The organism is Mesorhizobium sp. C120A (genome assembly GCF_030323105.1).
Taxonomy (GTDB): domain Bacteria; phylum Pseudomonadota; class Alphaproteobacteria; order Rhizobiales; family Rhizobiaceae; genus Mesorhizobium.
Map to the genome: position 1 here is coordinate 1,350,468 of NZ_CP100476.1, position 56,329 is coordinate 1,406,796.

Below are 56,329 nucleotides of genomic sequence, written 5' to 3' on the forward strand. Positions count from 1 at the left end.
TGGACGAGAACCTGCTCAGCGTCGGTCGGCGCACGGCGGTCGAGCGCACCGCCTATCTCATTGCCTTCATCGCCAGCCGCGCGGCGGCAGTCGGGCTCAACGGCAAGGCGCCGGTGCAAATCCCGATTACCCAGCAGCATGTCGCCGATACGCTCGGCCTGTCGCTGGTCCACACCAACAAGACGATCCGCAAGCTCATCGATCGCAAGCTGATCGCTTGGCGCGACGGCGGTTGCGAAGTGATCGACGGGGAGGGGCTGAAGGATCTCGCGCGCTGGGAGGGCCTAAGCGAAGGCCGTCGGCCGCTGATCTGACAGGCAGGCCTCCATCTGGGGCTGGACTCGCACTTGCAAACACCCTTTCATGGATACGGTCTCCGATTTCGGAACCATGATGTGTGTCGGGCGTTTGAAGCCAAGCAAACGCAAGGAGTTTAGAATGGCAACTGCCGCAGGAAAAACCGCCAACGAAAGTCAGACGAACGCCGACCTCGAGGCCGACATTCGGCAGTTGAAGGCGGATATCGAAAAATTGACCAAGCAATTGGCCAAGACCGGCGAACATGGTTACGGCACGGCGCGGCGCGCTGCTGCCGAAGGCGTCGACCAGTTGCGCGCGCAGGGCGAAGCCGTCTTCGACAGCCTGCGTGGCAACGCCAAGGATCTTGAGGCCCAGATCACGGCCAATGTGCGCGAGAAGCCGGTAACTTCACTGGCGATCGCGGCCGGCGTCGGCTTCCTGTTTGCGCTTCTTGCCCGGCGCTAGTTTCGACAGAGATGGGCATGCTGGCACCGCTTATCTCGGCCTTGGCCTCGGGTGAAGCCATTGCCGCCATGCGCCGCGCGCGCACGGCGGCAATCGTCTATGGGCTCGCCGCCGTGGCTGCCCTGTGCGGCCTCGGGTTTCTCCTGGGGGCGGCCTACATCTGGGCGGCTGACCGTTACGGCTCGATGGCCGCCTGTCTCGGCTTCGCGGCCGGTTTCCTGCTAACGGCCGGGCTTATCGTGCTCATTCATCAACTTGCGGCCGGAACGCGTGCGCGCCGACGTGCGCGAAGGCGCAATGCCGACCTGAAGGCGCTCGGTATCACCGCGGCGCTTGCCGTGCTGCCGGCCTTGCTCAAGGGGAAAGGCGGGAAGGGCGTCATTCTCGGCCCGATGATCGCGCTCGCGGCCTATGCCATCTACCGCGAGAACGTCAAACCGGATCCGGGCGATCCAGACATCGAAGCCGACTAAAGCGCGTCGCGCTGATACGCTGTTCCCGGGAAAACCGCTTCGCACTTCTGGAATCGCTTTTAATGCATGTCGCCCAGAAGTGTGCCGCGGTTCTGGGACAACGACATGCATCAAAACAAAGACTTAAAGCGCGTCATATGAATCCGTTTCAGCGTGACGCGCTTTAAGCCGGCAGATCTTCAAGCGGCATCGATATTTCGGCGAACACGCCTTCGCTGCGGAATTCGTGGGTCACTTCGCTCGATAAAACCTTGGCGAGGCTGCGGCGGATCAGGATAGAGCCGAAGCCCTGGCGTTCCGGCGGGTCGACTTTCGGCCCGCCGCTTTCGCTCCAGGTCAGCACAAGGCGGCGCGCGCCTTTCTTGCCCGCCGCCTTCCAGTCGACATCGACCTTCCCCGAGCCAACCGACAGCGATCCGTATTGCAGCGCGTTGCTGGCCAGTTCGTGCATGATCAGGCCGAGCCCCACCGCCTGGTCGGGCGAAAGCAGCAGCTCCGGACCGGAGATCACGATGCGCGGCCGTTCTGCCGAATCGAACGGCTTCACCTCGATCTGCATCAGTTCGCGAATACCGATGCCGCGCCATTCGCGATCCGACAGCAGGTTATGGGCAGCGCCCAGCGCCTGCAGCCTGGCGCCGAAGGCTTCCAGGAATTCGCTTGGGCGGCGAGCGTGGCGAACGGTCTGTGTGGCCAGCGCCTGCACCGTCGCCAGCGTGTTCTTGACCCGATGGTTGAGCTCGCGCAGCAGCAGCCTTTGCCGGTCCTCGCCGAGCTTGCGTTCCGAGATGTCGTAGTTGACGCCAAAGATCAGCGTCGGCTTGCCTTCGCCGTCGCGCTCGATGACGCGGCCGCGGGTGACTATCCAGCGCGGCGGATCGAAGCCTTTGACCCGGTATTCGCCGAAATAGTCGTCGCTGCCGGTCAGGGCATCGCGAAAGCGCGTCTCGGTCTGGTAGACGTCGCGCGGGTCGATGGCGGCCAGAATGTCGCGCGCCCGCAGCCGGTTCGAACGCGGCAGGTTGAACAGCTCCGACAAACGCACGTCGCATTCGATCATGTCGGTGCGGATATCCCAGGCCCAACTGGCGAGCGAGGCGGCGTCGAGCGCTATGGCTCGGCGCTTTTCCTCCTGCGCCAAAGCAGCCGTGGCAATGGCGCCGCTGCGGGTGGCGTCCTTGAGGGTAAACAGGCTGGCGGCGAGGCTGGCAAGCGATTTCAAATGATCGAGCGCGGCAGCGGACGGAAATTCATGCGGCTCCCGGTCGAGTACGCACACCGTGCCGACGCGCGCGCCGGCGACCACCATCGGCGCGCCGACATAAAAGCGGACATGGTGTTCGCCGGTGACCAGCGGGTTGCGGGAGAAGCGAGGGTCGATGCTGGCATCCGGCACCACCATCGGCTCGTCGCCGGCGGCAATGGTATGGGCGCAGAACGATATGTCGGTCGCGGTTTCGGTCTCGTTGAAGCCGACACAGGATTTGAACCACTGTCGTTCGGTGTCGAGCAGCGTGACGAGCGCGATCGGCGCCTGCATCACGGCGGCGGCAAGGCCGGTGATGCGATCGAAGTCGGGATCGGAGTCGGTGTCGATCGCGTCAAGCCCGTGCAGTACGGCAAGCCGCTCCGGCGCCGCCACGGCGCGGCGGACCTCAACCGGCAAACCAGCCTGCTTCGTCACCTTGCTATCCACCAAGCCCCCTCGCTTGCAGGCCCCACCCGCGGTGGCGCGCACCTTGCGCGGCCGTCGCGCGCCGGAACTTTTGTAGCAAGCAATCGTTACCCCACCATGTTTCGCCGGCGATGGTTTTATCCACCATCCCGGCTGCACGACAGGAACGCCGCCAATGACCAAGATCGCCCCTGAAAACAAAGCCCGTCAGGGGCGCTGGGGTTGGCACGGCCTGCGCATATTGGTCGCCGCGTTGCTCCTGGCTTTCATTGCTTGGGGAGCGGCCGAGATTTATGGCCAAAAGATCGATCCAGATAGCCCTGAAAGCCAGGGGCAGCCCACCGGCCAGACCGCGCCGGCCAACCAGAGCGCGCCAGCCGGCGAGGGGCAGTCGGGCGGCTAGGGTTTTCCTCGTCATTCGTAATCGCATCAGGCGGCCTTTGCCTGGGCGGCTTGCGCCGGAACCAGGACGTTCAGTGCGCCAGGGTGGATCTGGATTGTCGTTTCACGCTCCAGCTTGACCAGTTCGCCGTCGATGACGGCGCCGAATTTCTTGCTCCCTGTATGGATTTTCACGATTGCCTTGTCGGCCTGATGGGTTTCGACATGATCGCTGTCGCGCCACCTGCCTCGAGCCATGTCGAAGAGCGCCCTGACCAACTCGCCACGCTGCCGCGCCACGGTGACATAGATGCCGAGCACGCCGCCGGCAGGATTGTCGGCATAAGGCAGATGGCCTTCGCCAAACAGATTGTTGGAAATGCCGATGCCGCTGATGCGGGTCACGATCTCGGCTTCGCCGACCGTCAACGTCACCTTCATGGCGGGAGGATTGTTGATCGTCGTCCAAGCGGCCTTGGCCGAAGCGCGAATCTTTCCCAGGCGCGAGGCGAATTCCATATTGTCGCGCAGCTTCACCATCCTGGCGTGCAGGCCGATCGAGAACTGATGCACGAACGGCCGGCCATTCGCGCTCGCGATATCGACCGCCATGATCTCGCCGTCGGCAAAGGACTTCAGCGCGCCATCGATGGTCTGCGGAATTCCAAGGCCGCGGGCGAACAGGTTCATTGTTCCTGCAGGCAGGACGGCCAGCGCCTTCTTGCCATTCATCAGCCGCCCCGCGGCGGCCGAAATGGTGCCGTCGCCGCCACCGGCCAGCACGACGTCGATGTCGCGCCGCGCGGCGACCTTGTCGAGCGCCGCGACAATCTCTTTGCCGGCGACGATGTCGATATCGATGGAGTGACCAGCCGCCTCAAGCGTCTGGCGCATGCGGTCGGTTAGCGCGGAAAGATCGGTGGTCCGCAAGGTGCCGCCGTCCCGGTTCAGCACCGCTGCAAATCGCATGCCCCACTCCGTATTCTTTTTAGCGGCCGGAATGCCAGCCGCAGGCTGAAACGGGCAAGCTTGGCAAAGGTTCCATCGGCCGGGCGGGAATGTCGGGCGATTCCGCGGACTTGCCCAGGGTATTTCGATGCTCCCGTTTTTTCGGAACAAGCGCCTTGTCACAACGTTGTGATCCCATTGGAGGCGCCGCCTTCGGTCTCCCGGCAAGTGGTTTGCCGATTGCGGCGCGCATGAGATCACGCAAGAGGAGACTTAATCATGATCCGCACACTGTTCGCGACGACTGCACTCGCAACGCTGATCGCTACCGGTGCGTTTGCGCAGTCAACGACGGCCCCGGCGACGACCCCAGCGCCGGCTGAAGCCCCTGCTACCATCGCGCCGGCGCCGCAACAGGCCGACGGCGCGCTGATGACCAATATCATCGGCGAGTCCGTGTACAATGGCACTGGCGACGATGCGCAGAAGATCGGTGACGTCAGCGACGTCGTCCTCGATGAAAACGGCCAGGCGAAATCCGCCATTATCGGCGTTGGCGGCTTCCTCGGCATAGGCAGCAAGAACGTCGCCTTCGACTACGGCAAGTTGCAATGGGTCGAGAGGAATGGTGACCGCTGGCTCGTCGCCGAGACGACGAAAGAAGCGCTGACGGCGCTGCCCGACTTCGACCGTAAGCCCTACGATCCGGCCTCGGCGCCTGCTTCCACGGCGCAGAACGACCCGCAGAAGCCGGTTGATCTCAACGCCGCGCCGTCAGAACCGGCGGTGAAACGCGCTGACGGCAATCTCGCAACCAACATCATCGGCGAGAATGTCTACAATGGCACTGGCGACGATGCCCAGAATATCGGCGACGTCAACGACATCGTGCTGACCAAGGATGGCAAGGCGCAGTCGCTGGTGATCGGCGTCGGCGGCTTCCTCGGCATGGGTGAAAAGAACGTCACCTATGATTTCGCCAAGGCACGGTGGGCCGAAAAGAACGGCGATCGCTGGCTGGTGGCGCAGACGACCAAGGAGGAACTGCAGGCGCAGCCTGATTTCGACCGCAAGCCCTATGATCCGGCGCCGGTGACGACAACCTCCGACGCAACGCAGCCGACTGCTCCCGCTGCCCCGACGGCCGTTGCACCGGCTGACAATGCTCAGCCAGCGGACAAGACCGCGGAAGCTCCGGCCGGTACAAAAGCCACCGATCCGACGCAAACGGCAGCGATCGACAAGTCCACACTGACCGAAATGCCGGTCGGTAACATCAGAGGCGACGACCTGAAGGGCACCACCGTCTATGGCGCCAACGACGCCAAGGTCGGCGAGATCGGCGACGTCGTGCTCACGCCCGACAGCAAGCCGGATGCCGTCATCATCGATGTCGGCGGCTTTCTAGGCATCGGCGCCAAGGAGGTCGCGGTCGGCATGGACAAGCTCAAATTCATGACCGACAAGGACGGCAACAAATATCTCTACACCAACTTCACCAAGGAGCAGCTGCAGGCGCAGGCTGCGTATGACAAGGGCAGCTATGCCGAGAAGCGCGACCAGCAGCGGATGATGGTACAGTAAGGGAATAGGCAGTAGGGATTGGGCAGTAGGCGAAACCGAGTGACGAGGCAATCAGGCCGCCAGAACATTCTACTGCCTACTGCCTACTGCCTACTGCCTACCACATATCCACCACCCCTTCGTCCGTCAGCTCTGCAAGCGCCAACGACTGGTCAAGATGCTCGGCGCGCCAGGCAAGCAGTCGCTCGGCAAATTCAAGCCGCACGCTGAGATAGGCCGGGTCGGCGGCAACGTTGGCCAGTTCGCCCGGATCCTTCTGCATGTCGAAGAGCAGCGGCGGCAGGCCGCCGCCGAAATGCACGTATTTGAATTTTTCCGTACGGATGACGGCGAGGTTGCACTGGCGCGAGCCGATGCCGAAATGCCGTTCGGCCTCACCGCTGGCAATCGAGCGGAAGTCGAACTCCCAATGCGCCGCGTCGCGCCAATCCTTAGGCGGTTCATCTTGCAGGAACGGTTTTAGCGAGCGGCCGTCGAGATGCAGCTGGGCGTCGGCGTCCAGCAGATCGAGCAAGGTCGGGAAGATGTCGACGGCCTCGGTGAAGTGGTTGACGGTCGAGCCGGCTGCATTGCCGTGACGCGGGTCGCGCACGATCAATGGGATGTGATAGCTGCCGTCGAAGAAGCCGCCTTTGCCCAGCATGAAATGGTCGCCCATCATCTCGGCGTGGTCCGAAGTCAGCACGATGATGGTGTCATCCCATGCATTCGCCGTCTTGATCGCTTGCCAGATGCGGCCAAGCTGCGCGTCGACCTCCGAGATCATGCCGTAATAGATCGCGCGGATGGCCCGGATGTTGTCGTCGCCCCAGTCGCGCACGTGGCCGTCGGTGCCGGGGCGGAAGCTTCTCCGCTTCTGGCGACCAAGGTCGTAAGCCAGATAGGGATGCCTTTGCGCCTCGGCCTGCCAAGTCTCGACATGGCGGAAGGGCGGTCCGTCCGCCGGATCATACAGCGTGTTGTAGGGCCGCGGTACGACAAAGGGCGGATGCGGGCTGATGAAGGAGACATGCGCGAACCATGGCGAATCCTGTTCGTCCAGCCAGCGAATGAATTCGCCGGCAAGAAAAGCGGTCGGCGTCTCGTCCCTGGAATAGACAGGCGGCGCGCTGGTCACGGCGTCGCCCGCTTCCCCGCCTACGGGGCGGTGAATGCCGGGAGAGCCCGCGCTGGTGTCGACGCCACGTGCCTTCAGCCATGACAGCCATGGTTTCTGATGCTCAGGCAGGAACTGGCGAACGCTGAAGCCGGGCAGCACGCCCTCATAGCTTTTCAGCCGGGGATCGCCCGGCGCCATCGTGCGCGGATCGGGCGAGACGTCGGTGTAGCCGAACAAAGTCGGATCATAGCCGAGGGCGCGGGCCGAAAGCGCCATGTTGCCGTGGCGGGCGTCGAGCGGCGTGCCGTTGCGGCAGACGCGATTGTTCATCTGGTAGAGGCCGGTGTAGAGGCACGCGCGGGCCGGCGAGCAGGGCGCCGCGCCGCCGTAATGCCGCATGAAAAGGACGCCTTCGGCGGCGAGCGCATCGGCATTCGGCGTCTTCACCACGGCATGGCCGGCAGCCGACAGGCAATCGCCCCGCCATTGGTCGCAGGAGATCAATAGGATGTTCGGGCGTCTGCTTTTCGCGGCCAATGCTCTATCCTGTCACGTCGGGAAGACGTTCAATGAACCGGAATTTGGCGGCAGCGCAAGCCTGTCAGTCTTGCTTAAATGGTGAACGAAAATTTCCTGCTGTTCACTATTGGGATACAGTCCATTCTGAGTTTGCCGCCTTTGCCATTGCCAGGCGCCCCTCATATAGGCGTGGACAGCGGCAAGAGCCGCAAACCGAAGGGAAGGAGCAAGACAATGCTCGACCAGATCAAGGGCCTGCATCACGTGACGTCGATGGCCGGCGATGCGCGCCAGAACAATAATTTCTTCACGCACAAGCTCGGCCTGCGCCGGGTCAAGAAGACCGTCAACTTCGACGCGCCAGATGTCTATCACCTCTATTATGGTGACGAGCACGGTACGCCCGGCTCGGTGATGACCTATTTTCCGTTCCCGGACATTGCCAGGGGCCGCCATGGCGTCGGGGAAGTCGGTACCACGGCCTATTCGGTGCCGGCCGGCACGCTCGGCTATTGGGAAAAGCGCTTCGCCGATGAAGGCGTTGCGGGTGTCTCCCGCGAAGAGACGTTCGGCGAGAAGCGGCTGGCCTTCGCCGGTCCCGACGGCGACGGTTTCGCGCTGGTCGAAGACAAGGCGGACAGCCGCGCGCCATGGTTGAAAGGCGGCATTCCCGCTGATGAGGCGATACGCGGCTTCCACTCGGTCTCGCTCAGATTGAAGGATGGTGGCGCCACGGAAGAGCTGTTGAAGTTCATGGGCTATGAGCAAGTGGACAAGTCCGGCAGTGTCAGCCGGCTCGCCATCAAGAACGGCAACGGCGCTGATGTCGTCGATATCGAATCGCTTCCTACCGCGGGCTTTGCCAATCTCGGCGCCGGCTCGGTCCACCATGTCGCCTTCGCGGTGGAGAACCGCGCCCAGCAGCTCGAAGTGCGCAAGGCGCTGATCGATACGGGTTATGGCGTGACGCCGGTGATCGACCGCGACTATTTCTGGGCGATCTACTTCCGAACGCCGGGCGGCGTGCTGTTCGAAGTCGCCACCAATGAGCCGGGCTTCGACCGCGACGAGGACACCGCCCATCTCGGCGAAGCCCTGAAACTGCCGACGCAGCACCAGCATCTGCGGCCCTATCTTGAAGAGCATCTGCAGAAGCTGGAAGGCTGAGACGATGAGCAAGGAAGCTTACATCCATAAGGCGCTGCCGGGTTCGCCCGGCGGCCCGCTGCTCTTCGTCTTTCACGGCACCGGCGCGGACGAGAGCCAGCTGCTGTCGCTCGGGCGCGACCTCGCGCCACAGGCGACGATCGTATCGCCGCGCGGCGATGTTTCCGAGCATGGTGCGGCGCGTTTCTTCCGCCGCACCGGCGAGGGCGTCTACGACATGGACGACCTCGCGCGGGCGACCGCCAAGATGGCCGGTTTCATCAAGGCGCAGGTGGCAGCGGCAAGGCCATCTTCGGTCTTGGGTCTCGGCTATTCCAACGGCGCCAACATCCTGGCGTCCGTAATGTTCGCCGCGCCCGAGCTGTTCGATGCGGCGGTGCTGATGCACCCGCTGATCCCGTTCGAACCGCAGGTGCAGGGCAGCCTTGCCGGACGCCGCATCCTGGTCACCGCCGGCAAGCGCGACCCGATCTGCCCGCCCAACCTGACATCCCGGCTGGAGGCCTATTTGCGCGCCAATGGCGCCGATGTCACAGTGGAGTGGCACGATGGCGGCCACGAAATTCGACCAAACGAGATCGAAGCGGCGAGGCGGCTTTTTGCCGATGCGCCGGTTGAAGGAGCAAGCGATGCCTGACGAATTGCCTGAGATCGAACTCGAGGACCGCGGCTCGAAGGGACGTTATGTGCTGCGCGGACCCGGCGGCGCCGAGGCGGAAATGACCTTCACCAAGGTCGGCGAGCACCAGATCATCATCGATCACACCGAAGTGCCGGACGTGTTTCGCGGCCAGGGCGCCGGCCTTCGGCTTGTCACACGCGCCGTCGAGGACGCGCGGGCAGTGGGCAAGAAGATCATCCCGCTCTGCCCCTTCGCCAACGCCCAGTTCCGCCGCCATCCGGAATGGGCGGATGTGCTGAAGCAATAGACCTTTTTCCCTTCTCCCCTTGTGGGGTGAGTTGCCGGTCGCCGAAGGCGAATTCATCGTGCCAGTGGCACGATGAAAGGCCGGCGAACGCCGGGACGCTGCGAAGCAGCGGGGACCCGGCAGGTGGTCGGAGTCGCTCAGCCACAAGAGCGAACGCCTCTCTGGCATTTGCGCAGTTCGGCCTTCTTGCCTAAGTACACAGTTCGCCGCGGTTCGTCCGCTCCTGCCAATTGACCGAATGGCTTCCTAATGACCGAACCCGATCTCGTCCCCGTCTTCGACGGCCACAACGACACGCTGCTGCGACTGTACCAGTCGAAAGACACAGACGTCGAAAAGCTGTTCATCGAGGGGACGCAGGGCGGTCATATAGACCTGCCGCGCGCCAAGAAGGGCGGCTTTGCCGGCGGCATGTTCGCGATCTTTCCACCGCCGGTCGAGAAGAGCAAACGTGCTGCGGTGCCGCCGGCGCCGAGCGACAATGAGCCATTGCCGCCGGAACTGCCGCGCGCTGATGCGCTCAATTCCACCATCGGCATGGCCTCGATCCTGTTTCGGCTGGAGCGCGCGGGCGCGCTGACAGTCTGCCGCAGTGCCGGTGACATTCGCGAGGCGATGGCGAAAGGTTCGATCGCGGCGGTGTTTCATATTGAAGGCGTCGAGGCGATCGATCCCGAACTTACCTTGCTCGACGTGCTCTACGAAGCCGGCCTGCGCTCGCTCGGCATTGTCTGGAGCCGCCCCAACGCCTTCGGCCATGGCGTCCCGTTCCGCTTCCCGTCGTCGCCCGATACTGGACCGGGGCTGACCGATGCCGGCAAGGCGCTGGTCAAGGCCTGCAATCAGCTCAAGATCATGATCGACCTGTCGCATCTCAACGAAAAGGGCTTTCGCGATGTCGCCGCACTCAGCGATGCGCCGCTGGTCGCCACCCATTCGAACGTGCATGCGCTGTGCACCCATTCGCGCAACCTGACGGACTGGCAGCTCGGCGCTATCCGCGAGACCGGCGGCATGGTCGGGCTCAACTTCGCCACCGGCTTCCTGCGTGAAGACGGACGGATGAATTCGGACACTAGCCTCGACATCATGGTGCGCCATGTCGACTCGCTGCTGCAGGCGCTGGGCGAGGACGGCGTCGGTCTCGGCTCCGATTTCGACGGGGCGATGATTCCGGCCGTCATCGGCGACGTTGCCGGTCTGCCGAAGCTGATAGATGCGCTGGCCGCGCGCGGTTTCGGACGCGCGTTGATCGAGAAGATAGCCTATCGCAACTGGCTGAGCGTTCTCGAAAGAACCATAGGCTGAGGCTTAAGCGCCCATGCGCTTCAGCCAATCCTGGCCGCCGCGATCCCTGATCATCGGCAGCGGGTTCTCCCAGTCCAGCCGCGCGCAGATGCGGTAGACTTCCAGCGTCTCGGCGCTCATTTCGCCGCGCTTGTAGAAGTACATGGCGGCGGCATAGCGGGTACGACCCGACCATTTTTCGCCGAGCGGCGTGTTGACCAGCTGCCACTGTTCGGCGGCTTCCGTCTCATCATCCGGTTCGTCGGCCATGATCAGAAATCCGCCGGCGGATTGGCGGTGCGGCGGTCGAGCTTGATGAAAGGACGGGCCACCACCTTGGCCCGCTTCATCAGCTTCTGGTACTGCAACTCGCGCATGGCGTAGATCTCGACCCAGAGGTCTTCCACCATCGTATCACCATAGGGACGCGTCAGCGAGGCGATGGCAATGTTGCGCTTGGCCATCGGCGACCACATGGCGGCGCTGACCAGGCCGACCTCCTGATGCTTCTTGTGATAGACGATGGCGTGTTCGGCCGGGATGTTGCCTTCGATCTCCAACCCGACCAGCACGTAAAGCAGCTTGCGTTTGGCACGGGCTTCGAGGATGGCGCGGCGGCCATTGAAATGGCCTTTTCCCAGGGCGACCATAAAGCCGAGACCGATCTCGTCCGGCATGCGCAGACGGTCGGCGCGAATGGCATGGTCTGCGGTGGTGAAGTCGGCATTGGCGACGATGAGGCCGGCTTCCAGCCGGGCGCGGTTGAGGGCGGCGTAGCCGATGGCGCGGATGCCGCGCAGTTCGCCTGCCGTCATCAGGCGGTCCCAGAGGCTGAGCGCTTTTTCGGCCGGCACGAACAGTTCGTAGCCGAGATCGCCGGTGAAGCCGGTGCGCGAGATGGTGATAGTGCCGCCATCGTGCGGGAACTCGGCGAGATCGAACACTTTGAGTTTTTCAACGCCGGCAAAGCCGGCCTCGCGCAGCACGGCGAAGGAGGTTGGGCCTTGCAGAGCGAGACCAGCGACGCTTTCAGTCTCTTCTTCGACGGTCACTTCGAAACCGATGGCGCTGTCGAGCAGCCAGGGCAGGTGCCGCTCCTGCGAACACAGGCGGAAGCGGGTCGGCGACAGCCGGAACAGCGTGCCGTCATCGAGGACAAAACCTTCGTCGTCGCACCATGCGGTGTAGTGGACGCGGCCGGGTTTCAGCTTGGTGACATCGCGCAGCGTGACGCGATCGAGGAAGGCTTCGGCATCCGGCCCCTCGATGCGGTATTTGGTCATCGGCGAGATGTCGAACAAAGCCGCCTGGCTGCGGATGGCGAAATATTCGAGTTCCTCGTCCCACAGCGAATGCGGCGCGCGATAGCCGGCCCAATTGTACCAGTCCTGAGTTTTGGCCACCGCATCGATGCGCGGCTGGAACGGCGTGCCGAGACGCAAGGTGCGGAAATGGCCCTGCGCTGTGGTGCGGGCGGCGTTGTTGATCGGACTCGTCATGACGACATTCCTTCGCCGTAGAGTGCGGCGTTGACTGGCTGAAACATCCGGTCATCCCTTCGTCGCTATGATGCGCCGCGCCGCATTAAAACCGGGAGCACCCGAAACGCCGCCGCCTGGATGCGAACCGGCGCCGGCCAGGAACAGCCCCTCGATCGGCGTGTCGTAGCCCGACCAGCCGGAGACCGGCCGCGACATCAACATCTGGTCGGCCTGCAATTCGCCGTGGTGCCAATGGCCGCCCGGCATGCGGTAGTTGGCTTCGATATCGGCTGGCGTCAAAAGCTCGGCATGCAGCACGGACTTGCTGATACCGGGGGCGTAGGCTTCGAGCTGCGCCATGACAGCGCTGAGGAATTTCGGCTTGCCAGCGTCCCAGCCCTCTTTCAGCGCATAAGGCGCGTATTGCACGATCGCCGACAGCACGCAGGCGCCGCTTGGCGCGAGCGACGGGTCGGAGAGCGAGGGCAGTGTGATCTCCATCACCGGTTCGGCTGAGAACTCGCCATATTTTGACGGGTTGAAGGCGCGCTCGACATGGTCGGGCGAGGGCGCGATGACCAGACGGCCCTTGTGATTATCGGCGCCGACGCCGGAAAATTGCGGTTGCCGTTCGAGCGCCAGATGGAGCTTCGCCGCGTCGCCCCTCATGCGGATGTTCTTTACCTTGCGCACGAAACCCGTGTCGAGCTCGCGCGGGCCGACGAGATCGAGCATGGTCGTCGCCGGGTTGATGGCGGAGACGATCGTTCTGGCGTGCAGCACCTCGCCGCCGTCGAGGGTCACGCCGAGGGCGCGCCCTTTCTCGACGACTATTCTGGCCACGGGCGCTGCCGTGCGGATGGTGACGCCGGCTTTCTCCGCCGCCGCGCGAATGGCGGCAACGACCGCACCCATACCACCTTTCGGCAGCATCTGTGCCCCGGCCGCACCGTCAGTCTCGCCGGCCAGCCGGTAATAGAGGCCAAGCAGCGAGGTCGGCGAACGCGGGCCGAGGTGGCTGCCAAGCGTGGCGTCGAAGGCAAGCAGGCCCTTCAGCCTGAGATCGGCAAGCTGTTCGTCGAGCAGGTCGGCGACGTTCAACAGGAGCACCCGCAGGAAATCGCGCATGTCTTCCTTGCCGAGCTTTTTCAGCGCCACGGCCGTCTGGCCGAGCGCTGCGGTTTCAAGCAGGGACATGCCACCGAGATCGGGCGGGCGCCGCGACAGGAACGGTTTCAGGATGCCGGCATAGCGCATGAGTTGCGCGCGCAATTCCTTCCAGGCGGACTGCTCGGACGGAGTGGAGCCGGTCAGCACTTCGCCATAGGCGCCATGCAGGACAAGCGGCGGGCCGTCCCTCGCCAAGGCGACCGACGGAATGAAGTCTGCGCGGGCGACCTGCAGCCCGTGTTTCTCCAGCTCCAATATCTTCACCACGTCGGGGTGCAGGCGGTTCAGCACATGCGCGATCGAGGAGACCCGAAAACCTGGCGCAAACTCTTCGGTGCGCGCCGCGCCGCCGACATCGCCGGCCGCTTCCAGCACCAGCACCTTGCGGCCGGCTTTCGCCAGAGTGGCGGCAGCGACAAGGCCGTTATGGCCGCCGCCTATGATGATGGCATCAAATGACGTCATGGGCCGGGCTCATATGGGAGGTCGATTTGGCGAGGTCGCGCAGGATCTCGGCTGCCGCATTGCGGCCGGGTGCGCCCATGACGCCGCCGCCGGGATGTGTCGAGGAGCCGCACATATAGAGCCCGCCGACCGGCGAGCGGTATTGTGCGTAGCCCGGCACCGGGCGGTTGAACAGCAGCTGGTCGAAGGTCAGCTCGCCCTGGAAAATGTTGCCTTCGGTGAGGCCGACCTCGGCTTCGATCTCGCGCGGCGTGCGCACCTCCATATGGACGATGCGGTCGCGGAAGCCTGGCGAGTATTCGGCGATCTGCGCAACTACGCTTTCGGCGAAACCGTCGCGGTCGGCATCGGTCCAGTCCTGGCCCTTGACCTTGGGCGGTGCGTACTGCACGAAGCAGCTCATGAAATGCTTGCCCGGCGGCGCCATGGTCGGGTCGAGCGTCGTTGGGATGACCATGTCGAGGAATGGGTCGGCCGACCAGCGACCGGCCTTCCAGTCGTCATAGGCGCGCTCCATGCGCTCCATGGAATCGGTGAAATGCATGTCGCCGCGATAAACGGGTGAATCCTTCGGCAGTGCCGGGAATTCCGGCAGAGAATCCAGCGCGATGTTGACCTTGCCGGAGGAGCCGCGGATCTTGAAGTTCCTGACCCGCCGCAGGAAAATGTCGGGCAGTTCCTTCTCCTCGACCAGTTTCAGGAATGTGCGTTTGACGTCGGCGTTGGAGACGACGAGCTTGCCGTAGACCTCCTCGCCGCCGGCCAGCACCACGCCCTTGGCCTTGCCTCGGCTCACCAGCACATGGTCGACCTCGGCGCCGGTGCGGATAGCGCCGCCGGACGCCTTGAATGAAGCGGCGAGCGCCTTGGTGACGGCGCCCATGCCGCCGCGCGCATAGCCCCAGGCGCCGACCGAGCCGTCGACCTCACCCATATAATGGTGCAGCAGCACGTAGGCTGTGCCGGGCGACATCGGCCCGAGCGCGGTACCGATAATGCCGGACAAAGCGAAGTTCGCCTTGATGACATCGGTCTCAAAATATTCGTCGAGGAATTCCGAGATCGACATGGTCCAGAAGCGCAGCGTCAGCGCCATTTCTTCTGATGACAGGCCGACGAATTTCTTGCCGAGATAGAGAAGCTCTCCGAGGTCGCGCGGCTTGAGACTGGCCGGGTCCGGTGCGGTGCGCATCAGCAGCGGCTGGATGAAACGGCACTGCCGCGTCACGTCGCGCGAATAGCGGTCATAGGCCTCCGCGTCGCGCCTGGAGAAGCGGGCGAATTCGCGCCGGTGCGCATCGTGGTCACGGTAGTTGGCGAGGTAGTCGCCGTCGCGGGTGAACACGGCGCCGCCTTCATAGGAAATAACCTGCAAGCCGAAACGCGGCAGTTCGAGGTCGCGCATGATCTCGGGGCGAAACAGCGAGCAGACATAGGAGCAGTTGGAGTAGAGGAAGCCCGGCGTCAGCTCGCGGCTGGTGGCGGCGCCGCCGACCCAGTCGTTCTTTTCCACCACCAGCACGTCGAGCCCGGCGCGTTGCAAATAGCTGGCGTTGACCAGGCCGTTGTGTCCGCCGCCGATGACGATCGCATCCCAAGCTTTCATTCGCGCCCAGCCTTCATGGTGCTCGACCCTTCATTTTTCGCGTGATTTGTCGCCGAATGCGCGGAATTTGGCACGGCAGCGGCTATTCTGTCCAGCCGTTCTGAATGAATGTTCAACAAATGATATTGCGTTTTCCTGTTAATACGCTACGCTTTGCCGGCATTCGAACCTGCGCAATTCGGCTGACGGGACTTAAGGTCTGATGATCGAAACGGCAGATGGCGAGCCGGAATATGACGACGCCGCGATCCGCTTCCTCGAGGCGCTGTGGGGCGAGGGCTATCTGTCGCCGGGCGGACCAGACGAGGTCGACCGGGTGGTCGAAGGGCTGTCGCTCAGGGGCAAGACGATCCTCGACATCGGCTGCGGCTCCGGCGGCATCGCGCTGCATCTGGTGGAGCGCCACGGTGCTGCTCATGCCACCGGCTTCGACATCGAGCGGCCGGTGATCGAGGCGGCCAGAAAGCATGCCGCTGCACGAGGGCTTTCAGACCGCGCCAGCTTCGTCCAGGCGCCGCCGGGGCCGCTGCCTTTTGCCGACGCTTCGTTCGATGTCGTCTTCTCCAAGGATGCGCTGGTGCACGTGTCCGACAAGGACGCGCTGTTTGCGGAAATCTTCCGCGTGCTGAAGCCGGGCGGCGTCCTTGCCGCCTCCGACTGGCTGATCGGCCATGACGGCGAGCCGTCATCTGAGATGAAGGCCTATGTCGCGGCCGAAGGCCTGTCCTTCGCCATGGCCTCGCCGGCACGCTATGCGCAAGCGATGCGCAGCGCCGGCTTTGCCGATGTCACTGTGAAGGACCGCAATTCTTGGTACCGCGAGGTCGCACGCGGCGAGCTGGAAAGGCTGAAAGGCCCGCTCTACGAGACGGCGGCAGTCGCGGTCGGAGCGGCCTATGTCGACAAGAACATCAAGACCTGGGAAGCCATGCAGAAGGTGCTTGACAGTGGCGAGCACCGTCCCACTCATCTTCGCGGGTGGAAGCCGGCTGTGGTGGGATAGCCGGCAATGTGGAGCATGACGGCACCGATGAAAGCTGCAGCGCGCGAAGAGCGATCCTCCGACACGTCTGGAAAAACCGAGCCGGAAAAACGCGGCCGCAAGGCGTCGAAGGAGGTCAGGCAACAGCAGCTGATCGAAGCGACCATCGATTCGCTGGCCAAGCGCGGTTATTCGGAAACGACGATGGCCGATGTCGCTGACGGCGCCGGCCTGTCGCGCGGCATCGTCAACTTCCATTTCGAGAGCAAGGAGAAGCTGCTCGTCGCCACGCTGGCCTATATGGCCGACGAATATGCGGCGCATTGGCGCGTCGCGCTGACCAAGGCCGGCGAGGATCCAGCCCGGCAGCTGCGGGCGCTGGTCGCCGCCGATTTCGACCGTTCGATCTGCAACAAGCGCAAGCTCGCGGCGTGGTGCGCGTTCTGGGGCGAGGCCAAGTCGCGGCCGACCTACCAGGCGCTGTGCGGCGCGCGCGACGCGGCCTACCAGAAGATCTTCATCGACCTCTGTGCCACGCTCAAGCAGGGCGGTGGTTATGGCTATGAGCCGCAGGTCATGGCGCTGGCGCTCAGCGCCATGCTGGAGGGCTTGTGGCTGCGGCTGATGATGGGGACCGAGGACGTCACCCGTGAGAGCGCGCTACAGGCGGCAAACGAATTCCTGTCGGCCGCCTTTCCGAAGCACTACCCGCCGGACAGCGGACGTTGACAACAACCGGCGGATCCAAGCCGGAGCGAACAATCAGAAACAAAGAGGATGGAACAGCATGAAAAGAATAGCCCGACGCCTGACACTGACATTGGCGCTGACGGCGACGCTGGCTGGTTCGGCCGCGGCGATTGCGGTCCCCGCCGACAAGGACCTGATCGTGTTCGACTGGTCCGGCTATGAGGACCCGAGCTTCCACCCCAAATATGTCGAGAAGAACGGCGACTCGCCGACCTTCGCCTTCTTCGGCGACGAGGACGAAGTCTTCGAAAAAGTGCGCTCCGGCTTCAAGGCCGATCTTGGTCATCCCTGCTCGCAGAGCGTGACAAAGTGGCGCGAGGCGGGGCTGCTGCAGCCGCTCGACACCTCGAAGATCACCGGCTGGAAGGATCTCAATCCCGGCATCATGGCGATGAAGGATCTGGCCACCACTTCGGACGGCAAGGCCTGGTTCATGCCGTGGGACTGGGGCAACACCCAGCTCACCTACAACTCCGACAAGATCGACGCGAAGGATGTGCAGTCGCTGAAGGCCTTCGCCGATCCCAAGTTCAAGGGGCGGGTCTCGATCGGCGACAATGTCGACGACGCCTATGCGCTGGCCAGCCTTGCCATGGGGCTCAAGGACTGGACCAAGATGACGGACGACCAGTTCAAGCAGGCGTCCGACTTCCTGCGCCAGGTGCACAAGAATGTCCGCTCCTACTGGACCGATACCACGGACGTCGTCCAGTTGCTGAGCGGCGGCGAGGTCGATCTCGCCTGGGCATGGAACGATGCCACGGTACAATCCGTCGCTGCCGGTGTGCCGATCAAGTCCAAGAAGGATACGGACGAAGGCATCTCGACCTGGGTCTGCGGCTACGTGCTGTTCAAGGACGCACCCGGCAATGTCGACAAGGCCTATGACTACCTCAACGCGATCAACGATCCCGAGACCGCCAAGGTGCTGGTCAAGGACTGGGGTTATGGCCAGGCCAACGCCAAGGGCATGGCCGGCGTCGACCCGGCGATCCTGAAAGAAAAGGGCTATGACGATGTGCAGAGATTCGTCGACAAGACCCTGTTCCAATCGCCCGTGCCGTCGTCGCTCAAGCTCAAGATGATCGCCGAATTCGAGAAGATCAAGGCGGGGTACTAAAGCTCTGTCCGGCTTCCTCCGTCTGCCTGTCAGTGCGCCGGGCAGACGGTCTCGCCAAGGCCGCTGAAATTCCGTAACGTCGCCCGGCCGCTTTTCGCGATGAGGAGTTTCGCGCCATGAATTCCATGCTTCGCCGCCTTGCTCTTGCTGCCGCCCTTACGGTCGGCGCAGGCGCCGTGCTTGCTTATGCCGAAGGCGGCGGAGACCTCGTCGTGTTCGACTGGTCGGGTTATGAAGATCCGTTGCTGCACCCCGACTACACCGCCAAATACGGCGCCGAGCCGACCTTTGCTTTCTTCGGCGACGAGGAGGAAGCGTTCCAGAAGATGCGCGCCGGCTTCAAGGCCGACATCGCCCACCCCTGCTCGCAAAGCGTGACCAAGTGGCGCGCGGCCGGCATTCTGCAGCCGCTCGACACCTCCCGGATCGCCGGCTGGCAGGATCTCAATCCCGGCATCATGGCGATGAAGGATCTCGCCGTCACCGCCGACGGCAAGGCCTGGTTCATGCCGTTCGACTGGGGCAACACTTCGCTGCTCTACCGCACCGACAAGGTCACGGCGGAGGAAGCGCAGTCGCTGAAGATTTTCGCCGATCCCAAATTCAAGGGCCGCGTCACCATCGGCGACAATGTCGATGACGCCTATGCGCTGGCCAGCCTGGTCATCGGCCTCAAGGACTGGACCAAGATGACCGACGCGCAGTTCCAGGAGGCGTCCGCCTTCCTGCGTGACGTCCACAAGAACGTCCGCTTTTACTGGACCGACGACACCGACCTCAACCAGGCCTTTACCGGCAATGAGGTCGACCTCGTCTGGGGCTGGAATGAGACCTTCGTGACGCTCAAGGGCCAAGGCATGCCGATCGCCATGAACCGCGACACGAGGGAAGGCATATCCACCTGGGTGTGCGGCTATGTGCTGATGAAGGATGCGCCGGGCAAGCTCGATCAGGCCTATGATTTCCTCAGTGCGGTCAACGCGCATGCCGTGTCCGATTACTTGGTCAAGACCTTCGGCTACGGCCACGGCAACAGCGCCGGGATGGCCGCGATCGACCATCAGGTGCTGAGCGACCGTGGCTTCGACAATCTCGACAAGTTCTTGGACAAGACGCTGTTCCAGCAGCCGGTGCCGCCTGAGCTCAAGCAGCGCATGGTCACGGAATTCGAGAAGATCAAGGCCGGCTATTGAGCGACAGGACTGAAAGAACCGATGTCGTCATCGTCGGCGCCGGTTTCACGGGCCTGTCGGCTGCGCTTGAGCTGAGAAAGGCCGGCATCGATGTCGTGCTGCTCGAAGCACGCGACCGCGTCGGCGGCAGGGTCGAGGCTATTCGCAACGGGCTTGGCGAGCGCATCGACAGCGGCGGCCAGTTTTTCTGCGAAGACATGCCGGAGGTGACGGCGCTGGCCGCGTCCCGTGGCAAGGCCTTCGTCGAAACCTATGTGAATGGCGATTTCATCACCCATCCGTCGCTGTCGGTCGAAGAGGCCGAACGGATCTATCATGGCGCGATGGCAATCCGCGAGCGGATGAATGCGATCGAGCCGGACGATCCCTCGATCGCCGGCATGAGCGCTGCCGCCTGGCTCGAACGCCAGCCTGATCCCACTGACGCCAAGACGGCTTTCCGCTCGATGATCGAAGGCCTGTGGTGCCTGGCGATGGACAAGGTGCCGCTGTGGTACCTCATCGACAATGACCGCCGCATCACCAACGAGGTGCCCGAGCTGCAATATTCGCTGCTCGAAACCATGCAGTCGCTGGCCGAGGACATGGCGGGAGATCTCGGCGACAGGGTTTGGCTGAACGAGCCGGTTACGCGCATCGAGCACGGGCCGCAAGGGGTTCGTGCCGTCTCGGCAAGCAGCGCCATCGAAGCGCGAAAAGTGCTGGTCGCGCTGCCGCCGGCGACGGCCGCGAAGCTGGATTTCGCGCCCGCTCTGCCGCCGGCTCTCGCAAAGGCGCTCGGCGTCTGGGAAAGCGGTGCGGTGATCAAGATCCTGGTGCGCTATCCCACGCCGTTCTGGCGCGAGCGCGACCTGTGCGGCATGGTGATGTGGCGCGACCTGCCGGGCCTGTTCGCCTGTGACGCCAGCAAGGATGCGCAACATGCCGCGCTGGTCGTCTTCGTCGGCGGACCACTGGCGTTGCGTTGGCGTCCGCTCGCGAACGCGGCGCTGCGTGCGGAGGTCACGGCAAGGCTCGTTGATGCCCTTGGCCCGGAGGCGGCCGGCATTATCGATTTCAGCCAGCGCGACTGGATCGATGACCGCTGGAGCGGCGGCGCCTACAGCGACCTAATTGTCGATGTGACGGCACGGGATGCCGAGCGCACGATCCGTGCCGGCGCTGCCCCGGTTCATTTAGCATCGTCGGAACTGTCGCCGTCATTCCCGGGCTATGTCGAAGGCGCCATCGTGATGGGGCGGATCGCAGCCAAACAGATCGCGACGGAACTTAAAATTCTTAGTGGAGCATGATCTTATTCCGAAAATCGGTTCCCACTTTTCGGGATCATGCTCAGTCCGCCATCGCCACCAGGGCCTCGGGATCGTAGCCGAGGCGGACCGAAGTGCCGACGGGGATATCGTCGGCGCCGAAGTCGTTGGTCTCGGTGACCGACAGTGGCTTTTCCAATCCGGGTATCTCGACGATGAGATGGGTGATCTCGCCAAAATAGTGGCGTTCGACCACCTTGCCGGCCACTTCGAATTTCGCCGTCGCGTTGTCCCACAGCACGCGCAATCGCTCCGGCCTGATGCCCAGCATGGCGCCGCCGCCATTGCGCACGAAGGCCTTCGGCTTGTCGGTCCTGACCCGGCCGAAGCCCAGCGTGTCGACGACCAGCGAGGCGGCATTCTCCTCTATGATCTGCGCTTTTACGAAATTCATGCCGCCGAGGAAATCGGCGACCTGGCGGTTGACCGGCCGCTGGTAGATTTCCTTGGGCGAGGCGACCTGGGCGATCTTGCCGCCGAACATTACGGCGATGCGGTCGGACATAGCGAGCGCCTCATACTGGTCATGGGTGACCAGCACGAAGGTGATGCCGACCGCCTGCTGCAGGCGGCGCAGTTCGACCTGCATCTGCTCGCGCAATTTCTTGTCGAGAGCCGACAGCGGCTCGTCGAGCAGCAGCACCTTGGGCCGCATCACCAAGGCGCGGGCGAGCGCCACGCGCTGGCGCTGGCCGCCGGAAAGCTCGGTGGCGAGGCGTTTGCCAAGGCCGGTGAGCGACACCTGCGCCAGCCCTTCCTCGACGCGGCGCTTTTCTTCCGTTCCTCCCAGCCTGAGCCGTTTCAGCCCATAGGCGACATTCTGCTCGACATTGAGATGCGGGAAGATGGCATAACTCTGGAATACCATGTTGGTCGGCCGGCGGTTGGCGGGGATGCCTTCCATCGACTGGCCGCCGACCGAGATCGAGCCGCTGGTCGGGTTGTCGAAACCGGCAATCATGCGCAGCAGCGTAGTCTTGCCGCAGCCGGAAGGGCCGAGCAGCGAAAAGAATTCGCCCTCCTTGATGGTCAGCGAGGCGTCGTCGAGCGCCTTGAACGCCCCATAGCTGCGGGTAACGCTGCGGATTTCGATCATTGCTCGGTCGGTTTGGGGTCGATCAGATTGGGCCCGCTCGGACTTATCTTGCTTGGATGGTTCATCCTGAGGCCGTTCGGCCCGGGACTGCTCAGGCATAGAGGCCTCCCTCGCTCTGGGTGCGTCTGGCCGCATGGCGGCGCAGGATCTCGGCAACGGTCATCAAAACGAAAGAGGCAACCAGCAGCAGCGTGCCCAGCGCCAACACACCCGGCAGCTTGGCGGCAAAGCGCAACTGGCCCCAGATATAGATCGGCAGCGTCGTCTCGGTGCCGGTCAGGAAGAAAGCGATGACGAACTCGTCGAGCGAGATGGTGAAGCAGACCAGGAGGCTGGAAATGATCGCCGGCGCCACCATCGGCAGCGTCACCCGCCGGAAGGTGCCGAAGGCACTCTCGCCGAGATCGGCGGAGGCTTCTTCGAGGCTGCGGTCGAAGCCCTCGAAACCGGCGGTCAGCACCGTCATCGAATAGGGAATGCAGATCAGGACATGGCCGAGTACGACGGTGAACAGCGAAAGGCTCAAGCCCAGTTGCAGCATGACCAGCAGCATGGAGATGGCGAGGATGATTTCCGGCAGCACCAGCGGCGCCATGATCAGGCCATTGATTGTGCGGCGGCCGGGATAGCGGTAGCGGGTGATCGAGCGGGCGGCGAGGATGCCGAGCAGCGTCGCCAGCACCGATGCCGAGATACCGACGATCAGGCTGTTCCAGGCGGCGTCAAGCAGCGCCGGCGTCTTCGGCAGGTCTTGGTACCATTTCAGCGTATAGCCGGTGAGAGGAAATTTTGGCGTCGGCGCGGTGTTGATCGAGAAGATCGGCAGGAAGATCACCGGCAGATAGAGAAAGACGACGTAGAGGAAGGCGTAGGCGGACAGCCAGCCGCCGGGAAAAAGGCGCCGCCTCGCTGTCATCGCGCCAGCCTCTGCAGCGCGCGGATGATGAGCACGGTGGCGCCCGCCATCAGCGTCACGACCAGCATGGTGGTCACGGACAGTGCCGCGCCGAGTGGCCAGTTGGAGGCCTTATGGAACTGCGACTCGATGGCATTGGCGATCATCACGCCATCCTTGCCGCCGACCAGCCTTGGGGTGACATAGTCGCCGACGGTGGGGATCATGACGATGAGAGCGGCCGAGATGACGCCCGGCGCCGACAGCGGCAGCGTCACGCGCAGGAAGGAGCGCAGCGGGCCGTCGCCAAGATCGGTGGCAGCCTCGACCAAGGTGCGGTCGACCTTCTCGAGCGAAACGAAGATCGGCAGGATGGCGAAGGCCGCCCAGGCGTGTGTGAGCGTGATGATGACGGCGCTGGAATTGTAGAGTAGCGCGGTCGATGGTTCGTCGATGATGCCGAGGCCCATCAGGCCGGAATTCAGCACGCCATTATAGCCGAGGATGACTTTCCATGACATCACGCGCAGGAGATAGCTGGTCCAGAACGGGATGGTAATCAGGAACAGCCACAGGCTCTTGTGGCGACCGCCATGGAACGAGATGAAATAGGCGATCGGATAGGCGAGGATGACGGTGAAAAAGCTCACCGTCAGCGAAATGTAGAGCGAGCGCCAGAGCAGATCGCGGTAGATCGGCTCGGTCAGCGCGATGCGATAATTCTCCAGCGTGAATGTATGGTCGATGGTGAGGTAGTTCTGCGTCCAGAAGGAGTGGGCGAAGACCACCAGGATCGGCACCAGCAGCAGGATCAAAGCGTAGACCAAGGTCGGGCTGATCAGGGCAAGGCCCTGGACGGACTCGGACTGCAGAAGGGCGTTTCGCCTTGCTCGCGTCATGCGCCGCGTGGGCACCCCTTCGGCAGCTACCGTCATTGCAGCGACCCGGGCGTGATCTCGGTTGCTGGCTCGAACTGTTCCGCCATGATGCTCCCTTCGACCGGGCCGGCTGCCTGTTCCCAATTTTTGCGGAGCGCGCTTTGCTGGCCGAGCTCCAAGCTTGCCGGCTTTCTTTCATCATGAGCGCATCCGTGCATTGAAATCAAGCGCTATTTCTGTAATATTGATTGAACGGACATTCAAAATGGAGTGAAGAAAGCCGGCTTTCCTGGCCTTGGCGCTTCATGTTCTGTCCGGTGAAAATTACGCTCAGACGATGCGAGGCAATGATGGCGGCTGCAAGAGACCTAAGAGCGATGGAAATGGCTGACGGTGGCGATGCGGTCGAGCTGGCCAAGCGCCATCTCATCCAGCCCTGGCCTTATGCCGGCTCGGTCGGCAATGAAGCGCGTGCGCTGATTGGCGAGGGCGATGGCATCTACATCACCGATGTAACAGGCAAGCGACTGATCGACGGGCCGGCCGGCATGTGGTGCATCAATGTCGGCCACCGCCGCGAGGAGCTGGCCAGGGTGATGTACGACCAGGCGATGATGCTGTCCTACAACACGCCCTGGTATACGATGAATGCGCCGTCGGCCGAGCTCGCCAAGCGCCTCGCCGATCATGCGCCGGGCGATCTCAGCCATACCTTCTTCACCACCGGCGGATCGTCGGCTGTCGAGACGGCACTGCGCTTCATGCAGTTCTACAACAATGTGCGCGGGCGGCCGGAAAAGAAGCTGATCCTCAGCCGCGGCGGCGCCTATCACGGCTCGACCTATCTGTCGGCCTCGCTCAACGGCCGGCCGCGCGACCGCGACTGGATGGACGGCGCCGACGATCTGGTCGTCAAACTGTCCTCGCCAGACCCGTTCCGGCGGCCGAAAGGCATTGACATCGCCGCCTTCTGCGATTTCCTGGTCGATCAGTTTCGCGATACGGTCGCCCGCGTCGGCGCAGAGAAGATCGGTGCTTTCGTCGGCGAACCGGTGCAGGCATCCGGCGGCGTCGTCGTGCCGCCGGATGGCTATCTCAAGCGCATTCGCGAAATCTGCAGGGACAACGATATCCTCTATATCTCCGATGAGGTGGTGACCGGCTTCGGGCGGCTCGGCCATGTCTTTGCCTCCGGCGATGGCTTCGGCATCGACCCCGACATGATCACCTTCGCCAAGGGCGTTACATCAGGCTATTTCCCGCTTGGCGGCGTCATCATCTCGGAGCGGCTGCTTCAGGAAATGCGCCGTTCCAACCATCCCGATGCGATGTTCGGCCATGGCCTGACCTATACCAGTCATCCCATCGGCTGCGCGGTGGCGCTGAAGAACCTCGATATCCTGGAAGACAGCGTGCTGGCCCACACGCGCGATGTCGCGCCCTATTTCCAGGCGCAGTTGAAGACGCTGGAGGAACTGCCGCTGGTTGGCGAAGTCCGCGGCATGGGCCTGATGGGCTGCGTCGAGTGCGTAGCCGACCGCGAAAGCAAGGATCCGCTGCAGCTCGACAAGGATGTCGGCAAGCGCATCGACGCGCATTGCCACGAACTCGGCCTCCTGGTCCGGCCGCTGATCAACATGTGCGTGATGTCGCCGCCGCTGATCATCACGCGAGAGCAGATCGACGACATGGTGGCGATCCTGCGCGAAGGCATTTCGCGGACCATGGACGATCTGCGCAAAGAGGGCGTGTGGCAGGGGTGACTGGCAGTTCCGCCCCTACACCTGCGAGCGCATAGCCTCATTGAGGTTCCACATGTCCTTCTCCTCCGGCGCCGTCTCCAGGCCCAGCACCGGGATCTGCTTGCGCAGATGGTCGTGGTGGGTGCGCACACCGTATTCGAGGTCGGAGAGATAAAAACCCTCGAAGGCCTCCGAGATCATGGACTCGTTTGACCAGACGGAAAGCTGCACGTCCTCGTTCATGGTGTCCCGGTCGATGCGGTAGGCGAGATAGCGGGCGGCCGCCTGTTCCCGGGTCTCGTCGGGGTAGCGGTAGATGGCGCCGCGCAGCAGCGTCTCGCCGGTCGACAGCGGGAACTCCTGATAGAACTGCACCGATTCCGGCATGATCGACAGCGCGTTGTTGGGGAAGATGCCGTAATAGATCCAGGCCCTGCGCAGATGCTCCGGCAGGTGTGAGGCATCGGGCGTGAGCTTGATGTATTCGCGCACGCTCCAGCGCCGGCCGGCATGCGGATTGTAGGTGGCAAACGAGCGCGACACGCCGTCGATGAACGGCTCGTCGAAATAGGTCGAGCCGTAGAGATCCTGCAGCGCCGGATGCGCCATGGCAACGTGGTAGCCTTCATTGTCGACGTCGCGCACCGACTTCCAGTTGACCGGCGTCTTCTGTGTCCAGATGCCCCAGGACGGCACCATCTCGGTCACATTGTAGTGTGCCATCTCGGCCTCGATCGGCTTCAACAGTTCGGCCACCGAAGGCTGCGGGCCGCCCTTGCGAAAGCGGACAAAGATGAAGCCCATCCATATCTCGAGGTTGAGCGGCATCAGGCCGAATTCGGTCTTGTCGAGCTCGGGGAAGGAGCGCGGCCGGGCGGCGCCGCGCAGCGTGCCGTCGAGATTGTAGACCCAGCCATGGAACGGGCAGACCAGCGCGTTCTTGCAGGTGCCCTGGCTGTCGGCGACGACGCGGCTGCCGCGATGCCGGCACATGTTGTTGAAGGCGCGCACGATGCCGTCCTTGCCGCGCACGATGAGCGCCCGCTCGCCGACCACGTCCATAGTCAGATAGTCGCCGGCATTCGGCACGTCGCAGACATGGCCGGCGATCTGCCAATGGTTCCGGAAGACGTATTCCTTCTCAAGTTCGAGAAGCGCGTCGGAGTGATAACTCCAGCCCGGCAGACCCCGCCGGTCCCAATCATTGGGGATCGCCACGTCACGGAGATGCGGGTTCATAAAAAAGCTCTTCTTTTATTGAATACTCATTCAATAAAACCATATTTTACATTGAAATGCAATGGCTTGTAGAAATCACAACTTTTCAAGTCGGCACAACAGGACCAGCTGAAAGCCAGAAAATCCCGGAATATCCGGGCGTTAACCGGGGGCGTGAAATAGCTGTCCGGCATGCGGATTTGGCCGTGCCGAGCTTGCAAACACGGCCCGCTCCGAGACGAAAATACCTGGCGTCCGCAAATTCGATCCGCAGTGTGAGCTTGTTCATAGTGCGGCCGACAGGAAGCGGGCTTGGTGCGTTCGCGGCCCGCCTGTCGTCAACATTTGATTGCCCGGATGAAACAGCTTCGCAAACGCATCTTGCCGTCGGCACATGACCGGATCTGTCCGGATATGCCCGAATTTCTTGTTTCAAACCTGTTACGCGGGCAAGCCAAGCGCATCATTCGCCCGTTACCAGGCGCGCTTAGGTTCGTTTCATAAGAAAACGAAGGGGAGCAGCAATGCATACGAAAGTCGAGATCACTAGCAACGAACGACGCGCCAAACTGGCACTGCGTCAGCGCGCCAGCGACCATCCGGTTGCGATGTTCTCCATGCTGGGCGCCTGCGCTCTGGCCGTCATGTTCCTGACACCGGCTTCCGGTCCGGCTTTTGCTTCGCTCAACCCGCCGGCCAATGTTGTCCAGGGCGCGCCGACCACCATCAAGACCGCCCGGCTGCCGGAGCCGGAAATCGATTTTGCCTGCCAGGGTCAGGCCTGGGGCGCCGAGAGCGCGGAGTGCCTGCGCGTCATCGCCGCCCAGTCCGGCGTGCACAAGGCGCGTTCCGTCCGCATGATCGCCAACGCAGCGCCGCTGACCACGACACCCAACGTTTTCTGAACCTCCCGAGCGCTTCCTCCCGCGCTCGTTCTTGGCTCCCGCCGCTTCCCTCGGTCGGGAGCCTCTTTTTTAGGGCCTATCGATATTCGGGTGAGGCCGGCCTGCGCATGGAGGTTCCCTGCGCTTCCGGTGCTCGCGTACTTCAAGTACGCTCCGCTCCGGTTCTCGGGAACCACCATTCTCGACTCGGCCTGACCCGAATCTCGATAGACCCTACATGGGTGCTTCCGAAAACTTAGCCGGCGGCGGCGACCTGGTCGGCTATTGCCGAGAGTACGCCGCGGACGTCCAGCGTCGAGAACGGCTTTTCCAGGATTTGCGGGCGCTGCGGCGCCGGCAAGGCTTCGATCTCGGCCTTGGCGCCGATCAGGTCGCCGGTGACCAGCACGAAGCGTTTGGCCAGCGCCAGGTTGTCGGCGAGCAATTCGCGGTAGATGGCAATGCCGCTGGTGCCGGGCATGCGCAAGTCGGAAAAGACGATGTCTGGCGGCATGTGGCCGGTCAAGGTCGCCGCCGCCGACGTCCAGGCCGGCACGACCCGCGACTTGATACCCATCAGTTCCAGGATGTCGGAGAGGGAGCCGGCGACGTCGGGTTCGTCGTCGATGATCAGCGCATGGCGCAAGCCGCTGGAACGAGCCGGGCTGTCGCCGGCTGCTGCCGCGCCGCCGGTGATTACCGGCAGCTGGACGACGAAGCGCGCGCCACGCGGCAGCACCTCCTCGAACCAGATATTGCCGTTGTGGCGCTCGACGATCGATTTCGAGATCGACAGGCCGATGCCGGTGCCGACGCCGACCGGCTTGGTGGTGAAATAGGATTCGAAGATGCGGCTGCGGATCGCCTCGGGAATGCCCGGTCCGTTGTCCTCGACCGAAAACCCGGGGTTGCCGCGATCGCTGCGGAATGTCCGCACCTTGATCAGGCGGTCGCCGCCGATACCGGCCAGAGCGTGTTGGCTGTTGATCAGGAAATTGGCGGCCACCTGCGTGACGTGGTCGGCATCGGCCATCGCCAGCAGCGGGCCGGGCGCGAAATCGGTGTCGATGATGATGCCGCTCGAGCGTGCGCCATAGGCGGTTACTTCGAGTGCGGCGCGGATCACCTGGTTGAGATCGGTCTCGGCCTGCGCCGCCGGGTGCAGGCGCACCATCGACAGGAAGCTTTTGACGATGCGGCCGCAGCGCTCGGCAGCGGCGCGCACTTTCTCGGCGCGAACCTTGGTCTGCGGGTCGGTGGCGAATTCATGCAGCAGCGTCGACTGCGCAACGACCACGGCGAGCGGGTTGTTGAGCTCGTGCGAAACACCGGCCAGCAGTGAACCCATCGCCGCCATCTTCTCGTTCTGGTGCAGTTTTTCGCGCTGGCGGTTGATCTCTTCTTCGGCGCGCAGCTTATCGCGCAGATCGCGGATCGAACCGAAGATGAGCTGACGGTCAGCCACCCGCATCTCGGTCGCCGTCAATTCGATGGGAAACACCTCGCCGGCCGCATTCTGTGTCACGGTCTCAAGCCGTTGGCCAACCATCGGCGCGCCGCGGCCAGACATGTATTCGGCGCCCGAGACATAGCCCTTGCGGTAATATTCCGGCACCACGGTATCGAGCAGGTCCTTGCCGAGGATGTCGCTGCGCTGATAGCCGAACATCTTTTCGGCGGCCGGATTGAATTCGATGATCGAGCCGGTCTCGTCGATGACGATGATGGCGTCGAGCGACGCCTGCAGCATGGTGCGGCGGATGACTTCGCTGGCATGGGCGTCGGACGGCGAGTGCTCGATGGCGTCGCCGATGGCGAGCGCGATGATGTGCATCGTCGCCTCTTCCTCTTCGGTCCATTCGCGCTCGTTTAGGCAGTCATTGACCGCGAACGTGCCCCACAGATGACCGTGCGCGAACACCGATACCGACAGGAACGACTTGATGTGCTGCTTTTCGAAATCGGCCCTGAGGAACCCGTCGAGATCGCGCGTATGGCCGGCGAAGATCTTGCCTTGCCGCTCGTCCTCTCCAATCCGCTCCAGCAGCGGATCGGTATCGACGATCGACTGCATGATCACCGTCGGCGAAGCCAGTTCGCCGCCGAAGCGAGGATCGATCCAGTAGGCGGCGACCGATTGGGCGAAGCCCTGGCCGGGCAATTCGCGCAGCCTGAACAGGATGCCGCGCTGGCAATTCATGGCGCTGCAGAGCGTTTCGAGGATGGTTTCCATCTCGCGCTGCCAGTCGCCGGCATCGCGCAACCGGCGGACGACGCGCACAGCCGCCATCGCGGCGCTCTGGCGAGCGCCTTGCGGGTCCATACGTGGTGCTGGTTCAGCGGTCATGTCAGCCATCAGTAAAGGGCCGTCGAATTAGGCAGCTATGGAGCATTTCACGAAAAAGGTGAAACGCTCCATGTTTCAATGCAATCCCGAACGGAAATCGCTACGCACTGTTCCTGGAATTGCTAGAGCGTTTCACCGTTTCACGGAAACGGAGAAGCCTCTATCTCTTTGTTTTTACGCAATTCCGGGCGGAAAACCGCGTACACTTTTCCTGTAATTGCTCTAGTGCCCGTCACCGGTCGGCAGCGAGAAGATATAGCCTTCGCCGCGCACTGTGCGCAAAAATTTCGGATTGGCCGGATCGGTTTCGATCTTCTTGCGCAGCCGCATGATGCGAATGTCGACGGCGCGCGACGATTCAGGATCCTCAACAAAACCAATCGCCTCGGAGATCGCCGATCGCGTCAACAGCCGGTTGGCGCGGGTCAGGAAAACCTCCAGCACATCGAACTCGCTCTTGGCCATGTCGATGACGGCGCCGTTGGCGCCGGTGACAAGCCTGCCGTCGAGGTCGGCCTGGAACGGGCCGAAGGTCAGGCGGCGGCCGCCATCGGCTTGTGTCTTCGCCGCCTGGGGCGGGCTCGGCTGCGGAACGCGGCGCAGCACGCTGCGCACACGAGCCAGCACCTCACGCAACTCGTAGGGCTTGACGATGTAGTCGTCGGCGCCAAGCTCCAGCCCGACAATGCGGTCGAGTGCGGTGCCGGCAGCCGTGGCATAGATGATGCCGACCGGTATTTTCGAGCGCAGCCAGCGGCCGAGCGACAGTCCGTCCTCGCCCGGCATGGCGATGTCGAGAATGGCCAAATGAAACGATTCCGTCTCCAGCAAGGCGCGCGCCTCGGCCGCGCTTCCGGCCTGGGTCACATCGTAGCCGTTGGCGCCGAGATACTCGGCGACCGCGTCCCGGAGATCGGGCTCGTCCTCGACGATGACAATCCGTGCCCGCACTATGGCCTCGCTCCCGCTTTCAGCGGAAAGTAGATTGGGTATAAACATGATGTCCAGCACTCATATCCGGTTGCGGGGGAACGGGAAGAAAAACATGGCTGCACGATCCGTCATCGCGCTGGTTTCCGTCGCCGATGTGGTGGCCGGCGATCTTGCCGATCATCTCGACCGGCGCGGCCATGACGTGCGCGAGGCGCGGCAGCCCTGGGAAGCTGAATCCCTGCTTTCGGCCGGAGGCATCGATATCGTCATCGTCGGCGACAGCCTCAGCCAGGCGGAAGGGCGGGACCTGCTCAGGCGTTATGGCGGCGGCCAGAGCGCGGACGGGAAGGCGGGGCCGGATTTCATCCTGATCTGCCGGCCGGCCGATCTGGTCGACAAGGTGCTGGCGCTCGAGCTTGGCGCCGCAGATGTCGTCGAAAGTCCGCTCAATGTCAGGGAGCTTGCCGCGCGCATCGGCGGCCTGCTGACGCGGCGCGGCAGGTCCGCCCAGGAACTGATCGTGCTGGAAAATGCCACCGTCGATTTGCGGTCGGCCATCGTCATGCACCGTTCGGGTACGGAAGAACAGCTGTCGCCGGGCCAGGTGGCGCTGCTCAGGCTGTTTCTGGCCAGCCCGCGCAAGGTGCTGACGCGCGACGACATCATTGCGGCGGCGCCCGCCGAAAATGCCGATGCCTTCGACCGCTCGATCGATTCGCGCATCGTGCGGCTGCGCCGCAAGCTCGACACCGAAACCATCACAACTATACGCGGCGCAGGCTACCGGTTCGACCCGCCGACGCAGCGCGCCGACTGAGGGTCGGGAGGCTGGATTGTTCCTCGGCTCGCCCAAAAAAGCTGCGCAATCTCGGGCGCCATGCATAGGCGTCAGCGCACCACCAGAAGCGATGGTCCCGACGGCAATTCGCTGGCGACTACGATTTCGCTGGCGGCATGCGCGCGGTCCTTCAGGAGAACCGTGGCGAGACCGGCAAAGCCGAGCAGGCCTTGTGCATAGAGCAGTACCGAAAGCACGGAGGCTGCAGATTTCGTCTTCATCGGTTGTCCCCAAAAATCAGAACCGCGGGTGCTTCAGGATAAACCCGAAGTGCCCGCGTCGCCCACGGAGCCCCCCGTTGCGACGCGGGCCTTCGGTCCTCTCGGCAGCAAGTTGCCGGAGGGGCCGCGCATCCACTTCAACCCGAGGCCGACCCGCCAGAGGGCCCTGAGACGGTTGATGCGCAGACTGGAGACAATCCAGACCAAGGCTATGAACAGCGCGGCATGCAGCGTCGAAATCTCACCCGAATTCATCACCGCCAGTTTCGTCATCGGGGTGCCGGCTACTGTGCCGATGCCGCCGACGACAAATGCGGCGATGCTTATCCTGAAGAGCCAGGACAGGGTGGTCGATTTGATGCTCATTTTCGTTGGCGCCGGCTGTTCTCGTTGGGATGACTGTGCCGCGAGCCTGTAACCAGATCATGCCGCCCAGGCCGCGCTTTGTTGCAAGTCGGTTTCGAGCGAAGCCAATCTTCTTTCATATAAGGACATCAGCACTTTCGTTTGGGGGCGCGGTGCGTGATCGGGAGTGCGCAGCGAAGGCGGAGCACGCTTCCCTTGTCCACCTTGCTTGTTAACCAGAGGAAACAGATTCGAAACACAAACGAGCCTCAGCGAAGTCAGTCTGAAACATGGCGCGGGGATAAGGCGGCCACCGAATTGACGCCGGCAGGACCGGCAAAGAGGAGCCATCATGTACAAAGCCATTTCCGCCAAACTCATCAACGTCACCGCCGCAGCCGGCGGCGCCGCGCTTCTGCTTGGCACCGCCAACAGCACCGCCCATGCCGCGGCAAACCAGATCGTGGCGCGTGTTTCGCTGTCGCAGCAGACCATGGAAGTGCTGGTCGATGGCCGGCCGACTTTCGCCTGGAAGGTCTCGACCGGCGACAGTGCGCATGTCACGCCGACCGGCTCGTTCAAGCCGACCCGCATGCACGAGATGTGGCATTCGAAGAAATACGACAACGCGCCGATGCCGCATTCGGTCTTCTTCAGCGGCGGCTACGCCGTGCATGCGACCAACGCCATCAAGCGGCTGGGACGGCCGGCGTCGCATGGCTGCGTGCGGCTGCATCCCGACAATGCCGCCGACTTCTACCAGTTGGTCGAAACCTTCGGCCCGACCAACACCAGCATCGTCATCGTCAAGTAGCAGACTGCGTTTGGAGCGATGGTGCAGCGCAGCCGGCCAGGTCATGCCGCACCGCAAGTTCCCGCCTGAAGCTCCATCAGAGCTTCGCGGTAAATCAATCCAGTCAAAAAAGAGGCCGGAAATTTCCGGCCTCTTTTCGTTTGTTCGCTAACGCCGTTCGCAGCTCAGTCCGCGTGCACCGGCATCAGCTTCGGGTCTGGCTTTTCGGCGTGGTGCGGCAGGTCCTTGCTGGCGATGAAGGTGTAGAACATCGGCACCACGAACAGGGTGAACATGGTTCCGACCAGGATGCCGGTGAAGATCACGAGGCCCATCGAATAGCGCGCCGCCGCACCAGCACCACTGGACACGATCAGCGGCACGACGCCGAGCGCCATCGCCGCTGTCGTCATCAGGATCGGCCGCAAGCGCACCTTGGCCGAGGCGACGATCGCATCGCGCCGCCTCATGCCATGCAGCTCGCGCTGCTGGTTGGCGAACTCGACCAGAAGAATGCCATGCTTGGTGATCAGACCTATCAGTGTGATCAGGCCGACCTGCGTGTAGATATTGAGCGTTCCAAGCCCCAGATTGAGCGGCACGATGGCGCCAAAGATCGACAGTGGCACCGCCATCATGATGATCAGCGGGTCGCGGAAGCTTTCGAACTGCGCCGCCAGCACCAGATAGATGACGATTACGGCGGCTGCGAACGCGATAAGGATCGTGTTGCCCTGCTCCTTCTCCTGCCGGGACTGGCCGGAATAATCGATGAAGAAGGTATCGGGCAGGCTCTCCTTGGCAAGGTTCTCCAGGGTCTGCAGCCCGTCGCCCGTGGTGACGCCGGGAAGCGGCAGCGCTGATATCGTCGCCGAGTTCAGCTGGTTGAACTGCTCGATCGCGGCCGGCGCGGCGTTGGTCGAAATCTTCACCACCGCTGAAAGCGGCACCATTTCGCCGGTCACGCTACGCACGAAATATTCGCCGAGCTTCTCGGGATTGTCGCGGAATTCCTTCGGCACCTGCGGGATGATGTCGTAGCTGTTGGAGTCGCGGTCGAACTGAGCCACTTCGGCGCCGCCGACCAGCAGCGTCAGCGTCTGGCCGATGTCGGCGATCGGCAGGTTGAGAGCCGCCGCGCGGTCGCGGTCGATGGTCACCGTCACCTGCGGAGCGTCAAAGGACATCGAGTTTTGCACGACGATGAAGCGGCCGGAGGCCTGCGCCTTGTTCTTAATCTGCTCGGCCGCCTCGTAGACCTCGGCGGAACCACCGGTCGAGCGCACCACCATGGAGATCGGCAGGCCGCCGCCGGAGCCCGGCAGCGTCGGCGGCGCGAAGACGAAGGCCTCGACGCCGGCCACCTTGCCGAGGCGTCCCTGGATATCGGCTTGAAGCTCCTTTGAGTTGCGCTGGCGCTCGGCCCAATCCTTGAAGGCGAAGCCGACAAAGGCGCCGTTGGTGGCGCCGCCAAAGGCAACGGCGGAGAATTGCGCCCTGGTTTCGGGAATGTCCTTCACCAGGCCGAGGATCTGGTTGACGTAGGTCTCGGTGTAGTCCGAGGTCGCGTAGCGCGGTGCCGTCACGATAGACAAGAGGAAGCCCTGGTCCTCTTCCGGCGCCAGTTCGCTCGAGGTCTTGGTGAACATGAAGCCGGTGAGCGCAACCAGCGCCACGACCATCAGCAGCGTCACCGGTCGATTTCTCAAGGAGGCGGTGACCGCCCGCTCATAGACATGCTCGACACGGCTGAAGGTTCCGTCGACGACGCGCTGGAAGCGACTGTGCGATCCCGCCTTGAGCAGACGCGCCGCCATCATCGGCGTGATGGTGACGGCTATGAGGCCGGACAGCACCACCGAACCGGCGAGCGTCACCGCGAACTCGCGGAACAGCGCGCCGGTCAGGCCGCCGGTGAAGGCCAGCGGCGCGAACACGGCGGCGAGCGTGATGGTCATGGCCACGATGGCGGAGAAAATCTCGCGCATGCCGTTGAAGGCCGCCTGCATCGGCGACATGTGGTCCTCCTCCATGTGGCGATGAATGTTCTCCACCACCACGATAGCGTCGTCGACGACAAGGCCGATGGCCAGCACCATGGCCAGCAGCGACAGAAGGTTGATCGAATAGCCGACCGCAAACAAAAGAAAGCAGACGCCGACCAGCGACAGCGGGATGGTCACGATCGGCATCATCACCGAGCGGAATGAGCCGAGGAACAACAGGATGACCACGACGACGATGGCGACGGCTTCGGCGATGGTCTTGAACACTTCATCGATCGAGGCGCTGATCTGTTCGGTGGAATCGTAGACGATTTCGATGGTCATGCCTTTCGGCAGCGTCTCTTGAATCAAAGGCACGATCTTGTGGATCGCCTCCGCCGTTGTCAGCGGGTTGGCGGCCGGCGTCGGGAAGATGGCGAGGAAGGTGCCGGGCTTGCCATTGAAGCTCACCCTCGTGTCGGTGCTCTCGGCGGCAAGCTCGACTCGCGCCACGTCGCGCAAGCGCACCACCTGGCCGTCCGTCGAGCGCAGCGGAAGCTCGGCAAAGGCCTCAGGCGTCTGCAGCGTCGAGCGAACCGTGATCGAGGAGACGACATATTCGTTCTCGGTGTTGCCGGGCGCCGACAGGAAGTTGGAGTTGTTGATCGCCGCCAGCACTTCGGCGGCGGTGACGCCACGCGCAGCAAGCTTGACCGGGTCGATCCAGACCCGCATCGAATATTCCTCGGCGCCGAAGATCTGCACGTCGGCGACACCTTCGACCGTCGACATGCGGGGCCGCACGACGCGCTCGATATATTCGGTGAGCTGCTCCTTGCTCATGTTCGGATTCTGCATCGAGATGTACATCATCGCGAACTCTTGGCCGGTGCCCTTGACGATGACCGGGTCCTTGGATGCATCCGGCAAGGTGCCGCGTACGCCCTGCACCTTCGACAGGACCTCGGTGAGCGCGACATCCGGATTGGAGCCGAGCTTCATCTGGACGACCACAGTGCTCGAAGACGGCCGGCTGGACGAGGTGACGTAGTCGATGTTCTCGGTCGAGGCGACGGCCCGCGCGATCGGGGCGGAGATAAAGCCCTGGATCAGGTCGGCGCTGGCGCCGGGATAGGCGGTGGTGATGGTGATCGCCGTCTCGTCAACCTTGGGATACTGCCGGATCGACAGGTTGAAGATGCCCTGGAAACCCAGGAGCAGGATCATGCAGGCGAGGACGGTGGAGAGGACCGGCCGGCGAATGAAGATGTCGGAAAAGTTCATTGCTGAGCCTGCTGGTTAGCCGACTTGCTGGGGTCAATGGTGTTGTCGACAGCGACGGACATGCCGTTGAAGAGACGGTTCTGACCGGCGGTGACGACCTCGTCACCGGCCTTGATGCCCTCGATGATCTCGACCATGCCGTCGTTGCGGCGGCCGGGCTTCACGAACACCTGCGACAGCACGAGCGCCGGCTTTTCCGGTTCTGCCGCGGGCTTCGCGGGGTCGACAGCCGGCTTGTCCGCGGGCTTCGCCGCGGCGTCTTCGGCAGCCGGTTTCGCGTCTGCCGGCTTTGCATCTGCCGCCGGCTTTGCTGCGTCGGCCCCCGCGGCAGGCTTTTCCTCGGGTTTCGCGGCTGGGGCGCCTTCCGCCGGCTTCGCCGGAACGACGACGAAGACGAAGTCGCCATAGAGGCTCGACGTCAATGCCGTCTGCGGCAAGGACAGAATGTTTTTCTCCTGCGGCAGCTCGACGCGAACCTGGACGAACTGGCCGGGCGTCAGCTTGCCGTCAGGGTTGGCGACCTCGCCGCGGACGGACACCAGGCGGCTTGAAGCGTCGATCTTGGGATCGATGCCGCGAATGGAGCCGGCAAACGGCATGTCGGCGCCGCCGCCGGTGCCGCCGAGGCCGAGCCGCACCGCCTGGCCTATCTTGAGCAGCGGCAGCTGCTGTTCGGGTACCGAGAAATCGACCCGCATGGTGTCCAGATCCTGCAAGGTCACCACTGCGTTGCCGGGCGAGAGATATTGGCCGAGGTCGATCTTGGGGATGCCCACGGTGCCGGCGAACGGCGCCGTCAGCTGCTTCTGATCGAGCACGGCCTGCAGCTTGTTGACCTGCGCGGCGGAGGCCGATGCAGCGGCTTGAGCGGTGTCGAGCGTGGCATCCGTTCCGACGCCGCGCCGCTGCAGCTCCAGCGCGCGTTCGAGCGCCGTCTTGTCGGACACGGACTGCGCCTTGGCCGCGACCAGATCCGCGCGTTCGACGGCATCGTCGAGCTGCAGCAGGACCGAATCGACCGGCACCTTCTGGTTGGCATGGAAAAGGATGTCCTTGACGATGCCGCTGGTCTCGACGGTAAGGTCGACACCGCGCACGGCGCGTACCGTGCCGATCGCCTCGACGCCCGGCGTCCAGTCGGAAGGCTTGACGACAACCGTCGATACGGTCGTCGCCGGCGGCTTCATGGTGGCGAAATACTGTTTGATAGCGTTGTCGCGGAACAGGTTGAAGCCGACAACGCCGACGCACACCAGAGCGAGCAGAAGCAGAATTGCGGTGATAGAGATGAAGCGCTTCACGAACTGTCCCCTCGGCCGATGTCCGGCAAAATAGCCGAATAGCGGGACACTTATCGACGCCAGGTCCCGATTACAAATGACGGCGAACTTACTGTACCGTCTGGACGGTCTTGTCAATTCCGCCTAGGCTGGTGTGGGGGAAGGGATCGATGAAGACCCAAAGGGCAAATTCGCGCGACAAGATACTCGCCGCCGCCGCCGATGTCGCACGCGAGACCGGTCCCGGCAGCCTGTCGCTTGACGCCGTCGCCAGCCGCGCCGGCGTGTCGAAAGGCGGCCTGTTATATAACTTTCCGACCAAGGCCAAACTGATGCAGGGCCTGGTGGAGAATTACCTGCGCGCGTTCGAGCTGGCGCTGGAATCGGGCCGTGTCGCCGGCGCCAGCGGCGAGAGCCTGCTCGCCACCTATATCCGGCTCTCGGCGGATGATTGCGAGGAGCCGAAGCCGACGGCTTCGTGGATATTCTCGGCGATCGCCGAGGATCCGGATTTCCTGACGCCGATAAAAGCCTTCAAGTCGCAGCTGCTGCAGCGGCTGAAGAGCGAGACGCCGGACCTGAAGACGCTGCTGGTCTGCTTTCTGGCCATCGAAGGGCTGCGCAGCATGAACCTCTTCGATTCCGACGTGCTGTCCGCCGACGAACGCCACTTGCTGGTATCGGCCCTGCTGGAGATTGCAGGATAGCTCAGGGCGTCGCGTCGAAGAAGCGATACGGGCCGGGCGGAAAGGACGGTTGGTGAGCGGCATGGCATAGGCACGCATCACGACATCGGCGATTTCAAGCTACAGCCCCCCTGATTCGTTGGATGATGGTTCAGGAATGACTGCGCGAATGCGCGGCCGACTATGTTGCGCCGCACCATAACACTGCCGTGTCAGCCTTGAGGCGGCGCTCGGCGAGGCCGGCAAAGCGCGTTTTAGGGCTGTGATGGCGCCGACATATGGTTATGGCATTGTCATGTTGCGGCGCACAAACTATGTGCCTTTGTAGTCCTCCTAACAGTCGCGAGATCTCCATGGGTTCCCTTTCTTCGAAGAATGCGCTCGTCACCGGATCGACCAGCGGCATTGGCCTGGCCATTGCCCGCGCCCTTGCCGCCGAGGGCGCCAACGTCACGATCAACGGCCTTGGCGAAGCCGCGGCGATCGAACAGGAGCGCGCCGGCATCGAGAAGGATTTCGGCGTCCAGTGCCGCTACTCCGGCGCCAACATGATGGACGGCGCAGCGGTGACCGCCATGCTGCGCGAAGCCGAGCAGGCCTTGGGCAGCCTCGACATTCTGGTCAACAATGCCGGGATACAGCATGTCGCGCCAATCGAGGAGTTTCCCGACGACAAGTGGGAAGCCATCATCCGCATCAATCTGCTTGCCGCCTTTTACGCGATCAAGGCCGTGGTGCCCGGCATGAAGGCGCGCAAATGGGGCCGCATCATAAACACCGCGTCGGCGCATGCACTGGTCGCCTCGCCGTTCAAGTCGGCTTACGTCTCGGCCAAGCACGGCATAGCGGGTCTGACCAAGACGGTAGCGCTGGAAGTCGCGCAGGACGGCATCACCGTCAACGCCATCGCGCCCGGCTATGTCTGGACGCCACTGGTCGAAAAACAGATCCCCGACACGATGAAGGCGCGCGGCATGACCGAGGAACAGGTCAAGCACGACGTGCTGCTGGCAGCGCAGCCGACGAAGCAATTCGTCACCGTCGAGGAGCTCGCCGCGCTGACTCTGTTCCTGTGCTCTGACGCAGCCAGACAGATCACCGGCACCACCTTGCCGATGGATGGCGGCTGGACGGCGCAGTAGGCGCGGTCCCCCGGCGCCGCTCTTTCCTTGACAAATACGAAGGATCAATCCAGCATTGTGGCAAGGGGTTCCTTCGCGACGACCCCGTGAGGCGTCGGCCCAATGATCGCGTCCAAACTCTCACTCTGGAGGTGGACGCCATGCCGTCAACAACCGCAATCACCGTAGCGCAGCTTTCCCGCCTTGTCGGTCTGTCCGACGCGCCTGTTCTTGTCGATGTCCGCATCGACGAAGACTACGACGTCGATCCGCGGCTGCTTCCGGCCTCGTGCCGGCGCGACTTCAAGTCTGTTTCGAGCTGGGCGGCCGAGTTCACGGGGGCTCATGCTGTCGTCATCTGCCAGAAGGGGCTGAAGCTCTCGCAAGGCGTTGCCGCATGGCTGCGCCATGAGGGCATTGCTGCCGAATCTCTTGAAGGCGGCTTCGAGGCGTGGCAGGCGGCCAAGGGACTTCTGGTCGAGGCCGACAAGATACCGCCCCGCGACGACAAGGGCCGCACGGTCTGGGTGACGCGTGCCCGCCCCAAGGTCGACCGCATTGCCTGTCCCTGGCTGATCCGCCGCTTCGTCGATCCCTCGGCGGTGTTCCTGTTTGTCGAGCCGTCTGAAGTGCTGGCGGCCGCCGATCGGTTTGGGGCGGTTGCCTTCGACATCGACGACGTGTTCTGGAGCCATCGCGGCGAGCGCTGCACCTTCGACACGATGATCGAAGAGTTCGGGTTGCGGTCCGAAGCGCTCGATCGCCTTGCGCTGATCGTGCGTGCAGCCGATACGGCGCGCCTAGATCTCGTACCGCAGGCGGCCGGGTTCCTCGCTGCATCGCTCGGGCTGTCGCGCAAGTTCCGCGACGATCTCGAACAGCTTGATGCCGGCATGCTGCTCTACGATGCGTTCTTCAGATGGTGCCGCGATGCCACTGACGAAACCCACAATTGGCCCAGCGCGGGCAAAGCGCCATGAGGGCCCTCGCCGCGGACGACGATGCACAGGCTACCGAGGCTCCGATCGTCCCGACCTTCCGCCAAGCCGCGAAACTGTGGGCAAGGATCGGCCTGCTCTCCTTCGGCGGGCCGGCCGGACAGATCGCGCTGATGCACAAGGAATTGGTCGAGGATCGCCGCTGGATCGGCGAGCAGCGGTTCCTGCATGCGCTCAACTACTGCATGCTTCTGCCAGGCCCCGAGGCACAGCAGCTCGCCATCTATATCGGCTGGCTGCTGCACCGGACCGCCGGCGGCCTCGTTGCCGGCATCCTGTTCGTGCTGCCCGGTGCGTTTGTCATGCTGGGCCTCAGCATCTTCTACGTGCTTTACAATGATGCGCCCGTCATCGAGGCGCTGTTTTTCGGCATCAAGGCGGCGGTGCTGGCCGTCGTCGTCGAGGCGGTCCTCCGCATCGGCAAACGGGCGGTCAAGAACCGGGTGATGATGGCGATCGCGGTGGCCGCGTTCCTTGCCATTTATGTCATCAGGCTGCCGTTTCCGCTGATCATCCTGGTTGCAGGGCTGACCGGCTGGATCGGCAACCGCTTGGCACCGGCGAGTTTTTCCGGAGCCGCACGCGGCAAGGACAATTTGCCCGATGTCAGGGGCGCCGTCGACGTCATGTTCGAACGCGGCGAACTCGCTCACACCAAGCCGACGAAATGGCACGCGCCGCGCACCATCGCGATCTGGCTGCCGATCTGGCTCGGGCCGGTCGTACTGATCCTGGCGCTGACCGGCCCTGCCAGTGTTTGGGCACAGCTTGGCGGCTTCTTCAGCCTGATGGCGGTGGTCACATTCGGCGGCGCCTACGCCGCACTCTCCTATGTCGCGCAGGCAGCGGTGACGTCGTTCGGCTGGCTGGCGCCGGGTGAAATGGTCGATGGGCTTGGCCTGGCCGAGACGACGCCGGGACCATTGATCCTGGTGCTGCAATTCGTCGGCTTCGTCGCCGCCTATCGTCACGCCGGTGCGATGGGACCGCTTGTGGCCGGATCGCTCGGCGCATTGCTGACGCTCTGGGTGACGTTCGTGCCGTGCTTCTTCTGGATCTTTCTCGGTGCCCCCTACATCGAGGCGCTGCGCGACAACAAGGCACTGTCGGCGGCGCTGAGTGCGATCACAGCGGCTGTCGTCGGCGTGGTGATGAACCTTGCGCTGTGGTTCGCACTTCATGTCGTCTTCGGCGCGGTGCACCGCGTTGGCCTGGGCATGGAGGTGCCGGTGCTGTCATCGCTGGATTGGCGTGCCGCGCTGCTGGCGGCAGCCGCTATGGTCGCCATGCTGAAACTGAGGATCGGCATGCTGCCGACATTGGCCGGCTCGGCGCTGGCCGGACTGGCGCTGCTGGCCTTGCCTGCGTAGCGTTCGAAGGCGCGGCCAGCCATCATCACAGCCGGACTTCCAAGGCATGCCGGGCCGGCGCACAACGGTCGCGGGCGCTGGTGGGATCAGCGCCGGCCCCGGAGATACGCTTTACGTCGAACCCGATACCGCAAGCTGAACCTGCTCGACGCGGGGAGCGGCGCGCTGGTGAACTGATTTGACGAGGTTGGCCGAGCTGTTCAAAGTCGATCCTGGATCGCACAACGGGATATGACATGGTGGATTCCGATCGGATCGACAAGCTGATCGCAGGGGTGCCCCCTGCCTTGGCGCTTCGTGCCGGGCTGGACCTTGGCATCTTCACCCGGCTCGGCGGCGATGCTGCGACTGCCGACAGCCTTGGGGCAGCGCTCAAAGTCGAGCCCGCTCGTCTGTCGCGGCTCCTCTACGCGCTCGCCAGCATCGGTCTCCTCGACGTCAAGGATGGTCAGTTTCGCAACGGAGCCGAAGCGTCGAAGTTTCTCGACGCGTCCAAGCCGACCTATCGCGGCGGCGATCATGTGCTGCTGCGCGAACTCTGGGGAGCCGACCTTTTGACCGCAGAGTCGCTGCGGCAGAACCGGCCGGCCGCGCTGCATGACTTTTCTGAAGCGGGGCCAGAATCCGCAGCGGCCTTCAGCCGCATGCTCGCACCGGGAGGGGTGATTTTCGGCCGGAATCTGGCCCGTGAGCTGGACCTCTCGGCGGTCCGTTCGGTGATCGACATCGGCGGCGGCGCCGGGACCATTCTGGTCGGACTTCGCGAGCGATGGCCGCATATTGCGGCGACTTTGATGGAACTCCCGACGGTCGCAGCGGTCGCACCAGCGATCCTGTCGGAATACGGTGCCGGCGATGTGGTTGTCGAAGAAGGCGACATAACGGTCGCTCCATCGACCGGCCGGCATGACTTGGCAATCCTGAAGGCTGTCGTCCAGGTCCTGCCGCCGGACCAGGCGCGCAGTTCGATCCTGAACGCGGCGCGTTGCCTCACCCAAGGAGGCGAGATCGCAATTGCGGGGTGGGGTGTCGTCGATGACGACCGTCTCGGCCCGCCTGAGGGTGTCTTTCTCAATCTCACCTTCCTGAACCTTTACCGCGCAGGCGAATCGTACACGGAAGGTCAGTATCGCGGGTGGATGGCCGGGGCTGGGTTCCGGGATATCTCCAGGTCGCAGCTGACCGACGGCACCACGTTGTTTCGTGGGCGCCTCACGGACTGATCGTGGCTGGAGTGGTTGGTTTCGGGCGTGTGTGGCCCTCAGAGCCAGCCCCGGACGGATTGCACAAAGTTCCTGAGGCGGCGTGAGCCGATCTTTCCCCTTACCGGGCAGCGCGGTGTCCCCTGTCTTCTCGATAGCTTCTTCGCAGAGGGGGCATTTAAATGTCACTTGGTCGACAACAAAGTTCGGGATAGCGGCATATTTCGCATTCGTCGATTGGGGCGGAACCTCCGACAGGATGTTGCGCGGTCGCTGCAACTTGCGCCTAGACTAGCCCGTTCGACTACGTCGAATCGGAATGGAGTTTTTAGACATTCGTTTATCTATTCGTGGTTTCTAATACATATGGCATCCAACGCGTTCACCCGGATTTGGTTTGCTTTGAGCCGCCTAAGGCGCGCCACGAACGGTAACGTTGCCGTCATCGTTGCCTTCACCTTGCCGGTCGTGGTTGGCGGCGCCGGCCTCGGTGTGGAGACATCCTTCTGGTATTACAGCAGCCTTAAGCTGCAGGCCGTTGCCGATGCCGCGGCCTATGCCGGCGCGCTCGAGAAGGTCGCGGGTTCCGATAACCCGACCATCATCGCCGCCGCCACGCAGTCCGCGACCTCGAACAATTTTGCCACGCCGGGCACGATCCAGGTCAACACGCCGCCATTGTCCGGCCCGAACACCGCGAAGAAGGCAGTGGAGGTCATCGTCAAGCAGAACCTCGACCGCTACTTCACGGCGATTTTCAACCAGGCGCCCGTTGCCGAACAGGCAAGGGCGGTGGCGCTGATCAATGACGCCTCCAAAGCTTGCGTGCTGGCGCTCAGTCCGTCGGCCTCCCAGGCTGCGCTCTTTTCCGGTAACACCACCGTCAACCTCACCGGCTGTTCGGTCATGTCGGACTCGATTGCCTCGGACGCCATAAAGACGCAGGGCTCGGCGGTGCTCAAGGCCGACTGCCTGATCACGGTCGGCGGCATGGTGCTGAACAATCCAGCGACCACAGTCTGCAAGTCCAACATCACCCGAGCCTTGCCGGCAGCCGATCCTTTCTCCGGCTTGGCGACGCCGACAGCCGGCAACCCTTGCAAGAATGTCAACGGCAACAAGACGTCGCAAACACTCCAGCCTGGCACCTACTGTAGCGGCATGAGCCTCAGCGGCAACGTCACCCTGCAGCCCGGCGTCTACGTCGTGCAGGGCGGTATGAAGGTCAACGCCAACGCGGTCGTCGCCGGCAGCGGGGTAACCATCTTCATGGCAGGCAGCAACACCGTCAGCATGAACGGCAACGCCAAGGTGACGCTGAGCGCGCCTACCTCCGGAGCCTATTCCGGCGTGCTGTTCTACGGCGACAGGACCGGGACTGCGGCACAGAGCACCTTCAACGGCACAGCGGACTCGCTTTTGACCGGCGCCATCTATTTTCCCAGGCAGCAGGTCAACTACCTTGGCAACTTCTCGGGGAACGGTGGCTGCACTCAGGTCGTCGCCGACACCATCCAGTGGTCAGGCAGTACGACGATAAAGCAGAACTGCAAAGGCCTCGGGATGGACGACATTCCGGCGGCACTGTCCGTTCAGCTTGTCGAGTAGCGGGATGGGTGGGCGGACCTTGCGCATTGTCCGGGACAAATCCGGGATAGCCGCCGTGGAGTTTGCCATGTTGCTGCCCGTCCTGTGCTTGGTCTGCCTCGGCATCGCCGATGGCTGGTCCTACGTGACGAGTTACCTGCAGATGCGCGCGGGCGTCAAAACCGCGGCCAATCTCGTGATGGCCGGCGCGTCCAATGACACCGGGACGCAGGCGGTCGCGCTTTCGAGCTGGAACGACAAGCCCGAGGACGCCGCGGTCGTGCTGGTCCGCTCCTATTTGTGCGGCGCCACGGTCGTGGATGAGACCACCATCTGCGGCGGAAAGAAAATCTTCGTCCAGATAACGGCGACGGGCACCTGGGTGCCCCCGTTTAACTTCGGTGTCTTCCCGGACCCGCGCGCGATCAGTCATCAGCAGGTTATCCGTGTCCGCTGAAAGGATCGGATCCAGGTGGCGCCGTGACTGCTCCGGCGCAGCCGGGCTGGAATTCGCCTTGATCGCGCCTTTCCTGGTGATGCTTTTGTTCGGAATCTTCGCCTTCGGCTGGGCCATGAATGCCGTGTCGACCGTCCGCTATACACTGGAAACCTCTTCCCGGGCGCTGCAGCTGAACAACACGCTTTCGCAGAGCGACATCCAGGCTATCGCCACGCAGAAATTGGTGAACCTGGGTCTGAAGAACGTCATTGTGACGATCGCGACTGACCCTGCCAGCGGCGGTTTCAAGATGGCGCATCTGACCGCCAGCTATGCCTTCGTCATCGCTTTCCCGTATTTCGACCAGTATCCGATAAATTACGCCACGACCGTCACGGTGCCCCTGGTTGCCAGCTAGGATACGGCCGGCTTCGTTGAGTTGGCGGCGCCGAACTCAGACCGTAACGGATCGACTGGGAACCATCGCTCGATCTGGAATTGTACTTGCAAGAGGTCGATTCTCTTCGCGGCTGTAGATGCTTAAAGCTCGCTCCTGAGACCTCAGGGATGGACTTTTTCTATGGAACTAAAGTCAGGCTGCTTGCTTGGTCGCGTCCGTGAAAATCACCGAAAACCAGTCCATCAGTGCTGCAACATGCCGACAGGCTATCTCAGTCACCAAGCCTTTGATCTTGCTGGTGATCCCGACAGGAATCGAACCTGTGACCTACAGATTAGGAATCTGCCGCTCTATCCTACTGAGCTACGGGACCACGCGGCCCGACACATAGCCGCTTCCGATCGTTTCGCCAAGAGGCTCGCCGAAGGCAATGAAGAGGCCGGCCGAAGGCTAATCGGCCGGCCTTTCGTCGGGGCAGGTCAGGCTGCCAGCGCCGTTTCGGCCAGTTTCACCCAGTAGCTCATGCCGTGCGGTATGACTTCGTCGTTGAAGTCGTAGGCCGGATGATGGAGGCCGGCGGTCTCGCCATTGCCGATGAAGATGAAGGCGCCAGGTCGGGCTTCCAGCATGTAGGAGAAGTCTTCGCCGCCCATCACCGGCTGGATGGCGCGGTGGACCTGGGTGTCGCCGGCGACATGTGCCGCGACATCGCCGGCAAAGACCGTTTCTTCCGGATGATTGAAGGTCACGGGATAGTTGGCGTCATAGTCGACAGTGATCGTCGCGCCGAAGGCGGTGGCTATTCCTTCGCAGATGGTGCGGATGCGCTCTTCCGACTTCTTGGCGATCTCTTTCTTCAGTGTGCGCACCGTGCCGGCAATCTCGGCGGTCTCGGGAATGACGTTGTAGGCGTCGCCGGCGTGGAACTTCGTCACCGAAACCACCACCGCCTCGACCGGATCGGTGCTGCGCGAAGCGACCGTCTGAAGGGCGCCGACCAACTGGCTGGTGATGACGATCGGGTCGATCGTGCCGTGCGGCATCGCCGCATGGCCGCCGCGGCCCTTCACGGTGATGGTGAACTCGGCGGTCGCCGCCATGATCGGGCCCGGCCGGATGGCGAACTGGCCCACCGGCAGGCCCGGCATGTTGTGCATGCCAAAGACGCGCGAAATATCGAAACGCTCCATCATGCCGTCCTTGACCATCTCGTTGCCGCCGCCGCCGCCCTCTTCCGCCGGCTGGAAGATGACCGCGACCGAGCCGGCGAAATTGCGCGTTTCGGTCAGATATTTGGCGGCGCCCAAAAGCATCGCCGTATGGCCGTCATGGCCGCAGGCATGCATTTTGCCGGGAATGGTCGAGGCATAGGGCTTGCCGGTGATCTCGTTGATCGGCAGCGCGTCCATGTCGGCGCGCAAGCCGATGGTCGCGCCTTGCCCCTTGCGGCCATGGATGATGCCGACGACGCCGGTCTTGCCGAGGCCCGTCACCACGTCGTCGCAGCCGAATTCCTTCAGCTTCTCGGTGACGAAGGCGGCGGTCTTGAAGACATCGAAATTCAGTTCTGGCGTCTGGTGCAGATGGCGTCGCCAGCCGGCAACTTCATCCTGCATCTCGGCGGCGCGGTTGAGAATCGGCATAATGGTTCCATCTCGCTGTTGGAGCAGACGATCTGGCCTGCTTGATTGCAATTGTGATTGCCATGCTTGTTGCCATCTTGGCACTTTGCCATCTTGGCGTCACATAGGGTAAATAGCACCCCAGACAATGTGATCCGGAAATTGAGGGCCGGATCAGGTCATGCTGGCCATCGCGTAACGAAATCTTACGGAGCCAGGGGCGACTACGGCAAGAGGCGATTTCGGATTCCATGATGCGGCACAGCCATATCCTCAAATTACTGCTAACGGGCGGCTTGGCGCTACCCATGCTGGCTGGGCCAGCTTTGGCCAATCCGGTGATCCTGTTCGACCTCAACAGCGGCAAGGTTCTGCAGCACCAGGACGCCTTCAAGCGCTGGTATCCCGCTTCGCTGAGCAAGCTGATGACCGCCTATGTCACCTTCCGGGCGATTGCCGCCGGCGAGGTCCAGCTCGATTCACCGATCAAGGTGACCAAGCATTCGGCGGGCGAACCGCCGAGCAAGATGGGCTTCAAGCCGGGCTCGGTGATGCGGCTCGACAATGCGTTGAAGATGATGCTGGTCAAATCGGCCAACGATATCGCCATGGCCATCGGCGAAAACATAGGCGGCTCGCAGGCCGGATTCGCCGTTCGCATGAATGCGGAGGCGGCGCGGCTTGGCATGACCGGAACGCATTTCGTCAATCCGAACGGCCTGTTTTCGCCGGAGCAGTACACGACGGCGCGCGATCTTGCCCTGCTGGTGGTGGCGATCCGCAAGGAATTCCCGCAATACGCCCCCTGGTTCTCGATCGAAGGCCTTGCCGTCGGCAAGAAGGCGATCTCCAACTACAATCTCTTGATCGGGCGCTATCCCGGCGCCGACGGCATGAAAACCGGGTTCGTCTGTCCCTCGGGCTTCAACATGATCGGCTCGGCGACACGCAATGGCCGCACGCTGGTCGCGGTCGTGCTCGGCGAAAAATCGGCGATCAGCCGTGCCGAGACCGCCGCCAGGCTGCTTGACCAGGGCTTTGCCATGCCCGACCCGAACTGGCTCACGGTCGCGGCCATGCCTTCCTATGGCGATACCATGTCACCCAACGACATGCATGATGAGATCTGCAGGAAGAAGGCGCCGCACGAGCAGTCCGAGGCGGCTCCGCCGGTGGCCGCGAAGGGCGCCGACGTGCCGAAATCGCCCTATCAGGAAAAGCTCGACCACGTGCCGACGCTGGTTGCAGTCGGCCTCGGCGGCGCCACCGGGCCGGCGCCGAAGGCGATGCTCGACCAGGGCGGCCAGGAATACGCCGATGTGCCGCTGCCGAGCTGGCGGCCAGACATTCCGGCGCCAAAGGGCGCCGAACCGGCCGTGGTGGGCCAGGCAACCGCGGTGCAGGGCGACCAGCTGGTCAAAGCCGCGAACTAGGCGATGGCTGGCTTTCCGATACCCGTCACGGTGGTCACCGGCTTCCTCGGCGCCGGCAAGACGACATTGCTCAACCGGCTGCTCAAAGATCCGGCACTGGTCGACACGGCCGTCATCATCAACGAATTCGGTGAGGTGGCGATCGACCACCTGCTGGTCGAGCAGGCCTCGGACGGCATCATCCAGTTGTCCGACGGCTGTCTGTGCTGCACGGTGCGCGGCGAACTGGTCGATACGCTGGCTGACCTCGTCGACCGGCTGCAGACCGGCCGTATCGCCCGCCTTGCCCGCGTCGTCGTCGAAACCACCGGGCTCGCCGATCCGGCGCCGGTGCTGCAGTCGATCATGGCGCATCCCGCCCTTGTGCAGGCCTTCCGACTTGATGGCGTCATCACGCTGGTCGACGCGGTCAACGGCAATGCGACGCTCGACGGCCATGTCGAGGCGGTCAAGCAGGTGGCGGTCGCCGATCGCATCGTGCTGACCAAGGTCGATCTGGCCAGCGATCCCGGCGACGTCGATGCTTTGCGAACGCGACTCCATCAGCTCAATCCAGGCGCCGTGGTGCTGGAGGCCGGCGACGGCCGAACCGGCGTCACGGCGCTGTTCGATTGCGGCCTCTACAATCCGGCGACCAAATCCGCCGATGTCCGGCGCTGGCTCGGCGAAGAAGCCGCCCATGAGCACCACCATCATCATGATCACGGCGAACATGAGCACCACCACTGCCACGATTCCCGCGTGCGCTCCTACTCGCTGGTCCATGACGGCCCGGTGCCGTTTTCGGCGATCGAGATGTTCCTCGACCTGCTGCGTTCTGCGCATGGCGACAAGCTTTTGCGGATGAAGGGCGTCATCGAGCTTGCGGAGGACCCGTCGCGGCCGCTTGTCGTCCACGGGGTGCAGAAGATCCTGCATCCGCCGGCGCGGCTGCTGGCCTGGCCGGACGGCCAACGCGGCACCAGGCTGGTGCTGATCACGCTCGATATGCCGGAAGATTATGTGCGCCGGCTGTTTTCCGCCTTCACCAACCGGCCGTCGATCGACACGCCGGATCGCGCGGCGCTGGAGAGCAATCCGCTGGCGATAGCCGGGGGCTGATTCTCAGGCTCGCTATGCGCCGCGTTCGACCAGGAAGCGGTGGCCGCCGCTGACGGCTGATGTTTCAACAAGCTGGTGGCCAGCGTCGGCGCAAAAGGCGGGGATGTCGATGACCGCCAGCGGGTCGGTGGTCTCCAGCCAAAGCCGGCTGCCCGGCTGCATTGCCGCCAGGCGTTTTTTCGCCTTGAGAACGGGCAGGGGGCAGTTCAGGCCCTTGAGGTCATAGATCGCGGTGTGATTTGTTTGTTTGTCTTCATGCATGTCTTTGTCCCAAAACCGCTGCGCACTTTTGGGCGACATGCATCGGCAAGGCGAAAAACCTCAGCCGCCGAACATGCCTAGCAGCTTGTTCTTGATCTTCGACATCCGGCTTTCGTCCGCCGGCGGTTCTGCAGGCGCCGCCTCGACGCTCGCAGTGGCGACCGGCTGCTGGGGGCCTGCTTGGCTGCTTCCTTTTCGGCCAGCGCTTGGGCCTTTGCGGCTTGCTTTTCAGCCAGTGCCTGGGCCTTGGCGGCTTTCGCAGCCTCGATGGCAGCAACCCGCTGTTCCTCGGCCTTGCGCTTGGCTTCCTTCTCTGCGTCCAGCGCCGCCATCTTGCGGCCGGCGGGCGAATCGATGCGGCCCATGCGCGCCGTCTCGGTCAGCGTGCCGTCGGAATTCAGCGACGGCGGTTCGATCGGCACGCGCTCGCCCCGGGCGCGGCGCTTCGACCATTCGGAAACGATGGCGGCTTCCTTGATGCCGGCAATGGTCGGCTTGGGCGCCGGCACGCTGGCTTTGACCGCGCCGGTGAAGGCCGCGTCATAGCTGCTTTGATAGGCGTTGAGTGCGCTCTTCAGCGAATCCGGCTGCGTGGTCGCCGGGCAGGCGCCGGTCGGATCGAATGTCGTGCCCTCGGGCGCCACCTGGTTGAAGACATAGCGCTTGTCGCAGACATCGACTTTCGGCGGCACCTTGGTGATCTCGAAATTGTCGTAACCGACCTTCAGCATCTTCCAGAACTCATAGTTCGGGTCGTTGCGGTAGCGCGCCATGTTGGCGGCGGTCATGCGGAATGGAAAGGCCTGGATCTGGAACTCGGTCTGGCCGCCCTGGAAGGCATCGCGACCAAAAGCGTAGATCTGCTCGATCTGCGGGTCGGTCATCGAATAACAGCCCGACGACGAGCAGGCGCCATGCACCATCAGATTGGCGCCGGTGCGGCCATTGGCACGGTCATAGGCGTTGGGATAGCCGATGTTGAAGGACAGATGATAGTTCGAGCGCGGATTCATCTGCGACGGGCGGACCGTATAGAAACCTTCCGGCGCCTGGCGGTCGCCCTCGGTGTATTTTGGGCCGAGCTTGCCCGACCATTTGCAGATGTCGTAGCTGGCGACCATCTCGTAGCGGCCGGTGGTCTTGGCCTTCCAGATTTCGAGCTTGCCTTCTTCCTTGAAGATGCGAGCCATCACCGACGAGGTGCGGATCATGCCCTTGGCTTTCATGTCGGCCAGGATCTTGTCCGGCAGCGGCTTGCTGGCTTCCGGCGCAAAATTCTTCATCGAGGAATCGTTGCAGCCGGCAACGCCAAGCGCGGCGATCAGGAGTCCAGTGCGGGCAAGCTTGGTAAACATGGATACGGCTATGTCTTTTTCTCGCGGCACGGCCGGATAGCGCCCGGGCCTGCATGCTGAACACTGACGGACCCTAAGCCCGTTAACCTTGAAAATTCCTTACCGCAAGCGTCGGACGGCGCCCCCCACGGCAATTCGCCCGGTGTCACGGATTTTTTATTGAGCCGAATGCGGCGGCATTTTTGTGGCGAAATTGCTCCTTGACGCCACATTGCGGTGCGCTGCCGGCCAAAATCAGAGGCTGCGGCCCATCGCCAGATATTTTTCGCGGCGCTGTTCGCGAAAATCAGTGTTGGCGCCGGCAAAATCCTTCATCGTCTTGGCGATGAGATCGCCGGTGGCGGCGATCACCGTTTCGGGCGCGCGCTGGGCGCCGCCGAGCGGCTCGGCAATGATGGCGTCGATGATCTTCATTTCCAGAAGGTCCTGGGCGGTGATCTTCATGTTGGTCGCCGCATCTTTCGAGCGCGTGGTGTCGCGCCACAGGATCGAGGCAGCGCCTTCCGGCGAGATCACCGAATAGATGGCGTGTTCCAGCATGTAGACGCGGTTGGCGGTGGCGATCGCAATGGCGCCGCCCGAACCGCCTTCGCCGATTACAACCGAAATCGATGGCACTTTGAGGCCGAGGCAGGCCGAGGTTGAGCGGGCGATGGCTTCAGCCTGGCCGCGTTCCTCGGCGCCAACGCCGGGGTAAGCGCCGGCGGTGTCGACCAGCGTCAGAAGTGGGATCTGGAAACGGTCGGCAAGTTCCATCAGCCGCACGGCCTTGCGGTAGCCTTCAGGGCGCACCGAGCCGAAATTGTGCTTGAGCCGGCTCGCCGTGTCGGAGCCCTTTTCCTGGCCGATGACGGCCACCGGTTCGCCGCGGAAGCGGGCGAAGCCGCCGATGATCGCCTGGTCCTCGCCGAAATTGCGGTCGCCGGCGAGCGGCGTGAAATCGCTGAACAGACCCTTGATGTAGTCGAGGCAATGCGGCCTGTCGGTGTGGCGCGCGACCTGCACCTTCTGCCACGGCGTCAGCGCCTTGTAGATGTCGCGCAGCGCGTCGCGCACGCGCTTCTCGAGCCGGCTGATTTCGTCGCCGACGTCGACCGCCTCGCCATTCTCGGCAAGCTTCTTCAGCTCGAGGATCTTGAGTTCAAGGTCCTGCACCGGCTTTTCGAAATCGAGGTAATTGTACATTCTTGAGCGGACCGATGCGTCGGAAGGCAAACATCGCGCAGATGTAGGCTCCGCGCGGGCACGTTGCCCTCACATAGCGATATGAGGCCTAGTCGGCAAGCGGATGATGATCGTTGACCAGCCGCACCAACCGCTCTTCCAGCACATGCGTGTAAATCTGCGTGGTCGAGATATCGGCGTGGCCGAGCAGCTGCTGCACCGCCCTGAGATCAGCGCCGTTCTGCAGGAGATGGCTGGCAAAAGCATGGCGCAGCACATGCGGCGAAATTTTGGCCGCCGATATGCCGGCCCGCGCGGCAAGGCCTTTGAGGTCGCGGGCAAAGACCTGCCGGGAGAGAAAGCCGCTGTCGCCGGCGGCCGGGAACAGAAACGGGCTGTCGGCGAAAGCCGGCACCGACGCCCGGGCCGTGAGCCATGCCCGCATCGCCATGCGGGCCTTGGCCGACAGCGGCACCATGCGCTCCTTGTCGCCCTTGCCGCGCACCATGAAGAAGCGGTCGTCGCGCTGCGCGACGGTCACCGGCAGGCCGACAAGTTCGGAGACGCGCAGGCCGGTGGCATAGAGCACCTCGACCAAAGCGTGCAGGCGCAGTGCCGCCACCCGGTCGCCATTGACGCCATCGCCTGTCTCAAGCGCCGCACGGTCGAGCAGCCGACCGGTATCGGCCTCGCTCATCGTCTTGGGCAGCGGCCGGCCCTTTTTCGGACTGTCCAGCGTGCCGGTCGGGTCGTCGCCGCGCAAGCCCTCGGCGTAGAGAAACTTGAAGAACTGGCGGATCGCCGACAGTTTGCGCGCCTGCGACGTCGACGCAAAGCCGCGCGCCGCGATATCGTCGAGATAGGCGCGGATGTCGGCTGCGGCGGCAGCGGCAAGCCCGCCGGCAATCTGCTGCGAAGCGTCTTCGAGATCACGGCGGTAGGAAGACAGCGTGTTTGCAGCGGCACCGCGTTCGGCGCTCATCATCTCGAGAAAGGCTTCGATGCGAGCCGCGCTGTTCATGTTCCAGGGGTCAGTTTTGGGTCAGTTTTTCTTGGGGTTCAGCTTTTCCGGTGGGATGCGCACGGTGATTTCGGCTTTTTTCGGCTCGACGAACATCGCCAACGCCACCATCGTACCATAGGCAATGCCGGCAAGAATCATCATCGTCACGACAAAGCGGAACAGTGTCGGCATCAATCTTCGCCCGTCTTCTTGCTCTGCGATTCCAAGCCCTGTGTCCTTATGGGACGCTAATTCCGTCAATTCAAGGACGAAGGGCTCTGCGTGCGAAAGGCGCTATGCTTGACGCAAACGGGCTTTTGATGTCGATACGCCGGCAAAGACGGCTTAGAAACAGCATGGTCTCATGAACGCGTTACCAGCAAATCCTCCCGGCGATAGCCATGCCGCGCTGCTCGACAGGCTGGGCAGCCGCTCGATCGTCTTTGTCGGCCTGATGGGCGCCGGCAAGACGGCGATCGGCCGCAAGGTGGCGACGATGCTGTCGCTGCCCTTCGTCGACAGCGACCAGGAGATCGAAACCGTGTCGCGCATGACGGTGCCGGAACTGTTCGAACGCTATGGCGAGACCGAATTCCGGGCATTGGAGCAGCGCGTCATCCTGCGCGTGCTGGAGAGTGGGCCGCAGGTGCTGTCGACCGGCGGCGGCGCGTTCATGAATGCGCAGACGCGGGAAGCGATCGCCGGGCATGGCGTGTCGGTGTGGCTGAAGGCCGAGATCGACCTGTTGATGGAGCGCGTGTCCAAGAAGCAGAACCGGCCGTTGCTCAAAAGCGCCGATCCGCGCGCCGTGCTCGAGCGACTGATGGGCGAGCGCTACCCGGTCTATGCCACGTCCAACATCACCGTGCCGACACGCGACGACCGCAAGGAGGTCATTGCGACGGAGGTTGTCGACGCGCTGTGTGGGCATTTCGGCATTCCGGCTCCGACTGCGCCGGGCGAGGTGCGGCTGTGAGCGAACCGGTCACTGTCGAGGTCGGCCTTGGCGAGCGCGCCTATGACATCCTGATCGGCCCCGGCCTTTTGGCGCGCGCCGGCGCCGAGATTTCGCGCCGCCTGCCCGGCACGAGGGCGGCGGTGGTCACCGACGACAATGTCGCGGCGGCACATCTCGACGCGCTGAAGGCCGGTCTGGAAACACGCGGCATCCAGCCTGCCGTCATCACTTTGCCGGCCGGCGAAAAGACCAAGAGCTTTGCCCATCTCGAAGAGGTGGTCGACGGCGTGCTCGCCGCCAAGCTGGAGCGCGGCGATGTCGTCATTGCGCTCGGCGGTGGCGTCATCGGCGACCTCACCGGCTTTGCCGCCGGCATCGTGCGCCGCGGCATGAATTTCGTCCAGATTCCAACCTCGCTGCTGGCGCAGGTCGATTCCTCGGTCGGTGGCAAAACCGGCATCAACAGTCCGCGCGGCAAGAATCTGGTCGGTGTCTTCCACCAGCCGAAACTGGTGCTGGCCGATACCGAAGTGCTCGACACGCTGCCGATCCGCGAATTTCGCGCCGGCTATGCCGAGCTTGCCAAATACGGGTTGATCGACCGACCGGCGTTTTTCGCCTGGCTGGAAGCGAACTGGGAAAAGGTGTTCGCTGGCGGACCGGAGCGGGCCGAGGCCATCGCCGAGGCGTGCCGCGCCAAGGCCGATGTCGTCGCCCGCGACGAGTTCGAAACCGGCGACCGCGCACTGCTCAATCTTGGCCACACGTTCGGCCATGCGCTGGAAGGCGCCACACAGTATGACGGCGCCCGCCTCGTCCATGGCGAAGGCGTCGCCATCGGCATGGCGCTGGCGCACCGCTTTTCCGCAAGGCTCAATCTGGCCAGCCCGGACGACGCGGCGCGGGTCGAGGCGCATCTTCGCGCCGTCGGTCTACCCTGGCGGATGGCCGACATCCCTGGTGAGTTGCCCGATGCCGAGGCGCTGCTTGGCTTCATCACCCAGGACAAGAAAGTGTCGCGCGGCGCGCTGACATTCATCCTGACGCGCGGCGTTGGCCAGGCTTTTATTGCCAAGGATGTACCGGCGTCGGAAGTGCTTTCGTTCCTCAGGGAGAACCACCCGGGCCAGGAAAGCCGGCAGCGATGATCAACGAGCCCGGCTGGACCGTCGTCGCCGTCCTTGCCATCCTCATCCTGCTGGTCCTGGCCGTGCGCACGCGCCTGCTTGCCATGTTCGGCTATGAGCTGTCGCGCATCGAGCCGCAGCGCTCGACACAGGACGAGTTGCGCGGCGCGGTCGACGATTTCCGCCGCGACGGCCAGATGGTGCGTGAGGACCGCGACCGCGTCGGCGGGCTGTTCGATCTCGCCGAGCTCGAAGTCTCCGACATCATGGTCCACCGCACCAATATGCGCTCGGTCAATGCCGACAATGGGCCGGAAGCGGTGGTGCGCGAGATCCTGCAAAGCCCGCACACCCGCATGCCGTTGTGGAAAGGCTCTCTCGACAACATTGTCGGCGTGCTGCACGCCAAGGACCTGCTGCGAGCGCTGAACGAGGTCGGCAACGACTTTTCCCGGATCGACGTGATGAAGATCGCTTCGAAGCCTTGGTTCGTGCCCGACACCACGACGCTGCAGGAACAGCTCAACGCCTTCCTGCGCGCCAAGGCGCATTTCGCTATCGTCGTCGACGAATATGGCGAGGTCGAAGGGCTGGTGACGCTGGAGGACATTATCGAGGAGATCGTTGGCGAGATCGCCGACGAGCACGATGTAGACATTCAGGGCGTGAAGCAGGAGGCGGACGGTTCCGTGGTCGTCGACGGCACCGTGCCGATCCGCGATCTCAACCGGGCGCTCGACTGGAACCTGCCTGACGAGGAAGCGACCACCATTGCCGGCCTGGTCATCCACGAGACGCAGTCGATCCCCGAGGAAAAGCAGGCTTTCACCTTCCACGGCAAGCGCTTCGTGGTGATGAA

Annotated in this window: 53 protein-coding genes, 1 tRNA gene and 1 pseudogene (2 of these 55 only partly in view); 31 read left to right on the top strand and 24 right to left on the bottom strand. The window is 63.2% G+C overall.

Annotation, left to right across the window (positions count from 1 at the left end):
- From NL532_RS06685 to NL532_RS06695, 3 genes are all read left to right on the top strand, one after another.
- On the top strand, positions 1–314 hold the end of the coding sequence (locus NL532_RS06685; protein WP_023670093.1) for a Crp/Fnr family transcriptional regulator. The gene continues 448 nt to the left of window position 1, outside the view; only the last 314 of its 762 coding nucleotides appear in the window; its start codon lies off the left edge, out of view; it ends in the stop codon at positions 312–314.
- Positions 315–438: 124 nt separating this feature from the next.
- A complete protein-coding gene (locus NL532_RS06690; RefSeq protein ID WP_023670092.1) occupies positions 439–765 on the top strand; it encodes an ElaB/YgaM/YqjD family protein in 327 nt (108 codons plus the stop codon).
- An 11-nt stretch (positions 766–776) separates the two neighbouring features.
- Positions 777–1,238 (top strand): hypothetical protein, encoded by a 462-nt coding sequence (locus NL532_RS06695; RefSeq protein ID WP_023828384.1) that lies wholly within the window; start codon positions 777–779, stop codon positions 1,236–1,238.
- Between the two features lie 163 nt (positions 1,239–1,401).
- Here NL532_RS06695 and NL532_RS06700 read toward each other — a convergent pair whose 3' ends face one another.
- Positions 1,402–2,922 (bottom strand): sensor histidine kinase, encoded by a 1,521-nt coding sequence (locus NL532_RS06700; protein WP_502882002.1) that lies wholly within the window; start codon positions 2,920–2,922, stop codon positions 1,402–1,404.
- Positions 2,923–3,088: 166 nt separating this feature from the next.
- Here NL532_RS06700 and NL532_RS06705 point away from each other — a divergent pair, with 166 nt between their 5' ends.
- Positions 3,089–3,316, top strand: a complete 228-nt coding sequence (locus NL532_RS06705) for a hypothetical protein (protein WP_023706301.1) — start codon at positions 3,089–3,091, stop codon at positions 3,314–3,316.
- Positions 3,317–3,342: 26 nt separating this feature from the next.
- Here the strand turns inward: NL532_RS06705 and NL532_RS06710 are convergent, their stop codons facing one another.
- Positions 3,343–4,263 (bottom strand): diacylglycerol/lipid kinase family protein, encoded by a 921-nt coding sequence (locus tag NL532_RS06710; RefSeq protein WP_023696423.1) that lies wholly within the window; start codon positions 4,261–4,263, stop codon positions 3,343–3,345.
- A gap of 258 nt (positions 4,264–4,521) precedes the next feature.
- Between NL532_RS06710 and NL532_RS06715 the strand changes: the two genes are divergently transcribed.
- Positions 4,522–5,826 (top strand): PRC-barrel domain-containing protein, encoded by a 1,305-nt coding sequence (locus NL532_RS06715; RefSeq protein ID WP_023708587.1) that lies wholly within the window; start codon positions 4,522–4,524, stop codon positions 5,824–5,826.
- A gap of 97 nt (positions 5,827–5,923) precedes the next feature.
- Here NL532_RS06715 and NL532_RS06720 read toward each other — a convergent pair whose 3' ends face one another.
- Positions 5,924–7,462 (bottom strand): alkaline phosphatase family protein, encoded by a 1,539-nt coding sequence (locus NL532_RS06720; protein WP_031197104.1) that lies wholly within the window; start codon positions 7,460–7,462, stop codon positions 5,924–5,926.
- A gap of 216 nt (positions 7,463–7,678) precedes the next feature.
- On the opposite strand from NL532_RS06720, the gene NL532_RS06725 reads away from it, so the two are divergent.
- The 4 genes from NL532_RS06725 (at position 7,679) to NL532_RS06740 (ending at position 10,848) form a co-directional block, all read left to right on the top strand.
- Entirely contained in the window at positions 7,679–8,611 is a 933-nt protein-coding gene (locus NL532_RS06725) for a VOC family protein (protein WP_023724468.1), read from the top strand.
- Between the two features lie 4 nt (positions 8,612–8,615).
- Positions 8,616–9,248, top strand: coding sequence for an alpha/beta hydrolase (locus tag NL532_RS06730; protein ID WP_023683957.1), 633 nt, complete (start codon positions 8,616–8,618; stop codon positions 9,246–9,248).
- Positions 9,241–9,540, top strand: coding sequence for a GNAT family N-acetyltransferase (locus NL532_RS06735; RefSeq protein ID WP_023683956.1), 300 nt, complete (start codon positions 9,241–9,243; stop codon positions 9,538–9,540). Before NL532_RS06730 ends, NL532_RS06735 begins: the two co-directional genes overlap by 8 nt.
- A gap of 249 nt (positions 9,541–9,789) precedes the next feature.
- Positions 9,790–10,848: a dipeptidase gene (locus tag NL532_RS06740; RefSeq protein ID WP_023690114.1), complete on the top strand. Its 1,059-nt coding sequence runs from the start codon at positions 9,790–9,792 to the stop codon at positions 10,846–10,848.
- A 3-nt stretch (positions 10,849–10,851) separates the two neighbouring features.
- On the opposite strand, the gene NL532_RS06745 is transcribed toward NL532_RS06740, so the two are convergent.
- The 4 genes from NL532_RS06745 to NL532_RS06760 are packed head-to-tail and all read right to left on the bottom strand — an operon-like array spanning position 10,852 to position 15,549.
- A complete protein-coding gene (locus NL532_RS06745; protein ID WP_023690115.1) occupies positions 10,852–11,097 on the bottom strand; it encodes a hypothetical protein in 246 nt (81 codons plus the stop codon).
- 2 nt (positions 11,098–11,099) lie between these two features.
- Positions 11,100–12,326, bottom strand: a complete 1,227-nt coding sequence (locus NL532_RS06750) for an aminomethyl transferase family protein (protein ID WP_023690116.1) — start codon at positions 12,324–12,326, stop codon at positions 11,100–11,102.
- Between the two features lie 51 nt (positions 12,327–12,377).
- Positions 12,378–13,943 carry a phytoene desaturase family protein gene (locus NL532_RS06755; protein WP_023828386.1) on the bottom strand — a complete coding sequence of 522 codons (1,566 nt, stop codon included), beginning with the start codon at positions 13,941–13,943 and terminating at the stop codon, positions 12,378–12,380.
- Positions 13,930–15,549: a phytoene desaturase family protein gene (locus NL532_RS06760; protein WP_023690118.1), complete on the bottom strand. Its 1,620-nt coding sequence runs from the start codon at positions 15,547–15,549 to the stop codon at positions 13,930–13,932. The genes NL532_RS06755 and NL532_RS06760 overlap by 14 nt, the downstream gene beginning before the upstream one ends.
- A 202-nt stretch (positions 15,550–15,751) precedes the next feature.
- On the opposite strand from NL532_RS06760, the gene NL532_RS06765 reads away from it, so the two are divergent.
- The 5 genes from NL532_RS06765 (at position 15,752) to NL532_RS06785 (ending at position 20,886) form a co-directional block, all read left to right on the top strand.
- Positions 15,752–16,552 (top strand): class I SAM-dependent methyltransferase, encoded by an 801-nt coding sequence (locus NL532_RS06765; RefSeq protein ID WP_023690119.1) that lies wholly within the window; start codon positions 15,752–15,754, stop codon positions 16,550–16,552.
- Between the two features lie 27 nt (positions 16,553–16,579).
- On the top strand, positions 16,580–17,260 hold the full coding sequence (gene betI / locus NL532_RS06770) for a transcriptional regulator BetI (protein WP_023690120.1): 681 nt from the start codon (positions 16,580–16,582) through the stop codon (positions 17,258–17,260).
- A 58-nt stretch (positions 17,261–17,318) separates the two neighbouring features.
- Entirely contained in the window at positions 17,319–18,401 is a 1,083-nt protein-coding gene (locus NL532_RS06775; protein WP_023828387.1) for an ABC transporter substrate-binding protein, read from the top strand.
- A gap of 116 nt (positions 18,402–18,517) precedes the next feature.
- A complete protein-coding gene (locus NL532_RS06780) occupies positions 18,518–19,594 on the top strand; it encodes an extracellular solute-binding protein (RefSeq protein WP_023690122.1) in 1,077 nt (358 codons plus the stop codon).
- Positions 19,591–20,886: a flavin monoamine oxidase family protein gene (locus NL532_RS06785; protein WP_023828388.1), complete on the top strand. Its 1,296-nt coding sequence runs from the start codon at positions 19,591–19,593 to the stop codon at positions 20,884–20,886. The genes NL532_RS06780 and NL532_RS06785 overlap by 4 nt, the downstream gene beginning before the upstream one ends.
- A 40-nt stretch (positions 20,887–20,926) precedes the next feature.
- Here NL532_RS06785 and NL532_RS06790 read toward each other — a convergent pair whose 3' ends face one another.
- From NL532_RS06790 to NL532_RS06800, 3 genes are all read right to left on the bottom strand, one after another.
- On the bottom strand, positions 20,927–22,000 hold the full coding sequence (locus NL532_RS06790; protein ID WP_023828389.1) for an ABC transporter ATP-binding protein: 1,074 nt from the start codon (positions 21,998–22,000) through the stop codon (positions 20,927–20,929).
- A gap of 91 nt (positions 22,001–22,091) precedes the next feature.
- Positions 22,092–22,916 (bottom strand): ABC transporter permease, encoded by an 825-nt coding sequence (locus NL532_RS06795; protein ID WP_023670071.1) that lies wholly within the window; start codon positions 22,914–22,916, stop codon positions 22,092–22,094.
- Entirely contained in the window at positions 22,913–23,830 is a 918-nt protein-coding gene (locus NL532_RS06800; protein ID WP_023701363.1) for an ABC transporter permease, read from the bottom strand. The genes NL532_RS06795 and NL532_RS06800 overlap by 4 nt, the downstream gene beginning before the upstream one ends.
- A gap of 293 nt (positions 23,831–24,123) precedes the next feature.
- On the opposite strand from NL532_RS06800, the gene NL532_RS06805 reads away from it, so the two are divergent.
- Positions 24,124–25,536, top strand: coding sequence for an aminotransferase (locus tag NL532_RS06805; RefSeq protein WP_023670068.1), 1,413 nt, complete (start codon positions 24,124–24,126; stop codon positions 25,534–25,536).
- A 15-nt stretch (positions 25,537–25,551) separates the two neighbouring features.
- Here the strand turns inward: NL532_RS06805 and NL532_RS06810 are convergent, their stop codons facing one another.
- Entirely contained in the window at positions 25,552–26,754 is a 1,203-nt protein-coding gene (locus NL532_RS06810; protein WP_023670067.1) for an aromatic ring-hydroxylating oxygenase subunit alpha, read from the bottom strand.
- 503 nt (positions 26,755–27,257) lie between these two features.
- Here NL532_RS06810 and NL532_RS06815 point away from each other — a divergent pair.
- Positions 27,258–27,638 (top strand): hypothetical protein, encoded by a 381-nt coding sequence (locus tag NL532_RS06815; RefSeq protein ID WP_023670066.1) that lies wholly within the window; start codon positions 27,258–27,260, stop codon positions 27,636–27,638.
- A 235-nt stretch (positions 27,639–27,873) separates the two neighbouring features.
- Here NL532_RS06815 and NL532_RS06820 read toward each other — a convergent pair whose 3' ends face one another.
- Together NL532_RS06820 and NL532_RS06825 are read right to left on the bottom strand one after the other, a co-directional pair.
- On the bottom strand, positions 27,874–29,964 hold the full coding sequence (locus NL532_RS06820; RefSeq protein ID WP_023670065.1) for a hybrid sensor histidine kinase/response regulator: 2,091 nt from the start codon (positions 29,962–29,964) through the stop codon (positions 27,874–27,876).
- 222 nt (positions 29,965–30,186) lie between these two features.
- Complete coding sequence (locus NL532_RS06825) at positions 30,187–30,915, bottom strand: response regulator (RefSeq protein WP_023670064.1); 729 nt, start codon at positions 30,913–30,915, stop codon at positions 30,187–30,189.
- A 94-nt stretch (positions 30,916–31,009) separates the two neighbouring features.
- Between NL532_RS06825 and NL532_RS06830 the strand changes: the two genes are divergently transcribed.
- Positions 31,010–31,714: a response regulator transcription factor gene (locus NL532_RS06830; protein WP_023670063.1), complete on the top strand. Its 705-nt coding sequence runs from the start codon at positions 31,010–31,012 to the stop codon at positions 31,712–31,714.
- 71 nt (positions 31,715–31,785) lie between these two features.
- Here the strand turns inward: NL532_RS06830 and NL532_RS06835 are convergent, their stop codons facing one another.
- Together NL532_RS06835 and NL532_RS06840 are read right to left on the bottom strand one after the other, a co-directional pair.
- Positions 31,786–31,956, bottom strand: a complete 171-nt coding sequence (locus tag NL532_RS06835; RefSeq protein WP_023670062.1) for a hypothetical protein — start codon at positions 31,954–31,956, stop codon at positions 31,786–31,788.
- Between the two features lie 33 nt (positions 31,957–31,989).
- Positions 31,990–32,322: a hypothetical protein gene (locus NL532_RS06840; RefSeq protein ID WP_023670061.1), complete on the bottom strand. Its 333-nt coding sequence runs from the start codon at positions 32,320–32,322 to the stop codon at positions 31,990–31,992.
- A gap of 331 nt (positions 32,323–32,653) precedes the next feature.
- Between NL532_RS06840 and NL532_RS06845 the strand changes: the two genes are divergently transcribed.
- A complete protein-coding gene (locus NL532_RS06845; protein ID WP_023683946.1) occupies positions 32,654–33,115 on the top strand; it encodes a L,D-transpeptidase in 462 nt (153 codons plus the stop codon).
- A 164-nt stretch (positions 33,116–33,279) separates the two neighbouring features.
- Here the strand turns inward: NL532_RS06845 and NL532_RS06850 are convergent, their stop codons facing one another.
- Positions 33,280–36,363, bottom strand: a complete 3,084-nt coding sequence (locus NL532_RS06850) for an efflux RND transporter permease subunit (protein ID WP_023696405.1) — start codon at positions 36,361–36,363, stop codon at positions 33,280–33,282.
- Positions 36,360–37,664: an efflux RND transporter periplasmic adaptor subunit gene (locus tag NL532_RS06855; protein ID WP_023670058.1), complete on the bottom strand. Its 1,305-nt coding sequence runs from the start codon at positions 37,662–37,664 to the stop codon at positions 36,360–36,362. The genes NL532_RS06850 and NL532_RS06855 overlap by 4 nt, the downstream gene beginning before the upstream one ends.
- A 149-nt stretch (positions 37,665–37,813) precedes the next feature.
- On the opposite strand from NL532_RS06855, the gene NL532_RS06860 reads away from it, so the two are divergent.
- From NL532_RS06860 to NL532_RS06895, 8 genes are all read left to right on the top strand, one after another.
- Positions 37,814–38,350 carry a TetR/AcrR family transcriptional regulator gene (locus NL532_RS06860; protein ID WP_023670057.1) on the top strand — a complete coding sequence of 179 codons (537 nt, stop codon included), beginning with the start codon at positions 37,814–37,816 and terminating at the stop codon, positions 38,348–38,350.
- Between the two features lie 332 nt (positions 38,351–38,682).
- Positions 38,683–39,471 (top strand): 3-hydroxybutyrate dehydrogenase, encoded by a 789-nt coding sequence (locus NL532_RS06865; protein ID WP_023828390.1) that lies wholly within the window; start codon positions 38,683–38,685, stop codon positions 39,469–39,471.
- Positions 39,472–39,611: 140 nt separating this feature from the next.
- Positions 39,612–40,430 carry a chromate resistance protein ChrB domain-containing protein gene (locus NL532_RS06870; protein ID WP_023828391.1) on the top strand — a complete coding sequence of 273 codons (819 nt, stop codon included), beginning with the start codon at positions 39,612–39,614 and terminating at the stop codon, positions 40,428–40,430.
- Positions 40,427–41,818, top strand: coding sequence for a chromate efflux transporter (gene chrA, locus NL532_RS06875; protein ID WP_023828392.1), 1,392 nt, complete (start codon positions 40,427–40,429; stop codon positions 41,816–41,818). Before NL532_RS06870 ends, chrA begins: the two co-directional genes overlap by 4 nt.
- 236 nt (positions 41,819–42,054) lie before the next feature.
- Positions 42,055–43,041, top strand: coding sequence for a methyltransferase (locus NL532_RS06880; protein ID WP_023751680.1), 987 nt, complete (start codon positions 42,055–42,057; stop codon positions 43,039–43,041).
- 381 nt (positions 43,042–43,422) lie between these two features.
- Positions 43,423–44,628, top strand: coding sequence for a pilus assembly protein TadG-related protein (locus tag NL532_RS06885; protein ID WP_348524259.1), 1,206 nt, complete (start codon positions 43,423–43,425; stop codon positions 44,626–44,628).
- A 4-nt stretch (positions 44,629–44,632) separates the two neighbouring features.
- Positions 44,633–45,064: a TadE/TadG family type IV pilus assembly protein gene (locus NL532_RS06890; protein WP_023690708.1), complete on the top strand. Its 432-nt coding sequence runs from the start codon at positions 44,633–44,635 to the stop codon at positions 45,062–45,064.
- Positions 45,054–45,464 carry a TadE/TadG family type IV pilus assembly protein gene (locus tag NL532_RS06895; RefSeq protein WP_023708223.1) on the top strand — a complete coding sequence of 137 codons (411 nt, stop codon included), beginning with the start codon at positions 45,054–45,056 and terminating at the stop codon, positions 45,462–45,464. The genes NL532_RS06890 and NL532_RS06895 overlap by 11 nt, the downstream gene beginning before the upstream one ends.
- Positions 45,465–45,742: 278 nt before the next feature.
- Here the strand turns inward: NL532_RS06895 and NL532_RS06900 are convergent.
- A tRNA-Arg gene (locus NL532_RS06900) sits at positions 45,743–45,819 on the bottom strand.
- A 106-nt stretch (positions 45,820–45,925) separates the two neighbouring features.
- The gene (locus tag NL532_RS06905) at positions 45,926–47,089 is read right to left on the bottom strand and encodes a M20 aminoacylase family protein (RefSeq protein ID WP_023699100.1); all 1,164 of its coding nucleotides are present in this window, start codon (positions 47,087–47,089) and stop codon (positions 45,926–45,928) included.
- Between the two features lie 233 nt (positions 47,090–47,322).
- Between NL532_RS06905 and NL532_RS06910 the strand changes: the two genes are divergently transcribed.
- Both NL532_RS06910 and NL532_RS06915 read left to right on the top strand, forming a co-directional pair.
- On the top strand, positions 47,323–48,501 hold the full coding sequence (locus NL532_RS06910) for a D-alanyl-D-alanine carboxypeptidase family protein (RefSeq protein ID WP_023828394.1): 1,179 nt from the start codon (positions 47,323–47,325) through the stop codon (positions 48,499–48,501).
- A 3-nt stretch (positions 48,502–48,504) separates the two neighbouring features.
- Positions 48,505–49,602 carry a CobW family GTP-binding protein gene (locus NL532_RS06915; protein WP_023815674.1) on the top strand — a complete coding sequence of 366 codons (1,098 nt, stop codon included), beginning with the start codon at positions 48,505–48,507 and terminating at the stop codon, positions 49,600–49,602.
- 12 nt (positions 49,603–49,614) lie between these two features.
- Here the strand turns inward: NL532_RS06915 and NL532_RS06920 are convergent, their stop codons facing one another.
- The 5 genes and pseudogenes from NL532_RS06920 to NL532_RS06940 all read right to left on the bottom strand — a co-directional run bounded on the left by NL532_RS06920 (position 49,615) and on the right by NL532_RS06940 (position 53,577).
- Positions 49,615–49,863 carry a sulfurtransferase TusA family protein gene (locus tag NL532_RS06920; RefSeq protein WP_027050749.1) on the bottom strand — a complete coding sequence of 83 codons (249 nt, stop codon included), beginning with the start codon at positions 49,861–49,863 and terminating at the stop codon, positions 49,615–49,617.
- A 60-nt stretch (positions 49,864–49,923) separates the two neighbouring features.
- Positions 49,924–51,218, bottom strand: a pseudogene (locus NL532_RS06925) (L,D-transpeptidase family protein).
- A 234-nt stretch (positions 51,219–51,452) separates the two neighbouring features.
- Positions 51,453–52,403 (bottom strand): acetyl-CoA carboxylase carboxyltransferase subunit alpha, encoded by a 951-nt coding sequence (locus tag NL532_RS06930; protein ID WP_023685389.1) that lies wholly within the window; start codon positions 52,401–52,403, stop codon positions 51,453–51,455.
- An 88-nt stretch (positions 52,404–52,491) separates the two neighbouring features.
- Positions 52,492–53,403, bottom strand: coding sequence for a site-specific tyrosine recombinase XerD (locus tag NL532_RS06935; RefSeq protein WP_286439652.1), 912 nt, complete (start codon positions 53,401–53,403; stop codon positions 52,492–52,494).
- A gap of 21 nt (positions 53,404–53,424) precedes the next feature.
- Entirely contained in the window at positions 53,425–53,577 is a 153-nt protein-coding gene (locus NL532_RS06940; RefSeq protein WP_023670666.1) for a hypothetical protein, read from the bottom strand.
- Between the two features lie 172 nt (positions 53,578–53,749).
- Here NL532_RS06940 and NL532_RS06945 point away from each other — a divergent pair, with 172 nt between their 5' ends.
- The 3 genes in view from NL532_RS06945 to NL532_RS06955 are tightly spaced (each overlapping or abutting the next) and all read left to right on the top strand, a layout consistent with a single transcriptional unit that may run on beyond the window.
- On the top strand, positions 53,750–54,361 hold the full coding sequence (locus NL532_RS06945; RefSeq protein WP_023670667.1) for a shikimate kinase: 612 nt from the start codon (positions 53,750–53,752) through the stop codon (positions 54,359–54,361).
- Positions 54,358–55,491: a 3-dehydroquinate synthase gene (aroB, locus tag NL532_RS06950; RefSeq protein ID WP_023742904.1), complete on the top strand. Its 1,134-nt coding sequence runs from the start codon at positions 54,358–54,360 to the stop codon at positions 55,489–55,491. Before NL532_RS06945 ends, aroB begins: the two co-directional genes overlap by 4 nt.
- On the top strand, positions 55,488–56,329 hold the 5' portion of the coding sequence (locus NL532_RS06955) for an HlyC/CorC family transporter (protein ID WP_023670669.1). The gene runs 55 nt beyond the window's last position; the window shows 842 of its 897 coding nt (coding positions 1–842); it begins with the start codon at positions 55,488–55,490; the stop codon falls past the right edge of the window. Before aroB ends, NL532_RS06955 begins: the two co-directional genes overlap by 4 nt.

Excerpts from the sequence above, each read along its gene's own strand:
- NL532_RS06840 (WP_023670061.1), bottom strand. The coding sequence starts at position 32,322 with ATGAGCATCAAATCGACCACCCTGTCCTGGCTCTTCAGGATAAGCATC.
- NL532_RS06810 (WP_023670067.1), bottom strand. The coding sequence starts at position 26,754 with ATGAACCCGCATCTCCGTGACGTGGCGATCCCCAATGATTGGGACCGG.
- NL532_RS06765 (WP_023690119.1), top strand. The coding sequence starts at position 15,752 with ATGATCGAAACGGCAGATGGCGAGCCGGAATATGACGACGCCGCGATC.
- NL532_RS06805 (WP_023670068.1), top strand. The coding sequence starts at position 24,124 with ATGGCGGCTGCAAGAGACCTAAGAGCGATGGAAATGGCTGACGGTGGC.
- NL532_RS06880 (WP_023751680.1), top strand. The coding sequence starts at position 42,055 with ATGGTGGATTCCGATCGGATCGACAAGCTGATCGCAGGGGTGCCCCCT.
- NL532_RS06845 (WP_023683946.1), top strand. The coding sequence starts at position 32,654 with ATGTACAAAGCCATTTCCGCCAAACTCATCAACGTCACCGCCGCAGCC.
- NL532_RS06870 (WP_023828391.1), top strand. The coding sequence starts at position 39,612 with ATGCCGTCAACAACCGCAATCACCGTAGCGCAGCTTTCCCGCCTTGTC.
- NL532_RS06860 (WP_023670057.1), top strand. The coding sequence starts at position 37,814 with ATGAAGACCCAAAGGGCAAATTCGCGCGACAAGATACTCGCCGCCGCC.
- NL532_RS06830 (WP_023670063.1), top strand. The coding sequence starts at position 31,010 with ATGGCTGCACGATCCGTCATCGCGCTGGTTTCCGTCGCCGATGTGGTG.
- NL532_RS06725 (WP_023724468.1), top strand. The coding sequence starts at position 7,679 with ATGCTCGACCAGATCAAGGGCCTGCATCACGTGACGTCGATGGCCGGC.
- NL532_RS06920 (WP_027050749.1), bottom strand. The coding sequence starts at position 49,863 with ATGCATGAAGACAAACAAACAAATCACACCGCGATCTATGACCTCAAG.
- NL532_RS06835 (WP_023670062.1), bottom strand. The coding sequence starts at position 31,956 with ATGAAGACGAAATCTGCAGCCTCCGTGCTTTCGGTACTGCTCTATGCA.
- NL532_RS06695 (WP_023828384.1), top strand. The coding sequence starts at position 777 with ATGGGCATGCTGGCACCGCTTATCTCGGCCTTGGCCTCGGGTGAAGCC.
- NL532_RS06730 (WP_023683957.1), top strand. The coding sequence starts at position 8,616 with ATGAGCAAGGAAGCTTACATCCATAAGGCGCTGCCGGGTTCGCCCGGC.
- NL532_RS06930 (WP_023685389.1), bottom strand. The coding sequence starts at position 52,403 with ATGTACAATTACCTCGATTTCGAAAAGCCGGTGCAGGACCTTGAACTC.
- NL532_RS06890 (WP_023690708.1), top strand. The coding sequence starts at position 44,633 with ATGGGTGGGCGGACCTTGCGCATTGTCCGGGACAAATCCGGGATAGCC.
- NL532_RS06705 (WP_023706301.1), top strand. The coding sequence starts at position 3,089 with ATGACCAAGATCGCCCCTGAAAACAAAGCCCGTCAGGGGCGCTGGGGT.
- NL532_RS06790 (WP_023828389.1), bottom strand. The coding sequence starts at position 22,000 with ATGATCGAAATCCGCAGCGTTACCCGCAGCTATGGGGCGTTCAAGGCG.
- NL532_RS06945 (WP_023670667.1), top strand. The coding sequence starts at position 53,750 with ATGAACGCGTTACCAGCAAATCCTCCCGGCGATAGCCATGCCGCGCTG.
- NL532_RS06750 (WP_023690116.1), bottom strand. The coding sequence starts at position 12,326 with ATGACGAGTCCGATCAACAACGCCGCCCGCACCACAGCGCAGGGCCAT.
- NL532_RS06760 (WP_023690118.1), bottom strand. The coding sequence starts at position 15,549 with ATGAAAGCTTGGGATGCGATCGTCATCGGCGGCGGACACAACGGCCTG.
- NL532_RS06795 (WP_023670071.1), bottom strand. The coding sequence starts at position 22,916 with ATGACAGCGAGGCGGCGCCTTTTTCCCGGCGGCTGGCTGTCCGCCTAC.
- NL532_RS06815 (WP_023670066.1), top strand. The coding sequence starts at position 27,258 with ATGCATACGAAAGTCGAGATCACTAGCAACGAACGACGCGCCAAACTG.
- NL532_RS06850 (WP_023696405.1), bottom strand. The coding sequence starts at position 36,363 with ATGAACTTTTCCGACATCTTCATTCGCCGGCCGGTCCTCTCCACCGTC.
- NL532_RS06935 (WP_286439652.1), bottom strand. The coding sequence starts at position 53,403 with ATGAACAGCGCGGCTCGCATCGAAGCCTTTCTCGAGATGATGAGCGCC.
- NL532_RS06915 (WP_023815674.1), top strand. The coding sequence starts at position 48,505 with ATGGCTGGCTTTCCGATACCCGTCACGGTGGTCACCGGCTTCCTCGGC.
- NL532_RS06800 (WP_023701363.1), bottom strand. The coding sequence starts at position 23,830 with ATGACGGTAGCTGCCGAAGGGGTGCCCACGCGGCGCATGACGCGAGCA.
- NL532_RS06820 (WP_023670065.1), bottom strand. The coding sequence starts at position 29,964 with ATGACCGCTGAACCAGCACCACGTATGGACCCGCAAGGCGCTCGCCAG.
- betI (WP_023690120.1), top strand. The coding sequence starts at position 16,580 with ATGAAAGCTGCAGCGCGCGAAGAGCGATCCTCCGACACGTCTGGAAAA.
- NL532_RS06735 (WP_023683956.1), top strand. The coding sequence starts at position 9,241 with ATGCCTGACGAATTGCCTGAGATCGAACTCGAGGACCGCGGCTCGAAG.
- NL532_RS06775 (WP_023828387.1), top strand. The coding sequence starts at position 17,319 with ATGAAAAGAATAGCCCGACGCCTGACACTGACATTGGCGCTGACGGCG.
- NL532_RS06940 (WP_023670666.1), bottom strand. The coding sequence starts at position 53,577 with ATGCCGACACTGTTCCGCTTTGTCGTGACGATGATGATTCTTGCCGGC.
- NL532_RS06740 (WP_023690114.1), top strand. The coding sequence starts at position 9,790 with ATGACCGAACCCGATCTCGTCCCCGTCTTCGACGGCCACAACGACACG.
- NL532_RS06865 (WP_023828390.1), top strand. The coding sequence starts at position 38,683 with ATGGGTTCCCTTTCTTCGAAGAATGCGCTCGTCACCGGATCGACCAGC.
- NL532_RS06715 (WP_023708587.1), top strand. The coding sequence starts at position 4,522 with ATGATCCGCACACTGTTCGCGACGACTGCACTCGCAACGCTGATCGCT.
- NL532_RS06710 (WP_023696423.1), bottom strand. The coding sequence starts at position 4,263 with ATGCGATTTGCAGCGGTGCTGAACCGGGACGGCGGCACCTTGCGGACC.
- NL532_RS06910 (WP_023828394.1), top strand. The coding sequence starts at position 47,323 with ATGCGGCACAGCCATATCCTCAAATTACTGCTAACGGGCGGCTTGGCG.
- NL532_RS06745 (WP_023690115.1), bottom strand. The coding sequence starts at position 11,097 with ATGGCCGACGAACCGGATGATGAGACGGAAGCCGCCGAACAGTGGCAG.
- NL532_RS06780 (WP_023690122.1), top strand. The coding sequence starts at position 18,518 with ATGAATTCCATGCTTCGCCGCCTTGCTCTTGCTGCCGCCCTTACGGTC.
- NL532_RS06755 (WP_023828386.1), bottom strand. The coding sequence starts at position 13,943 with ATGACGTCATTTGATGCCATCATCATAGGCGGCGGCCATAACGGCCTT.
- chrA (WP_023828392.1), top strand. The coding sequence starts at position 40,427 with ATGAGGGCCCTCGCCGCGGACGACGATGCACAGGCTACCGAGGCTCCG.
- NL532_RS06905 (WP_023699100.1), bottom strand. The coding sequence starts at position 47,089 with ATGCCGATTCTCAACCGCGCCGCCGAGATGCAGGATGAAGTTGCCGGC.
- NL532_RS06690 (WP_023670092.1), top strand. The coding sequence starts at position 439 with ATGGCAACTGCCGCAGGAAAAACCGCCAACGAAAGTCAGACGAACGCC.